The organism is Methylobacterium sp. Leaf88 (genome assembly GCF_001422795.1).
Lineage (GTDB): Bacteria > Pseudomonadota > Alphaproteobacteria > Rhizobiales > Beijerinckiaceae > Methylobacterium.
Genome location: NZ_LMMK01000001.1, coordinates 191,623 through 248,144, shown reverse-complemented (window position 1 = coordinate 248,144; position 56,522 = coordinate 191,623). Strand labels below are relative to the sequence as shown.

Below are 56,522 nucleotides of genomic sequence, written 5' to 3'. Positions count from 1 at the left end.
GGCCGGCAAACTCGTCTCGGTGGCCGGCGGCGGCGACACGGTCGCGGCGCTCAACCATGCGGGCGTGGGCGAGACTTTTTCCTACGTGTCTACCGCGGGCGGCGCCTTCCTCGAGTGGCTCGAGGGCAAGGAACTGCCCGGTGTCGAGGCCCTGCGGGCCAAGGGCTGATCGCATCCGCGACGCGGTCTTTTGCGGGATGACAGTCTCCGTCACGCAACGCGGCGTCCCCGGAATGCTGTCCTGCGAGAGTTGCAACGGATCCGCAAAGGTCCGAAATGACGAACGAATTCGGAAGGCTCGCGTTTTCTGGCGCGACGATTGGCGGATCGCCTCGGCGGCGATCGTATCTGAGGAGAAACCCATGGCCCGCATCACCCTGAGGCAACTCCTGGACCATGCCGCCGAGCATGAATACGGCGTGCCGGCGTTTAATCTCAACAACATGGAGCAGGGCCTCGCCATCATGGCGGCGGCGGATGCGACTGACTCCCCGGTAATCCTGCAGGCGAGCAAGGGCGCGCGCGCCTATGCCAACGACATCGTGTTGGCCAAGCTTATCGACGGCCTCGTAGAGATCTATCCCCATATTCCCGTCTGCATGCACCTCGACCACGGCAGTGACGAGGCCACCTGCGCCACGGCGATCCAGTACGGCTTCACCTCGGTCATGATGGACGGGTCGCTGAAGGCCGACGGCAAGACCCCGGGCGACTACAACTACAATGTCGAGATCACCCGCAACGTCACCAAGATGGCCCACTGGGCCGGCGTCTCGGTCGAGGGCGAGCTCGGCGTGCTCGGCTCCCTGGAAAGCGGCCGGGGCGAGGCCGAGGACGGCCACGGCGCTGAGGGCGTGCTCAGCCACGACCAACTCCTCACCGATCCCGACGAGGCCGTGAAGTTCGTGGAGGCCACCAAAGTCGACGCGCTCGCGGTCGCCATGGGCACCTCGCACGGCGCCTACAAGTTTACCCGCAAGCCCGACGGCGACGTCTTGGCGATGAACGTCATCGAGGAGATCCACCGCCGCCTGCCCACGACCCACCTCGTGATGCATGGATCCTCATCGGTGCCGCAGGACCTTCAGGACATCATCAACCAGTATGGCGGCGAGATGAAGCCGACCTGGGGCGTGCCGGTCGAGGAGATCCAGCGCGGCATCAAGCATGGCGTTCGCAAGATCAACATCGACACGGACAACCGGATGGCGATGACGGGCCAGATTCGGAAGATTCTGGCCGAGAACAAGGCAGAGTTCGATCCTCGTAAGTACTTGAAGCCTGCCATGGAGGCGATGACCAAACTGTGCAGGCAGCGCTTCGAGGAGTTCGGTACCGCCGGCCAGGGTTCCAAGATTCGCCCGGTTTCCGTGGCCACCATGGCCAAGCGTTATGCCAACGGCTCCCTCGATCCGAAGATCGGCGCATTGAGCTGAGGCGCCGGAAGGACCCTGTATGTCGGAACCCCGCACCCGCCTCGCCCTGCTCAGCCCCCACCGGGTCGAGGCCGGTGATGCCGACGCGCTCGGCGCGGCGATCACGGCCGCCTGTGCGGCCGGCGACGTCGCGGCCGTCATCCTGAGGCTGGCCCCGGTCGACGAGCGCAGCCTGGTCAATCTGGTCAAGCGCCTGGCCCCGGCCGCGCACGAGGCCGGCGCGGCCGTGGTCGTCGCCTGCGCGCATTTCGACGGCGACCTCGTCAGCGTCTCCGCCCGCGGCGGTGCCGATGGTGTTCACCTCGACAAGGCTCGGGATGGCGACCTGCGCGACCTGCGCGAGCGCTTGGCCGACGGACGAATCCTGGGGGCCGGCGGTCACGAGCAGAAGCACGCCGCGATGGAGGCCGGCGAGGCCGGCGTCGACTACGTCATGTTCGGTGGCCTCTACCCGGATGGGATGTCTCCCGACTCCGAGACGGTCTTAGATCGCGCCGGTTGGTGGACCGAGATCTTCGAGACGCCCTGCATCGCCGTTGCAGACGCTGTCGACCAGATCGATCCACTTCTGGCGACCGGCGTGGAGTTCCTCGGCCTGGAGAGTGGCCTCTGGATCGGCGAGCACGCCGACGTAGCCGGAATCCAAGCACGGGTTGCCGCCGCCGGGGAGACGGCCGCGTGAGGGTGGCGTTCAGCCTGTTGGCTCTGATGCTCGGCCTGTCCGAGGTCCGGGCCGCGTCGTCTCTCTCGCCGGAAGCGGCCAAGCCTGCGACACGCGAGGTCTTTTCCGCCCCGCTAAAGGAATTGCCGACTCCCTATTCGCCTAATGCCATGCGGGCGGTCCCCTTCACGGCAAAGCCCAGCGACAAGGCAGCCGATACAGCCTTTGGCGCCTACCAGCGCGGGCAATACACCACCGCGTTTCGTGAGGCGACGAAGCGGATCGCGGCTGACCCGAAGGATGCGGCGGCGATGACGCTGCTGGGTGAGCTTTACAATCAGGGCCTCGGCATCAAGCAGGATCCGGTCAAGGCGGCGGAGTGGTACCGACTCGCGGCGGCCCAGGGCGACGTGCACGCAATGGCGTCGCTGGGCCTGATGTCGATCGACGGGCGGGGCGGCGCCAAGGACATGAAGGCCGGCCGCCAATGGCTCGAGAAGGCCGCCGGGAACGGTGACACGACGGCAGCCTACAATCTCGCCTTGATTCTCCTCGGGACGGGCTCCGAGCCGGATCAGGCCCGGGCCGCCACCCTGTTCCGCAAGGCGGCGGACGGGGAGATCGGCGCGGCCCAGCACGATCTCGGCGTCCTCTACCTGCAGGGGCGCGGTGTGATGAAGGATCCGACCCAGGCCGCCGAATGGTTTCGGCGTGCGGCGGATAACGGTGATCTGGCCGGCGAGGTCGAATTCGCCATCCTTCTCTTCAACGGGACGGGCCTCCCGAAGGACGAGACCCGTGCGGCGCGCTACTTCCAGCATGCCGCTGCCCGCGGCAATGCCATCGCGCAGAACCGGATCGCGCGGCTGTTCGTGGTCGGGCGCGGCGTTCAGAAGAATCTGGTCGAGGCGGCAGCCTGGAATCTCGCGGCATCCGCACAGGGTTTGTCCGACGGCTGGCTCGACGAGAACCTGAAGGGCCTGGAGCCAGCCGAGCGACAGCGCGCCGAAGCGCTGGCCGCGGATCGCGCGAAGGTCAATTAGCTGCGTCCCGTGGGGCAGACCCGCTTTCGATAGGGGTGAGCCGGCGCGCAAACGTGCTATGGCCGCGCCGAATGTTACGTGAATCGACGTTCTTTGAATCGGCCTGGACCTGAAGATCGATGATTAGCTCACCTCTCATGACCGTCATGGTCGACGCCGTGCGCAAGGCGGCCCGCGGTCTCAAGCGCGACTACGGCGAGATCGAAAATTTACAGGTCTCTCGCAAAGGCCCCGGAAACTTCGTCTCAGCGGCCGACCGCAAGGCCGAGGAAGTCTTGAAGGATGCCCTGATGAAGGCACGTCCGGGCTATGGGCTCATCTTGGAAGAATCCGGCAACGTTGAGGGCGCAGACAAGAGCCACACTTGGCACGTCGACCCCCTCGACGGGACTACGAACTTTCTTCATGGCATCCCGCACTTCGCGATTTCCGTCGGGCTGGAGCGTGAGGGGCAGATCGTCGCCGGCGTGATCTACGATCCGGCCAAGGATGAACTGTTCGTGGCCGAGCGCGGCAAGGGTGCCTATCTCAACAACCGTCGCCTGCGCGTCTCCGGGCGCACCGACATGGCCGATGCCCTGGTCGCCTACGGATCACCCTATCTCGGCCGCGGCGATCATCCGAAGCTCCTGCGGGAAGTCGCCGCCGTGATGGCCGTGACCGGGGGCGCCCGCCGCTTTGGCTCCGCCGCCCTGGATCTTGCCTACGTCGCCTGCGGCCGCTCGGACCTGTACTGGGAGCGCGATCTGCAAACCTGGGATATCGCCGCGGGGATCATTCTTGTGCGCGAGGCCGGCGGCTTCGTCACCAGCGCCGATGGGGGTGCCGAGCCCCTGGCAGCCCGCTCGGTCGCCTGCGGCAATGAGATTCTGCACAGTGAGCTCGTGAAGCTCCTGCGCCGCGCCAACGCCTGAGGGGCGCCCCCGCGCGCTTCCTCGCCTCCACTCTCCTCGACAAGGGCTCCCCCATGGAAACCCGCCGCCACATCGCGTTGAAGGACTCGATCCGGTCCATCCCGGATTACCCGAAGCCCGGCATCGTGTTTCGCGACATCACCACGCTTCTCAGCGACCCGCGCGCGTTCCGCCGGGCGGTCGACGCGCTGGTACATCCGTACGCGGGGGGACGCATCGATCAGGTGGCAGGCATTGAGGCGCGTGGATTCATCCTAGGCGGCGCGGTGGCACACCAGCTCTCGTCCGGCTTCGTTCCAATCCGCAAGAAGGGCAAGCTTCCGCACACGACGGTATCGATCGCCTACGCCCTAGAGTACGGCACGGACGAAATGGAAATCCACGTTGATGCCATCAAGCCGGGCGACCGGGTGCTTCTGGTGGATGACCTGATCGCCACCGGGGGGACGGCCTGTGCCGCGGTGAACCTGCTGCGTCGGATCGGCGCCGAAGTGGTGGCAGCTTGCTTCGTCATCGATCTGCCGGAAATCGGCGGCGCGCAGAAGCTGCGCGACCTCGATGTACCGGTCCGGACCTTGATGGAATTCGACGGCCACTGACCTTCGCCCCTTCGGGGACACGCGCGGGGCAGGTGGGTGAGGGTACGGGACCTATCCTGACCCCTCACCCACCTCGACCCAGCGTCAGCCGTCGGCGGGCAGCCTCTCTCCGGAGAAGAAAAAGGCGCGCGGAGGCTACGCCGCTGCCAAGCTCGTGAACAGGCCGCGCCCGTCGGTCCCGCCGACGAGATCCTCTACGAAATTCTCCGGGTGCGGCATCAGGCCGAGCACGTTGAGTTTCTCGGAGTAGATGCCCGCGATGGAATTCAGCGAGCCGTTGCGATTGGCGTCCACGGTGAGGTTGCCAGCCGCGTCCGAGTAGCGGAACGCCACCCGGCCATCACCTTCGAGACGCGCAATGGTATCCGGGTCTGCGAAGTAATTGCCCTCGCCGTGAGCCACGCAGACGTCGATGACCTGATTCTCGGCATAGGCCGAGGTGAAACGGGTGTCGGCACGCTCCACCCGGAGCAGCTGGCGATGGCAGATAAAGCGCCGGTCCACGTTCCGCATCAGGACGCCCGGCAGAAGGCCGGACTCGCACAGGATCTGGAAGCCGTTGCAGATGCCGAGCACCAAGCCGCCCCGCGCGGCGTGCGCACGGACGGCATCCATCGCGGCTGCGCGGCCGGCGATGGCGCCGCAGCGTAGGTAATCGCCGTACGAAAATCCCCCCGGCAGCACGGCCAGATCGGTGCCGGCCGGTAGCGCGGTATCCGCGTGCCAAACCTTCACGACCTCCGCACCCGATTGGGTCAAGGCTCGGGCCACGTCCGCATCGCGGTTGGAGCCTGGAAAAACGATGATGGCAGCGCGCATCAGGCGATCTCGATGGCGTAGTTCTCGACGACCGTGTTCGCGAGCAGCTTCTCGCAGGCGCTCTTCAGCGTCGCCTCTGCAGCCGCGCGGTCCTCTCCCACGATCTCGACGTCGAAAACCTTCCCCTGGCGGACGCTGTCGATACCGGACAGGCCGAACGACGTCAGGGCTGCCTCAATCGCCTTGCCCTGCGGGTCCAGCACGCCGGTCTTCAGGGTGACGATGATGCGTGCTTTCATGGGTTCGAACTCGTCTGGTGTCGGGGCACCCTGCCGATAATCGGGAAATGCCAGGCAAGCAACGCGAAACGGCCCAAGAGCGGCCGCGCATAAACGTCGAAGCTGTGTGTTCCGATCAGCGTGTGGTGGGATCTGGCCCCCGCAGAGGCTCAATGCTCGTCGCGCGCCGCCAGAGTTGCAGCATCACCCAAGCTGCGAAGAGGCTGAACAGCGCCATCAGCACATGCCCCACCGTGTCGCCGAGGTCGAAGAGGCCGGCGAGAGCCCAGCCCGCCGCGATGGCGACGGCGAACACCTCTGTGCCGACGAGAACCATCATGCTCAGGATGGTGATGAGATTGCGCGTGTTCACTGAAGCGTCGCCCCGTTACCGGCTTCACGCGCGGGAGACCCGGCGCAAACATGATCGAGGGCGACGTAGCGCGAACCGGACGGGTCGCGCAATGTCGCCCTCGTTTCGACCCCGACCTTCAGCGTGGGGCGCGCTTGGCCAGGATACGCTGAAGCGTCCGGCGGTGCATGTTCAGGCGACGCGCCGTCTCGGAAACGTTTCGTCCGCACAGTTCGTAGACACGCTGGATGTGCTCCCAGCGCACCCGGTCCGCTGACATCGGGTTCTCCGGCGGGTCAGCCCGCTCGCCCGGCTGCGCCATCAGCGTCCCATGGATCTCGTCGGCGTCGGCTGGTTTGGCTAGATAGTCGAACGCACCGAGTTTCACGGCCGTGACCGCCGTCGCGATATTGCCGTAGCCGGTGAGAATAACCCCCCGTGCGTCCGGGCGGCGCTCCTTCAGGCGAGCGATCACGTCGAGCCCATTGCCGTCGCCGAGTCGCATGTCGATGACCGCGAAGGCCGGCGGACGGACGTCGACCATCGAGACGCCTTCGGCGACGCTTTCGGCAACTTGCACCTCGTAGCCGCGCATCTCCATGGCACGGGCCAGCCGGGTCGAGAACGGCTTATCGTCATCGACGATCAGCAGAGTGCGATCCTGGAAAGCGGCCAGGGGGTCATTGTCGGCGAGCTGAGCGATCTCAGCACTCGGCGCCGTGGTTCCAGTCTGCGTCAGCATCCGACGCTCCTCCGTAGTTCACGAACCATCTTCAATAGGGTTCTGCTGTGATCCTCATATAGGTGTCGCACCCGTTTCCGTCAGGGGTTGCCCACTACTCAATTGCGCATGATCGACCGTCGAGGCGCCTCGCTCAAAGATGTGACGCGCCCAGCTGACACGAACCACGGCGCCGGTCGCCTCATGTTGCGAGACGTTCGACAACGTCAGCTGCGCGCCGGAACGTTCGATCAGGGTCTTGGCGATGAAAAGTCCGAGGCCCAGACCGGCGCCGGTGCTGTCTGGGCTGCGGGACCGATCTGGGCTCCGGGTCGTCACGTAGGGCTCGCCGGCCCGGAGCAGGACTTCGCTCGAGAAACCCGGTCCGTCGTCCCGGATCTCCAGCCAAACCCGCTCGAGGGTCCAGCGCGCCTCGATGATGACCCGCTCGGTGGCAAAGTCGACTGCGTTATCCACGATGTTGGCCAAGCCGAACATCACGCCCGGATTGCGCCGGCAAACCGGCTCCGGACCCTCTCCCTGGTTGGAGACGTCGAGGATGATGCCCATGGCACGCTGCGGCTCGACGAGCTCCTCCACGAGGTGGCTGAGACTGACCGTCTGCAGGAAGCCGGCCTCGTCGCTGTCGAGCGACGTCAGCTTCGAGAGGATACCACGGCAGCGATCGACCTGGTCGCGCAGGAGCGCAAGGTCCTCCCGCACCGAAGGGCTGGCGGTCGTCGCCAATTGACGGGTCAACTCCTTGGTGACCACCATGATGGTGCCGAGCGGCGTACCGAGTTCGTGAGCGGCTGCGGCCGCGAGCCCGTCGAGCTGTGACAGGTGCTGTTCGCGGGCCAGCACCAGTTCCGTGGCGGCCAAGGCCTGCGCCAGTTGGCGCGTCTCCTCCGCGACCTTCCAGGCATAGACGCCCGTGAAGGCGGTTCCGAGCAGGATCGCGGTCCAAATGCCCGAGATGTACAGGAAAGGCAGTTCCAACCGCCCGTCGGCAAACCAGGGCAGGGGGCGGTGCACGAGGGCGAGCAGGGTCGCGAGGCCGATTGCCAAGAGACCGAGCGCCAGGGTCCGTTCGGGCGGCAGGGCGGTTGCCGAGATCAGCACAGGCGCGAGGAACAGCAGCGAGAACGGGTTCTGCAGTCCGCCGGTCAGAAACAGCAGGGCGGCGAGCTGGATGATGTCGAAGGCGAGCAGCAGGGCCGCGGAATCGTCGCTCAAGCGGTAGCTCGCGGGAAAGCGGATGCGCAGCGCGAGGTTCAGCCAGGACGATGTGGCGATGACGAGGAAGCACCAGCCGAAAGGCAACGGAAGGCCCAATCCGAATTGCGCCCCGACCACCGCCGCACTTTGCCCGGTGATCGCGAGCCATCGCAGGCGCACGAAGGTGTCGAGACGCAGATGCCGTGCGTCGCGGACGAAGCCGTTGGTGCTCATGTCGATCATGTCAGTGGAACGATAGGGCCCGGCTGTCTCGCGTCTATCCCTCCGGGTTCGGACATCCGCTCTTGTCGACATCGCTTTTGCGCTAAACCGAGGGGAGCGAATCCGCAGAGGTCGATGTGGAGCGCCGAGCCGACGGCGCATTTCTCAGGCAGCTCGGGGAAGCGACGCCCGTGAAATGGGGAATGGTCCGTGAACTTGTCCTACCTCTGGTACGAGGCCGCCCGACTGATGACGACGCCGGCGCGACTTGTCGTCGACGTCGCCAAGCACGGCCTGCAGAACCCCGCCAATCCGCTCGCCTACTCGCCCTATGCCCGCTCGTTGGCGGCCGCCTGCGAGATGTTCGAGCGGGTCACGCGGCGCTACGGCAAGCCGTCCTTCGGCTTCACCAGCGTCACCGTCGACGGAACGAGCGTTCCGGTCAGCGAGCGAGTGGTGTGGGAGCGTCCCTTCTGCCGGGTGATCACCTTCGATCGAAGCTTCTTAGGCGGCCCCACGGCGCCACAGCCGAAGCTTCTGATCGTCGCGCCGATGTCGGGCCACTACGCCACGCTCCTGCGCGGCACCGTGGAGGCCATGCTACCCGACCATCAGGTCTTCGTCACCGATTGGGCCGATGCGCGCATGGTGCCGATCGGAGCCGGGCGGTTCGATCTGGATTCCTACATCGACTACCTCATCGACATGTTTCGCGACCTCGGACCGGAGCTTCACGTCATGGCCGTGTGTCAGCCGGCCGTGCCGGTCCTGGCGGCGGTCGCCGTGATGGAGGCGCAGGGCTACGCACCGGTGCCGCGCTCGATCACGCTGATGGGTGGTCCCATCGACACGCGGCGTTCACCGACCGCCGTGAACTGTGTGGCTCAGGAGCGCGGGACGGCCTGGTTCGAGCGCAACTGCATCACCACCGTGCCCGCCGGCTATCCCGGCGTCTGGCGCAGCGTCTATCCGGGCTTCTTCCAGCTCTCCGGATTCATGGCGATGAATTTCGACCGTCACGTTAACGCCCACGCCGAGATGTTCGACCATCTCGTGACGGGGGATGGCGATTCGGCTGAGAAGCACCGCGAGTTCTACGACGAGTATCTCGCCGTGATGGATCTGACGGCCGAGTTCTACCTGCAGACGGTGAAGACGGTCTTCGTCGATCACGCCCTTCCGAGGGGATCGATGATCCATCGTGGCGCCCGCGTCGACCTCGGCGCGATCCGTAGCTGTGCCATTCTCGCCATTGAGGGCGAGAACGACGACATCTCCGGCGTCGGCCAGACCCAAGCTGCCCTGGACCTCACGCCGAACCTTCCTCCGCAGCGAAAAGCCTATCATTTTCAGCAAGCTGTCGGACATTACGGGGTGTTCAACGGGTCGCGCTACCGCACCATCATCGCGCCCCGTATCGCCGCCTTCATTCGCCAGATGGGGGTTTCCGAGGGGGGAGGAGTGGCAATCAGCCATCGGCCGGAACCCGACCTGTCGGGGGCGCCTGCCTGAGGATGGGGGCGCTCGGGTCGATGGCGAAGGGGCGCGACAGCGGCTAAGCTGGCGAGATGCGATTGGCGTTGCTGCGCGGGGCGGACCCGGATCACCTCGACATCCTGCACGAGGGCGAGACCCTCCGCGTCCTGCTGCGTCGCCGGCCGACAGCACGTCGTCTGACCCTGCGCGTCTCGAGTGCTACCGGCGAAGTGGTCATGACGCTTCCGACGCGCACCTCGGTCGGTGTCGCCCGAACCTTTGCCATCAGCCACGGGGGATGGATCGCGGCTCGGCTGGCGCGCATGCCCGAGCGGGTGCTGTTCGCGGCGGACGCTGTTCTGCCGATCCGAGGCGTGCCGCACAGGGTCCTGCATCGCGACCGTCGAAGCGGGCTCACCCGGCTCGAGACGCTTGCCGAGGAGCCCGTCCTCTCGGTTGCCTGCGACGCGCCGCACATCGCGCGAAGAGTCACCGATTTCCTGCAGCGGGAAGCCCGGCGTGATCTGACCGAGGCGGTGGCGCGCTACACCGAGAAGCTGGGGCAGGGGCCGACGCGCATCACCTTACGCGACACGCGAAGCCGCTGGGGCTCCTGCACGGTGCGTGGCGAGCTGAACTTCTCCTGGCGGCTGATCTTCGCGCCACCGATGGTGCTCGATTATCTGGTGGCGCACGAGATGGGGCATCTCCGCGAGATGAACCACTCGGCACGATTCTGGACCCTGGTGGGGTCGCTCTGCCCGCATGTGGACGAAGCCGAGCGCTGGCTGAAGCGCAACGGCGCCACCCTGCACCGCTACGGCTGAGGTCGGCTCAACCGCGGACGCGGAGTGCTCGGCCGCGTACGACTTGCTCGGCCGGCCAGGTCGGGCGGGGATCGACATCGCCCGGGTTCAGGGTGCGCGGCGCGACGCTGTCGCAGACTTCCCGCTGGCGCAGGATCACCGGCCGGCCGAACTCGTCCCGACGGCGGATGATGCCGCCGTCGCGGCAGAAGCCCGCGATCTCGGCCGAGCTTCCGCCGCGCCGGCCGCCGGGCGTGCGTGCCACCGGGCGATGCTCGATCACGAGGGGACCATCCCGGTTGAGGGAGCGCTCGACATAGGTCGTCTCGCCCACGGGGAGCGGCTCCGCGAGGGCTGGACCGGCGAGGGCGAGGGTGGCGAGGAGGAGGGGGGCGCGCAGTCGCATGGATCTGTCCGTTGTCGGGCAAGCGTGGCTGTCAGCACTAGAGGCTGTACGCGCGGCGCGATAGTCGGTTCCCGCAGGCCGGCCTTCGCTTGACATTCGATGGCCCAGCATGGTCGGAACACCCGTGTTTTCCGTTAACGGTTCGCGGGGCGGCGGGCCATGCGAAAGGGTCGACGCGTGGGGTTTCGAGGAATGGTGCAGCTTGCACGCGGCCTGGTCGCCCGGGGCGTCGCGGTGGGCCTGCTCGGTGCAGGGATCCTGCTCGCCGGCTTCGGGCCCGAGGGCGCAGCCGCCCAGGGGATGGTTCGCAACACGTTCGGCGATTGGCAACTGCGGTGCGAGACCCCGGCGGGCGCCAAGGCCGAGCAATGCGCCCTGGTGCAATACCTGGCCGCCGAGGACCGGCCGAACCTCACGCTGGTCGTCATCGTCCTGAAGACGGCCGACAACCGCGGCTATCTCCTGCGGGTGGTCGCGCCGCTCGGTGTCCTGCTGCCGTCCGGCCTCGGCCTGAAGATCGACAAGACCGATGTGGGCCGCGCCGGCTTCGTGCGGTGTCTGACGACGGGCTGTGTCGCCGAGGTCGTGATGGATGACGGCTTGATCAAGCAGTTCAGCGGGGGGGCGCAGGCCACCTTCATCGTGTTCCAGACACCGGAGGAGGGCGTCGGCATTCCTCTGTCGATGAAGGGATTCGCCCAGGGCTTCGATAGCCTCAAGTGATGGGCTTCGCGGCGTGCGGGTGAGACGGTTGGTGCGAAGAATGCGGGATCTCGGCATGAATCTCAGCAGGGTGAAGGGCCGGCAGCGTTTGGGGCTCCTCCTGGCAGCGACCCTCGCGGCGAGTGGCGTCGGGGTCGGCCCCACCTCCGCGGAGGAGGGCAACGTCTTCATGAACATGCTGAAATTCGGCGGGACCACGGTGCCGCCGTCCCAGCCGGACGACACCGATCCGCCCTATTGCCCCACGGTGGCGGTGCCGGAAGGCGGCGCAGCGATCCAGAGCTATGCGGGCCGGGCCGGAGACGGCACCAGCCTCCGGCACCAGGTCACGATCGGTCGCCTGGCCCGGGAATGCGCCAAGCTTCAGGACGGATCCGTGTCGGTGAAGGTCGGCGTCGAGGGGCAGGTTCTGCTGGGACCCGTCGGTAAGCCGGGTCGCTTCGAAGCTCCGGTCTCGATCAGCATCAAGGCCGGCGACAAGGTCGTGCTGTCCCGGGTCCGCCGGGTGCCGGTGACGGTGCCCGCGGGGGCGGCGCAGGGACTGTTCTCCTTCGTCGAGGACAATCTCGTCGTCCCGGCGGCGATGGCCCGCGACTACGACATCGAGGTTCGTCTCGGGGCTGCGCCGCAGAAGACGGCGCCGCGGAAAAAGAAGAAGCCCGCGGTCTCCGCCACGTCGGAGGATCGCGTGGCGGCGCCCGCCACGGATGCGGCCGAGTGAGCGGTGGGTCTGCGCAGGTGATGTCCTGACCGCATCCGGACGCCCCGTCGCCTTCTCGCTCGACGCCACGGATGATCCCCTCTTCGGTCACCGGCTTCGCCTCGCCGAGAATGGGCGCGGTCGCTGGATCGTGTTGATGTATCGAGCAAATCCGGTCGTGCGTCCGCTGCGGCCGCTCCTGCGCCTGACCCGCGACGACGGCCGGCGCGAACTTTTCGTCCTGCCCGGGGCGGGGCAGGGGGCGGCCTGCTGGCTCGGCTTCCTGCCGGCGGATGCCGCGGCGATCGACCTCGCCATCGACGAACGCAGCGGCTTCGTGTTGGAACGGGTCGGCCTGCGTTCGGAGGCGAGCGTGTTCGCCGAATGCCTGCGCGTACGTCCGCTCCGGGCGATTTCCGCTTGTTATCAGAGGCTTAGGCGCAACGAGCGCCGCACCCGCGACATCCTCCGGGGGAGCTGCGGGGTAACGCCGGTCGCGGATTTCGCGGATTGGGCGCGCCAGCGGACCCGCGCCGATGCGGCTCCGGTGCCGGCCGGGCCGGCGGTTCGGCTGGTGATGCCGGCCGGGCCGGCGGACGCGGAGCGGGTCGCCGCCACGATCGCGAGCCTGAAGGCCCAGCGTTACGGGGTCTGGCGCCTCGTCGTGGGCTGGTCGGAGGCGGGGATCGCCATCCCCACGGACGATGCGCGGATCGCGCAACGCGTCTGGCCGGCCTCGGCCTGCCTCTGTGATTTGCTGAATGGTGACAGCGCTTTGGCGCTGCTTGCCCCGGGCGACACCCTCGATCCGGACGCCCTGGCGATCCTGGTCCGCGCCCTGGCGGAGCCGGACCGTCCGCAGATGGTCTATGCGGATGCCCAGGGCGAGGGCCCGGACCCGACGCCGGCGCTCAAGCCGGACTGGAGCCCGGACCTGGCGCTGACCACGGCCTATCCCGGCACCCCGACCCTCTATGCCGGGGGCCTGCTCGAACGCCTCAAGGCCATCCCGCTCGGCGCGCCGGACGCGTTCGCGGTTCGCCTCGGGCTCGCCGCGGTATACCACGCGGGTCGCGACGAGGTCGCGCATGTCCCGCGCGTTCTCGCGCGCGTGGCGCCTCCGCCGCCGGATTCAGCCGAGCGTCACGCGGCGATTCTTCAAACGCACCTCACCGAGACCCACCGTCCGGCGCGGGTCGAGGCACATCCGACGGGGTTCGACCTGCTCTGGGCGTTGCCGGAGCCGCCGCCGCTCGCCAGCGTCGTCATCCCGTCCCGGGATCGCCTGGACCTGATCCGGGTCGCCGCCGACGGGGTGCTCAACGGGACGGACTACCCGGCGATCGAGCTCGTCATCGTCGACAACGGCTCTACCGATCCGGCGGTGCTCGCCCATTACGAGACGTTGCGGCGGGATCCGCGGGTCCGCCTCCTGTCCTGTCCGGGGCCGTTCAATTTCTCCGCGATGATCAATGCCGGCGTGGCCGCGTCGCGGGGCGACGTGGTGGTCCTCCTCAACAACGACGTCGCGGTGCTGCGCGAGGACTGGCTCAGCGCCCTGGTGCGCCAAGCTTGCCGGCCGGAGATCGGCGCGGTGGGGGCGAAGCTCCTCTATGCGGACGGGACCCTGCAGCATGCCGGCGTGGTGGTGGGGCTCGGAGGCCGGGCCGGGCACATCCTGCGCCGGCGGCCGGCCGACACCCCCGGCATGCTCGGCCGGATGCGGGTCGCCCACGAGGTCTCGGCCGTCACCGCGGCCTGCCTCGCGGTCGGGCGGGCCAAGTTCGACGCGGTCGGCGGCCTCGACGCGGACAATTTCGCCGTCGACTTCAACGACGTCGATTTCTGCCTACGTCTCGCGGCGGCCGGCTACCGGACGCTCTGGACGCCGCGGGCCGTGATGGCCCACCTCGAATCGACCAGCCGCGGACCGGCGGTCGGGCCGGCGCGGGCGCGCTTCGAGGCGGAGGCCGACCGCTTCGTGGCGCGCTGGCGCGACACCATCCGGCACGATCCCTACTACCATCCGGACCTGTCGCTGACGACGTTCGGGGAAGATCTGGAATAGGGAAGATCTTGACGAGGCAGGACCGTGAATAGGAGGCCCGACCCGGCGCTCGCCTTCGCGGGCGTGGCCCGGAGCCCGGTCTGGCGGCGCTGGGCGCTGGCCGCTGGGCACCTGCTCCGCCACCGGGGGGAGGGGATGGCGATCCTGCGGGCGCGGATGGCGGGCAAGCGCGTCCGCGCCGGCCAGGCCGCGGCCGCTCTGTTCGGCCTCGACCATGCGGGACTCCTCTGCAGCCCTGCGGCGCAAGGCCGGCTCCTGCGGGCAACCACGACCACGACCACGACCACGACCGCGGGCGCGGCGCGTCCGCGCGAGACCGTCGCGGTCCTGTCCGTCGCGGATCTGGGGAGCGAACCGCCCTCCGGCGCCGACCTCCTCGTCCTCGCGGCGCCGGGTCATGCCCTGCTGCCGGGCGCCACCGCCCTTCTCGCCGCGGCGTTCGCGCGGTCCCCGGCGCACCAGCTCGCCTACGGCGATGCGCTGCTGGGGCCCGAGACCGGGCCGGCGATGCCGCTACTGCGTCCCGCCTTCGACCCCGACTACGCCCGGGCGGTGCCGTATCTCGGCCCCGTGCTGGCGGTCCGGGCCTCGGCCCTCGCCGCCATCACCGAGACGGAGGGGCCGGTCACGGATGCCCTCGACCTCACCGAGCGGGTGGCGGAGCGGTTCGGGCGCGGGGCGATCGGGCACCTGCCGCGCCTCCTCTCGCGCAGCGAGGCGGCGGCGGACGGGGCGCAGGACCCGGCGGCGAGCGCCGCCACCCTGCGCCGGGCCCTGGACCGCCGGGGCGACCACGCCGTCGCGATCCGGGTGGAGGCGGACGGCGTGCTCACCCTGGCGCACCCCCTGCCGGCGGCGCGTCCGCGCGTCAGCCTCATCGTGCCAACCCGGGACCGGGTCGATCTCCTGCGGACCTGCATCGCCAGCCTCGTCGCCTGCACCGACTGGCCGGAGCGGGAGATCCTGATCTGCGACAACGACAGTCGCGCCCCCGAGACCCTGGCGTATTTCCGGGAGCTGGAGGCGGCCGGCCTCGCCCGAATCGTGCCCTGCCCCGGCCCCTTCGATTTCGCCGGCATGAACAACCGGGCCGCCGCGCAGGCGCGGGGGACGGTCCTGGCCTTCGTCAACAACGACGTCGCCGCCCTGCATCCGGACTGGCTGGAGCGGCTGGTGCGCGAGGCCCTGCGGCCGGATGTGGGGGCGGTGGGCGCCAAGCTCCTCGATGGGCAGGGTCGCATCCAGCACGGAGGGGTGCTGCTCGGGCCGGGCGGGCTGGTCACCCACGCGCACCGGTTCTTTCCCGGCGACGCGCCGGGCTACCTCGGCGGGCTGCGGGCGACCCGCGCGGTGGCGGCGGTCACGGCCGCCTGCCTCGTGGTGGAGGCGCGCAAGTTCGCGGCGGTCGGGGGCTTCGATGCGGGCGCCTTCGCGGTCGACTTCAACGACGTCGACCTGTGCCTGCGCCTCGGGGCGGCGGGCTATCGCACCCTGTTCGTCCCGGGGGCGGTGCTGCGCCACGACGAGGCCGCGAGCCGGCGCTGGACGGTCGCGGCCCGGGCGCGCCACGGGCGCGAAGTCGCGGCCTTCCAGGACCGATGGGGACCGCTGCTGGGGCAGGACCCCCATTACCACCCGGGATTCGACCCCGATCTCGGCACCTACGCGCGGTTGCGCCCGGACTGGCCGGAGGCGGGCGCGGTGGATCTGCGGTGAGCGTCGTGCCGGCTTCAGGTCCGGAAACCCACACGCAGCACCCCGTCATCCTGGGGCCGCGCAGCGGAGCCCAGGATCCGGACACGCAGGAAGTGCCGGATATGACGCTGCGTCGGCGGTTCTGGATTGCACGCCGCTGGCGCGCCCCTCCGGGGCCGGGCTCGCCTGCGGCGGCGCGGAATGACGGCGCGGTGCCATCCGCCAACGACCGCTGGTTCAGGAGTCGCCGTTCGAACTACCCAGCCGGCCCGCGCGATCGAAACCCGCGGGGCCGGTCGGCGTGTCTTACTGGACGAGGCGGGGGCCGCCCGTCTGGACCTTCTCGTTCTCGGACATGATGCCGAGGCGCTTGGCCACTTCGGTATAGGCCTCGATCAGGCCGCCGAGGTCCTTGCGGAAGCGGTCCTTGTCGAGCTTGTCCGACGACTTGATGTCCCACAGGCGGCAGGAATCCGGGGAGATCTCGTCGGCGACGACGATGCGCATCATGTCGCCTTCCCAGAGGCGGCCGGTCTCGATCTTGAAGTCGACGAGGCGGATGCCGACGCCGAGGAAGAGGCCGGACAGGAAGTCGTTGACCCGGATGGCCAGCGCCATGATGTCGTCGATCTCCTGGGGGGTCGCCCAGCCGAAGGCCGTGATGTGCTCTTCCGACACCATCGGGTCGTTGAGCGCGTCGTTCTTGTAGTAGAACTCGATGATCGAGCGCGGCAGCTGCGTGCCTTCCTCGAGGCCGAGGCGGGTGGCGAGCGAGCCGGCGGCGACGTTGCGCACCACCACTTCGAGCGGGATGATCTCGACTTCGCGGATCAGCTGCTCGCGCATGTTCAGGCGGCGGATGAAGTGCGTGGGCACGCCGATGTCGTTGAGGTGTTGGAAGACGAACTCGGAGATCCGGTTGTTCAGTACGCCCTTACCGTCGATGACATCATGCTTCTGCGCGTTGAAGGCGGTGGCATCATCCTTGAAGTGCTGGATGAGCGTTCCCGGCTCCGGACCCTCGTAGAGGACCTTCGCCTTGCCCTCGTAGATGCGACGGCGGCGGTTCATAGGCGTGTACCGTGGTTTGAGGAAGTCCATGGGCCGTGACTCCTTGCGAGCGAACGATGCGGAATCCGCGGCGTGGCGGCCTGTGAGTGAGGCCGGGCCGAGAGACACGTCGTACGTCGAAAGCCTCCGCGACCGTGGCGCAAACTACCCGAAGGCGGCTGGCAGCACAACGCGCTGGCCGGATGGGACCCATGCCGTTCAGGGAGAGGCCGGGTGATAACGGGGAGTCCGTGCCGGAGGCAAGGGCGCAGCGGCCGAGGCCGGCCGGAGGAAGCGCCGCCGGGAGGGGGCGCGCCTCCGGGTCAGGGCGCCGGCGTCTTGGCCGGAAAACGGCAGAGGTCGGCGATGGGACAGCGATAGCATTCGGGCTTGCGTGCCTTGCAGATGTAGCGGCCGAACAGGATCAGCCAGTGATGGGCGTTCAGCCGGTAGGGGGCGGGCACAAGGGCTTCGAGCCCGGCCTGGACCTTGTCGGTGGTGGGGGCGACCACCAGCGGGATCCGGTTGGAGACTCGGAAGATGTGGGTGTCGACCGCGATGGCCTCCTCGCCGAAGGCGACGTTGCGCACCACGCTCGCGGTCTTGGTGCCGACGCCCGGCAGCACCTCCAGGGCCTCGCGGGTGCGGGGCACTTCGCCGCCATGCTCCTCCACCAGGATGCGCGACAGGGCGATCACGTTCTTCGCCTTGGTGTTGAACAGGCCGATGGTGCGGATGAAGTCGCGCACCCGCTCTTCCCCGAGGGCCAGCATCGCGGCCGGCGTGTCGGCGATGGCGAAGAGCGGCGCTGTGGCGAGGTTGACGCTGCGGTCGGTGGCCTGGGCCGAGAGCACCACCGCCACCAGAAGGGTGAAGGGGTTCTGGAATTCCAGCTCGGCGCGCGGCTCCGGATTGGCCGCGCTGAGCCGCGCGAAGATCTCCGACACCGCCTCCGGGCCGACGGGATCGGGCGTGGCGGGCGCCTCTGCGACGATCGGCGCGGCGAGGCGCGCGGAGATCGGCGATTTCCGGGGTCGGGTCGGCTGTCGGCTGGGCATCCCTGCGTTATATTCCCCGTATGGCGAGCGGCAATGACCACGTCCCTCCGATCGGCCGGCATCCGGACGGCCTCGATCCCGACAGCATGGATCGGCCTGTCTTCCAGGCCACCATCCGGCCGCACCAATCCCTGAGCCCCGACGGCTTCCGCAACGTGATGATCGGGTGCTGCGCCGTCTCCCTCGTGACCTCGATCGCCTGCGTCCGGGCCGGGTTCTGGCCCGTGGCCGGCTTCTTCGGCCTCGACATGATCGCCCTCTACGTGGCGCTGAAGGCGAGCTTCCGGCGCGGTCGCTCCTTCGAGGAGGTGGCGATCACCCCGATCGAGGTGATGCTCGCCCGGGTGACCCACCGGGGCGAGCGCCGGGAATGGCGCTTCAACCCCCTCTGGACCAAGCTCACCCGGGTGGAGGACGACGAGTACGGCATGCAGACCCTGACCCTCGAATCGCGCCGGGAATTCGTGGTGGTCGCCCGCGACGCCTCGCCGCCGGAGCGCGAGGTGATCGCCGAGGGCCTGACCCGCGCGCTGGCGCAGGTGAAGAAGGGCTATTGAGATGAGTCGGCGCGGGCGCGGATGGCTGGCCGTGCTGATCGGCGCGGGGCTGGCCAGCGCCGGTTTTTCGCGGGACGGCGCGGCGGTGCCGGCACAGGTTACCGTCCGCTTCGTGGCGCCGGAGCGCTACACCGACGCCGACGACCGCTACGGCTCGGGGCCCGGCCTGCGCGGCACCCTCGCGGAGATCCGCCGCATCATCGAGGCCTCGGCCCTGCGGGTGATGGGACCGGACGAGACGCTGGTGGTGGACGTCCTCGACATCGACCGGGCCGGCTTCGTGCGCCCGGACCTGAACATCCCCTCGGGCCTGCGGATCGTCAGCGACGTGACCCCGCCGGCGATCCGCCTGCGCTACGACCTGCGGCGGGGCGGCCGCCGGATCGCCGGGGGCGAGGAGCGCCTGACCGACATCAACTTCCTGTTCGGCGCCCGCGCCGCCGCGGCCTTCGGGAGCTTCGGCTACGAGGAGGCCCTGCTGCGCGACTGGGCCCGCACCCGGCTCTCCGGACGCGCCGGCGGTCCGGGGCCGCGGCCCGAATAGGCGCGCCGCCCCGTGGCGGCGGGGGCCGCCACATGACCAAAACGTCATGTTTCCGCCAGCGTCGCGCAACCCGCCGCTTCCCATGCTCCGGGCCATCGACCCGGCGAGGAGGGATGCGGCATGAGCGTTGCCGGACAAGGCGGTTTCGCGCGGACGGGCGAGCCCCTATCACTCCGTCCCATGCGTCTGCTCATCATCGAGGACGACCGCGAGGCGGTCGCGTACCTGCTCAAGGCGTTTCGCGAGGCCGGCCACGTGCCGGACCAGGCGTCCGACGGCCTCGACGGCTACGCCCTGGCCCAGGAGGGCGACTACGACGTGCTCATCGTCGACCGCATGCTGCCCAAGCTCGACGGCCTGTCGCTGATCCGCTCGCTCCGCGAGCAGGGCGTGACCACGCCGGTCCTGATCCTCTCGGCCCTCGGCCAGGTGGACGACCGGGTGAAGGGCCTGCGGGCCGGAGGCGACGACTACCTGCCCAAGCCCTACGCCTTCTCCGAGCTGCTCGCCCGGGCCGAGGTGCTGGCCCGCCGCCGGGCCGGGCCGGGCACGGCCGCGGAGGCCACCGCCTACCGGGTCGGCGACCTCGAGCTCGACCGCCTGTCCCACCGCGTCACCCGGGCGGGCCACGAGATCGCGCTGCAGCCGCGCGAATTCCGCCTGCTCGAGTACCTGATGCGCCATGCCGGCCAGGTCGTGACCCGGACGATGCTGCTGGAGCATGTCTGGGACTACCATTTCGACCCGCAGACCAACGTCATCGACGTCCACGTCTCGCGCCTGCGCGCCAAGGTCGACAAGGATTTCGAGCACCCGATCATCCACACCGTGCGCGGCACCGGCTACGTGCTGCGCGTCGACGAGGCGCGCGGCCCCGGCCCGGCGTCGTGACGAATCTCGACGACGCCCCGGCCGGGCGCCTCGGCAACCTGTTCCGGACGACGGCCTTCAAGCTGTCCTTCGCCTACCTGGTGGTATTCGCCACCTTCGCGCTGTTGGCGCTCGGCTACGTCGCCTGGAACGCCAGCCGGGCCCTGGACGACCAGATGGTCTCCACCATCGAGGCCGAGATCAACGGCCTGTCCGAGCAGTACAAGGTCGGGGGCCTGCGGCGCCTGATCTCCGCCGTGGAGCGGCGCGCCGGCGAGCCCGGGGCCTCCCTCTACCTCGTCACCAACGCGGCGGGCGAGCGCCTCGTCGGCAACATCGACGCCCTGCCCACCGGGCTCATCGTCGATCCCGGCCAGACCGAGGCCAACTACGCCCGCATCGGGGGCGCGCGCGACGTCGAGCACCGGGCGATCATGCAGATCTTCGTCCTGCCCGGCGGCTTCCGGCTCCTCGTCGGCCGCGACGTGGCCGAGCGCGACCGGCTGCGGTCGGTGATCGGGCGGACCTTCGGCTCGTCCGTGGGGCTGGTGGTCGTGCTGGGCGTGATCGGCGCCTGGTTCATCGCCAGCCGGGTCCTGAAGCGCGTCGACGCCATGACCGAGACCACCCGCCGGATCATGGCGGGCGACCTCGACGGTCGCCTCGCGGTGGCGGGGACCGGTGACGAGCTCGACCGGCTGGCGCGCAACCTCAACGCCATGCTGGAGCGCATCGGCGAGCTGATGCGCGGCCTGCGCGACGTCTCCGACAACATCGCCCACGACCTCAAGACGCCCCTGACCCGCCTGCGCAACCGGGCCGAGGAGGCCCTGCGCACGGCCGAGACGCCGGACGCCCTCCGGGCCGCGATGGAGGGGGTGATCGAGGAGAGCGACGGGCTGATCCGGATCTTCAACGCGCTCCTGATGATCGCCCGGCTGGAGGGCGTGAACGCCCGCGAGGACTTCCAGACCTTCGACGTCGCCGCCGTGGTCCAGGCCGTGGCCGAGCTCTACGAGCCCCTGGCCTCCGAGCAGGGCCTCGCGCTGCACGTCGAGACGGAGGGCGCACCCCTGACCCTGCGCGGCAGCCGCGAGCTGATCGGGCAGGCGCTGGCCAACCTCATCGACAACGCGGTGAAGTATGGCGGGGCCAGCGGCGAGATCCGCCTCAGCGCCGCGCGGATCGGCGACACCCTGCGCCTCGGCGTCGCCGATTCCGGACCGGGCATCCCCAGCGAGGCCCGCGGCCGGGTGCTGGACCGCTTCGTCCGGCTGGAGGAGGCGCGCTCCCGGCCGGGCTTCGGCCTGGGCCTGAGCCTCGTCAATGCGGTGGTGCGCCTGCACCAGGGCACGCTGGCGCTGGAAGACCATGCCCCCGGGCTCGCCGTCGTGATAACCCTGCCGGCCGGAGATCCGACGGGAGGGTAGGGCATGAACCAGGCCGCCGACGCGCAGAGCCGCCGCCTTCGGGCGCGCTTGTCCGCCGCCCCGGTCCTGTCCGATCCCGACGGGGCGGCCGCGCGCCTCGCCGAGGTGGCGCCCGCCTGGCCGGCGGGCTTCCTCGACGCGCCCCTGCGTGCCCTGCTCCTCGGCCTCGCCGACCATTCCCCGTTTCTCTGGCAGCTGGTCGCCCGGGCGCCCGAGCGCCTCGCAGCCCTCGTCGAGGCCGAGCCGGAGGCGGCCCTGGCGGCTCTCGTCGCCCGGCAGCGGGATGCGGGCCGCGGGCCCGACCTCGACACCGTCGCCCGCGCGCTGCGGCAGAACCGGGCAGAGCACGCGCTCCTCGTCGCTCTGGCCGATCTCGGCGGGCTCTGGCCCCTGGCCACGGTGACCCAGGCCCTCTCGGACTTCGCCGACGCCTCGGTGCGGGCGGCCGCCGACGCCATGCTGCTCCAGGCCGCTTCGGCCGGGCGCTTCCTGCCCCGCGATCCGAGCGCACCCCAGGCCGGCTCCGGGCTCATCGTCCTGGCGCTCGGCAAGCACGGGGCGGGCGAGCTGAACTATTCGAGCGACATCGACCTCGTGGTCTTCTTCGACCCCGAGACCGCCCCCCTGAAGGCCGACCTGCCGCCGACGCCCTTCTTCAGCAAGCTGGCGCAGGGCATGGCCAAGCTGCTGCAGGAGCGCACCGCCGACGGCTACGTCCACCGGGTCGATTACCGCCTGCGCCCGGACCCGGGCTCGACCCCGGCGGCCCTCTCGCTCAACGCCGCCTACGTCTATTACGAGAACCTCGGCCAGAACTGGGAGCGGGCGGCCTACATCAAGGCGCGGGCGATCGCGGGCGACATCCCGGCCGGGGAGGCCTTCCTGGCGAACCTGCGCCCCTTCGTCTGGCGGAAGTACTTCGACTTCGCCTCCATCGCCGACGTGCACGCGATGAAGCGCCAGATCCACGCGGTGCGCGGCCACGACACGATCGCGGTGGCGGGGCACGACATCAAGCTGGGGCGCGGCGGCATCCGGGAGATCGAGTTCTTCGTCCAGACCCAGCAGCTCGTCTTCGGCGGGCGCCGGCCCGAGCTGCGCGGGCGCGGCACCGTCGCCATGCTCGACGGCCTGACCCGCGACGGCTGGATCGACGCCACCGCCCGCGACGACCTCACGGCGGCCTACGGCTTCCTGCGCACCATCGAGCACCGCCTGCAGATGCTGCGGGACGAGCAGACCCAGCGCCTGCCGAGCGAGGCCGACGAGCTCGAGCGCTTCGCGCGGTTCGCGGGCTTCGCCACGCGGGACGCCTTCGAGGCCGCCCTGTTCCACCAGGCCCGCCGGGTGCAGGGCCACTACGCCCTGCTGTTCGAGGCCGAGCCCGATCTTTCCTCCGATGTCGGCGACCTCGTCTTCAGCGGCACCGGCGACGACCCGGCGACCCTCGCGACCCTGGAGAAGCTCGGCTTCCGCGAGCCCGAGCGGGCGGTGGAGACCGTGCGTGGCTGGCATTTCGGGCGGCGGCCGGCGGTGCGGACGCCCCGGGCCCGCGAGGTGCTGACCGAGCTGGTGCCGGTGCTGATGCAGGCGCTCGGCGGCACCGCCCATCCGGACGCCGCCCTCGACACCCTCGACCGGGCCTTCGCCCGGATGCCGGCGGCCCTCGAACTCCTCACCATCCTGCGCTCGAACGAGCGCCTGCGCCTGCTCTTCGCCGACCTCCTCGGTACGGCGCCGCGCCTCGCCGAGACCGTTGCCTTCAGCCCGCACGTCCTCGACGCGGTGATCGACCGGGATTTCGCCGATGCCAGCGCGGATGCCGAGGCCCTGGCGCAGCAGGTTCGCGCCCGCCTCGGTCAGGCGAGCGACCACGAGGACTTCCTCGACCGGATCCGCGACGCCGCCCGCCAGCTCCGCTTCCTCACGGGTGCCCGGCTCCTCTCCGGCATCCTCTCGCCCGAGGAGGCCGGCCGCGCCTTCGCGGGCATCGCCGACGCGGTGATCGCCGTGACGGTGGAGCGCGTCTCCGCGACCTTCTTCTCCGAGCACGGGGCGGTGCCGAAGGGACGCCTCGCGGTGCTCGGCCTCGGGCGTCTCGGCGCGCGCCAGCTCACCGCGGATTCCGACCTCGACCTCGTGCTGGTCTACGACTTCGACCCCGAAGACCGCACCAGCGCCGGCCCGAAGCCCCTCGACGCGGCGGTGGCCTATAACCGTCTCGCCCAGCGCATCGTCGCCGCCCTCACGGTGCCGACCCGGCGCGGCCATCTCTACGAGGTCGACCTGCGCCTTCGGCCCGGCGGCGGCCAGGGCCCGGTGGCGGTGCAGTGGCGCAGCTTCCGCAGCTACCACGCCGAGGAGGCGGAGCTCTGGGAGCACATGGCCCTGACCCGCGCCCGGGTGATCGCCGGCGATGCGGGCCTCGGCGCCGAGCTCGACGGCGAGATCCGCGCCATCGTCGCCCGACCGCGGGACCCCGCCGACGTGCGGCGCGCGGTGCGGGAGATGCGCGCCCTCGTGGAGCGGGAGAAGGGCCATCGCGGTCCCCTCGACCTCAAGCTCGCCCCCGGCGGCCTCCTCGACCTCGACTTCCTGGCCCAGGCCCTGGTGCTCGGGCTGGCCCACCGGCGGCCGGACCTCGTCGGTCTCGGGGCCTGCGCGGTGTTCGCGAAGGCCGCCGACCACGGCGACCTCGCCCGCCCCGCGGCGGAGCGCCTGATCGAAGCCTACCGCCAGTTCGACGACGTGCTGCACTGGCAGCGCCTGATGGTGGAGGGCGACCCGGCCGAGGCCTCGCCCGTGGCCCTCTCGCGCCTCGCGGTGGCGATGGGTTCACCGGATTCAAACCGGCTGGTCGCCGGGCTCGACGAATCGCGCATGGAGATCCGCGCGCTGTTCGAGCGCCTGATGGCGGGGTGAGGACGAGGGGGCGGGCCGATGCCCTCCGTCCCGGCAGCGCGATCACCGACGGCAGCGCACCGTCATTCCGGGGCGCCACAGGCGAGCCCGGAATCCAGAGCCGCAGACGATGGAAAGTCCTGCACCACCTGTGTGTCTGGATCCCGGACTCCGCTGCGCGGCTCCGGGATGACGTGGTGCTGCGCGTGGGTTGCCGACGAGCGGATCGGTCCCTTCAATCCCCCTGCCTGCCAGAGGCCCCCGCCCCGAAAAGACCTCAGACCGTCTCCGGTACCGCCTCGGGCGGGCGCGGGGTGGCGCCGGCGGCGTCGCGAAGGGAGGCGACGGTTTCCTGGGCGGCGGCGTCGACGAGGTTGCGGCGGTTCTCTGCGGTCGGGATCGGCAGCCGCACCATCACGATGGTGCCGAGGCCCTCCTGGGAGCGGATGCGCAGGGCGCCGCCGTGCAGTTCGGCCATCGAGCGCGCGATGGCGAGGCCAAGCCCCGAGCCCTTGTGGCTGCGGGTGAGGTTGGTCTCGACCTGCTGGAACGGCGCGCCGAGGCGGCGCAGGGCCGATTTCGGGATGCCGATGCCGGTATCCTCCACGTAGATGTGGACGTTGGAACCGGCCGGCCGCGCCTTGATGATGATGCGGCCGTCGCCGGGGGGCGTGAACTTCACCGCGTTCTGCACGAGGTTGGTGAGGATCTGGTGCAGAGCGCGCTCGTCGGCCAGCACGGTCAGGTCCTCGACCACGTCCACGTTGATCGTCAGGGATTTGGCCCGGGCCGCCTCGCCTACGAGCTTCAGGGTGCCCTCGATCGCCCCGGCCACCGCGATCTCCCGCGGGGCGAGCTTCACCGTCTGGGCCTCGATGCGCGACATGTTGAGGATGTCGTCGATCACCGAGAGCAGGTAGTCGCCGCTGGTGCGGATGTCCCGGCAGTAATCGGTGTAGCGGGGCGAGCCGAGGGTGCCGTAGACCTCGCTCTCCATCAGCTCGGCGAAGCCCATGATGGCGTTGAGCGGCGTGCGCAGCTCGTGGCTCATGTTGGCGAGGAATTCGGACTTGGCCTGGTTGGCGCCCTCGGCCTGCGCCTTCTGGTCGAGGTAGCGCTCGGCGAGGTCGGCGAGCTGCTGGGTCTGGAGCTCCAGGGTCCGGCGGGAGCGCTTGAGGTCGCGCACGGTCTCGATCAGCTCGCGCTCGGACTGGACCAGCTGCTCCTGGTGGCGCTTGAGGCTGGTGATGTCGGTGCCCACCGAGACGTAGCCGCCGTCCTTGGTGCGGCGTTCGCTGATCTGGAGCCAGCGCCCGTCGGTGAGCTCGGCCTCGAAGGTGCGGGCGGTGGCGCCGCTCGGCTCCAGGTCCCGCAGCTCGCGCCGGACCGGCGGCAGCACGCCCCGGCCCATGATCTCGGCGTAGCGCCGGCCCGGAATCGCGTCCTCGGGGCTGAGGGCGTGGAGGTGGCGGAACTTCGAATTGCAGAGGACGAGGCGGTTGCCGGTGTCCCAGAGGACGAAGGCCTCGGAGATGGCCTCCACCGCGTCGCGCAGGCGCATGTCGGCGGTGGCGTTCAGTTCGGCGAGATTGCGCTGCTCGGTGACGTCGAGGGCGATGCCCACGAGGTGGCGGCCGCCGTCGATGGTGTCCGGCACGATCTCGGCCCGCATCCGCATCCAGACCCAGTTGCCGGTGGCGCCGCGCACCCGGAACTCGTGGTCGACGGTGGACTGGCTGGCCGCGAGGTGGCGCGCCAGGCTGTAGAGGTCGCCGTCGTCGGGGTGCACCAGGGCGTTCACGTCGCCGAAGGACAGGAACTCGCGCTCGCGGTGATAGCCGAGGAGCGCGTACATCGAATCGGACCAGTAGATCCGTCCGCGCGGGATGTCCCAGTCCCAGAGGCCGCAGCGGCCGCGGCCGAGGGCGGTGTCCAGGCGCTGCTTGATCTCCTCGCAGACCCGGTCGACGGCGTAGGCCCGGCGGGTCTGCAGGGCGTAGGCGATGCCGGTGCCGATGATGACCAGGGCGGCGGCCCCGAGGAGGATCGCCTGGTTGCGCATCCGGGTGGTCCAGGCGGCGGTGATGGCGGTGAGCGGCTGGAGCACCGCCACCTGGCCCCGCCCGCCGGGCAGGTTGCGCAGGGCCGCGATCACCACGGAGCCGTCCGCCAGGGTCACGGTCATCACGCCCGCGCTCTCGCCCAGGGTGGAGAGCGCCTGCATCTCCCCGAGATGCTGGGTCAGGGTGCGGCGGGGGCCGGGCAGGGGCGGATTGGCCGCCACGATGACGTCGTTGGGGGAGATCAGCAGGATCTGACGGCCGGCATGGAGCAGGCCCGGCGGCAACAGGGCGCCGAGGTTGCGGTGGGCCGCCTCGCCCTTGGCCTCGCCGTCGATGTCGATTCCGGCGAAGGCCGCCGCGGCGAGGCGGGTCACCGCCTCCACGTCCGTGGTCGCCGCCCGGATCACCTCCTCGCGCTGGGCCTGCAGCAGCATGGCCGCCACCGCCCCGAGGCAGATCAGGAACGTGGCGAAGAGGGCCGGCAGGGCGAAGCGCAGCCAGGTCTCGGCGCGCACGAAACGGACATGGGCGGCGTGTTGCGGCCGGTGGATGCCAAGAATCGTATCCGCACGCGCGGAGAGGGAAGCGGAATCCGCCTCCAGCATGGACTAACTCCGCCGTTGGGATTGTAGCACCGGGAAGGCGGGCCGCCCCGCTTTCCGAATCGTATACGATTCAACATTTCCGGTGGGGTTTTGTCCACGCGTTTTTTCCGGCCACGCTTGACTCCCGTTGCGAATCCGAGGTGCGGAATCGACGCCGGGGCGGGCCGAAAAAACGATTCTCTTCAGGCACTTGCTAGCCGGTGAGGGTCCGCTCCAGGATGTCCCCGACGTCCCGTGACAGACCGGCAACAGCGCGAATTTTCAGCAATGTGGTCTCGGCGCGGCCGCGGCGCTCCGGCTCCATCATCCGCCACGATCCGAAGGCCGTCAGGAGGCGCGCGGCCACCTGCGGGTTGGTCTTGTCGAGGGCCAGAACCGTCTCCGCCACAAGGGCATAGCCCGCGCCGTCGGGCCTGTTGAACTGGGTCGGATTGCCCATGCTGAAGCTGCCGATGAGGGACCGGACCCGGTTCGGATTGCCCATCGAGAAGGCCGGGTGAGTCTGCAGGCGGCGAATGCGGTCGGGGGTTTCGGCCTCCGGGATCCCGGCCTGGATCGCCAGCCACTTGTCGAGGACCAGGGGTTCGGCGCGGTAGGCCTCTGCGAATCGGTCGAGCGCCGCTTCGCGCTCGGGACCCGGAACCTGGGACAGGACCGAGAGGGCGGCGAGCCGGTCCGTCATCGTCGTCGCCGCGTCCATCTGGTGTGCGGCGAGCAGGCTCGCCGCGGCCGGATCGGCCGCTGCCACGAGGTCGAGGGCCGCGTTGCGGAGGGCGCGCCGGCCGGCGGCCGCGGCCTCGGGGCTGAACGGCGTGCCGGGCGCGTCCGCCAGCGCGTCGCGCAGGGCGAGGAACTGCGGCTTCAGGCGCGTCCCCAGCGCCCGGCGCAGGGCGTGCCGGGCCCGGTGGATCGCGTCCGGGTCGATCTCCGTGGCGATCTCGTTGGCGACGTCGGCCTCGCTCGGCAGGGCGAGGACCAGGGCGGCGAAGGCCGGGTCGATGAGGGCCTCGTCCGCCAGGAACCCGGCGAGGGCCGCGCCGAACCCGTCCGCCCCGGCCTCCGGCAGGGTGCCCGACCGCGTCCCCTGCACGAGGAGGCGCATGGCCACGCTCTGGGCCGCCTGCCAGCGGTTGAAGGGGTCGGTGTCGTGGCGCAGCAGCGTCAGCGCGTCGGCATCCGGCATCTCGATCTCGACCCGCACCGGGGCGGAGAAGCCGCGAAACAGCGAGGGCACGGGGCGCACGGGGACGTCGGTGAAGGTCAGGCTGTCGCTGGCCTGGTCGAGCACGAACACGCCGTCGGCGACCCGGTCGCTCGCCGCCCCGGCGAGGGGGCCGTCCGGTCCGATCAGGCCGAGGCGGATGGGGATCACCAGGGGCGGGGCCTCGGCGCTGCCGGGCAGGCTCTGGCGGAGGGCGAGACGGTAGGTCCGCGCCTCGGCGTCGTAGTGGCCCTGCACGGCGACCCGCGGCGTGCCGGGGCGCTCGTACCAGCGGGCGAAGGCGGTGAGGTCGCGGCCGGAGGTGGCTGCGAAGGCGGCGAGGAAATCCTCAACCGTGGCGGCGGTGCCGTCGTTGTCGGCGAAATAGCGGTCCATCCCGGCACGAAAGGCGTCCGCGCCGAGGAGCGTGCGCAGCATCCGCACGATCTCGGCGCCCTTCTCGTAGACGGTGGCCGTGTAGAAGTTGTTGATCTCGGTGTAGTGCCGCGGCCGCACCGGGTGGGCCAGCGGCCCGGCATCCTCGGGGAACTGGCGTGCCCTCAAGGTGCGGACCTCGCCGATGCGATGCACCGCGCGGGAGCGCATGTCGGAGGAGAATTCCTGGTCCCGGAAGACCGTCAGGCCCTCCTTGAGGCAGAGCTGGAACCAGTCGCGGCAGGTGATGCGGTTGCCGGTCCAGTTGTGGAAGTACTCGTGCGCGATGATCGCCTCGATGGCGGCGTAGTCCGCGTCGGTGGCCGTCTCGGGGGAGGCCAGGACGTAGCGGTCGTTGAAGATGTTGAGGCCCTTGTTCTCCATCGCGCCCATGTTGAAGTCCGAGACCGCGACGACGTTGAAGACGTCGAGGTCGTAGGCGCGGCCGAAGGCGGTCTCGTCCCAGGCCATCGAGCGGGCCACCGCGTCGAGGGCGTAGTCGGCCCGCGCCGCCTTTCCGGGCTCGACATAGACGGCGAGCTCCACCACGCGGCCCTCGCTGGTGGTGAAGGGGCGCCGCACGGCGTCGAGGCGGCCTCCCACCAGGGCGAAGAGGTAGGCGGGCTTCGGGTGGGGATCGTGCCAGGTCGCGAAGTGGCGCCCGGGGCCGGCCGCGCCAGACTCCACGCGGTTGCCGTTGCCCAGCAGAACCGGCGCCGCGTCGCGATCGGCCTCGATCCGCGTGGTGTAGACCGCCATCACGTCGGGCCGGTCGAGGAAGTAGGTGATCCGCCGGAAGCCGTCGGCCTCGCACTGGGTGCAGTAGACCCCGTTCGAGCGGTAGAGCCCCATCAGCTTGGTGTTGGCGCTCGGGTCGATCCGGGTCTCGATGCCGAGGGTGAAGGGGCCCGCCGGCGGCCGGTGCACGGTCAGGCCGGCCGGCGAGACGCTGTAGGCCTCGGGCGCGAGGTCGGCGCCGTCGAGGGTGAGGCGCTCCAGCACCAGGTCCTCGCCGTCGAGGACGAGGGGGGCGCCCGGGCGCCCGGCCGGGTTGGGGGCCAGGGTCAGCCGGGCCCGGACCCGGGTGGCGGTGGGATGGAGCGCGACGTCGAGGTCCACCGTGTCGATCCGGTAGTCGCTGGGGCGGTAATCCTCCAGGCGGATCGGGATCGGGGCTTCGGTGCGCATGCGGACTCCTCGGGCTGAGCCCCCACTGTGCGGGGTGCGCCGCGGCGGCGCAACGCGCGCCGGCTCCGGCGCGTTGACGCGCATCCCGCGTTGACGCGTGCGCGCGCCGGACCACATAGGCGCCAGTCCCTCGGAGAGCTCCAACCCATGCGATTCCTGCACACCATGGTCCGCGTCGCGGACCTCGACCGCGCCCTCGACTTCTACGTGAACACCTTCGGGCTGCAGGAGGTGCGGCGCGTCGACAACGAGAAGGGCCGCTTCACCCTCGTGTTCCTCGCCGCCCCCGACGATGCCGGCACGGCCAAAGAGACCCAGGCGCCCGTGATCGAGCTGACCCACAACTGGGACCCGGAGACCTATTCGGGCGGGCGCAACTTCGGCCACCTCGCCTACGAGGTCGACGACATCTACGCGTTCTGCGCCAAGCTGCAGGCGGCCGGGGTCACGATCAACCGCCCGCCCCGCGACGGCAACATGGCCTTCGTGAAGTCCCCCGACGGCATCTCGATCGAGCTGCTGCAGAAGGGCCCGGCCAAGCCGCCGCAGGAGCCCTGGTCCTCCATGGAGAACACCGGCTCCTGGTAGCGTCCACCCGGGACGGACGACCCCGCGCGGGGCCGTTCGTCCCGGTCCAGATCCCCAGTGTCGGTCCCCGCTCTCAGGCGCCGGTCTCGGGCACGGGCGTGATGCCGAGCTGGGTCAGCTTGGCCGCCACGATCTCGATCGGCCGGCGCAGCTTCAGGCTCATGACGGAGACCGGGATGCCCTCGCGGGCCATCTCGGTGAGTTGCTGGACGGATTCGAGCGTCCAGGCCGTGTCGTTCGTCGCCATCGCGTCCTCCTGATCCGTTGCGGTCCGGGATCCCGTCGGACCCGGGACCCCGGATGGTCCGTGGCGGCGCCGGACCCGCCGGCGCGCCAGCCCTGGACACCTGGCGCGAGGCGCGGGCTCCGCAAGCGGCGAGGCCAAAATCCGGGCATGCCGCTCCGTGCGGCAGCGCCCGTTCCCCGCCCGGCGACGTCCGGGGCCTTGACCCCCGGGCCGTGCCCGGCGCACACCCGCGCCGGATCAGTCGGCCGGGCGGCCGCTCCGGCCCGCAAGGTCCGGGGAGGAAAGTCCGGGCTCCATGGAGAGACGGTGCCGGATAACGTCCGGCGGGGGCGACCCCAGGGACAGTGCCACAGAGAGCAGACCGCCACGGACCGGCGCGAGCCGATCCGCGGTAAGGGTGAAAGGGTGCGGTAAGAGCGCACCGCGGACGCGGCAACGCGGACGGCACGGCAAACCCCACCGGGAGCAAGACCGAATAGGGGCGACACGGCGGGCCTTACGGTCCGTCAGGCCCTCTCTCCAGGCCCGTCGCCCGGGTTGGTTGCTCGAGGCGATCGGCAACGATCGTCCCAGAGGAATGGCCGCCACGTCCGGGGACCGCGAGGGTCCCGGGCCCTACAGAACCCGGCTTATAGGCCGACTGATCCGCCTGAAGGTTCATCGCGGGCGGCGTCCGCCCGGGACGTCTTGCCCGGCCCGGCCGGCGGACCGTTTGAGGCGCCGGACTGCCCGCGCGCGATGAGAAATGGCCGTCGGTGCCCCATTCCCGGTGGTTGCGACGGCGCGCACCGGCAGACCGCTTTGCGCGGGAAAACTTACGCTCGGTTAACCTTGCTGAGGTCTGATCGTCCCGAGCCGCTCCCCCTCGGCCAGGTTCGTTGACGGCGCTCAGAGGCCCATGGTACCCCGATTCATCCCGTCAACGGCGATTTTCGGATCGACGGACGCACCCTGTCCCAGGCAGGCCGGTGTCCGCATGCGCGGTCGCGTCACGCGTCGACCCGGAGACGCCCCGTCTCTCCGAGCCGCGCCTGCGCGCTCCAGCCCCGTGGAAGGGACGCATGCGCCGCATCAGTCCGCTCGAGTCCTCGCTTCGTCCCTCCGCCCATGCGGCGTCCGTACCCGGGCGGGCGCGACCGCCGCGCGCCGGGGCGCCCCGATGACGCGCGCTCCCCGCGAGGCGCGGGTGAACCGGGTGCCCGACGGGGCGCCGCACGTCCCCGTCCTCCTGGCGGAGGTCCTCGATTCCCTCGACCTGCCGGGCCGGGCTCTGGCCGTGGACGGCACCTTCGGGGCCGGCGGCTACACCCGCGCGATGCTCGCGGCCGATCCGTCCGTTCACGTTCTGGCGATCGATCGCGACCCCGGCGCCATCGCGGGCGGGGCACCCCTGGTGGCCGAGGCCGGCGGGCGCCTGACCCTGGTGCCGGGCCGCTTCGGCGGGCTCGACGCCTGCGTTCAGGGCGCCGGCCATGCCGCCGCCGACGCGGTCGTCCTCGATATCGGCGTCTCGTCGATGCAGATCGACCAGCCCGAGCGCGGCTTCTCCTTCCGCAACGACGGCCCCCTCGACATGCGCATGGAGCGCGCCGGGCCGAGTGCCGCCGACCTCGTCAACGAGTCCGAGGAAGCCGACCTCGCCGACATCATCTTCCACTACGGCGAGGAGCGCCGCTCCCGCGCCGTCGCCCGGGCGATCATCGAGGCGCGCCGCAGGGGCCGCATCGAGACCACCGCGGCCCTGGCCGACATCGTCGCCAGCGTGGTCTGGGCGGATCCCGCCAGCGGCATCCACCCGGCGACCCGGACCTTCCAGGGCCTGCGCATCGCGGTCAACGACGAGCTCGGCGAGCTCGTGCAGGCGCTCCACGCCGCCGAGCGCATCCTGCGGCCCGGCGGCCGCCTCGCGGTGGTGACCTTCCATTCGCTGGAGGACCGGATCGTGAAGCAGTTCTTCTCGGCCCGCAGCGGCCGGGCGGCCCAGGCCTCCCGCCACCTGCCGAGCCTGGAAGCGCCGGCCCCCCGCAGCTTCGCGGCCGTGACCAAGGGTCCGGTGCTGCCGACCGAGGCCGAGACCGCCGCCAATCCCCGTGCCCGCTCGGCCAAGCTGCGCGCGGTGGAACGCACGGACGCCCCCGTGCCCGCCCCCCTGGCCGCCATCGAGACCCTGGCCGCGCTGCCCGCGCGGACCGGTCGGAGCGGAGGAGCACGCCGGTGATCCGTTTGCTCAACCTGATCGCGGTGCTCGGCCTGATCGGCTCGGCGATCTACGCCTACTCGATCAAGTACGACACGCTCTACCAGGCCGGGCAGGTCTCGAAGGCCCAGACCCAGCTCAAGAAGGAGCGCCAGGCCATCGCGGTGCTGCGCGCCGAGTGGCAGCTCCTGACCCGGCCCGACCGGCTCCAGGCGGCGGTGGACCGCTACCTCGCCCTCGAGCCCATCGGCACCGCCCATCTCGGCCGCCTCGCCGACCTGCCGGCGCGGCCCGACCGCGGCGACGAGATCGGCCGGCTGCTGGCCGCCACCGCGACGCCGAAGGAGAAGCCGGTGGCGGGCCGCGGCGGCGACGAGCCGCGCACCACCGGCAGCATCACGCCGCGCACCACCACGACCAGAACCCCGACCACGACTTCGAGGTAGTGCCCGTGTCCGAAGTCCCGCCGCCCGGCCGAGACCCGATTCCCGCCCGAGACGCCGATTCCGCCGCCGCGTCGACCCCCGCGCCGGCCGAGCCCACTGCCGTCGCGGCGCCGGACGCGATGCCCGTCGAGCGGACGCGGCTGGAGCCGGCCGCCGAGGGCCTCGCGCCACCGCCCGTGTCGCGGCGCGCCTGGGTCATCCGTAACGCGCGGGCGATGTTCCACCTCGCCATCGAGCGCTCCTACACCCGCGTCGGCCTCGTGGGCCTCGCCTTCACGCTGGTCTTCGGCACCATCGCCGGCCGCCTGATCCTCGGGGCGGCCTTCCCGGAGGCCGACAACGGCGACCGCCGGATCGCGGCCGCCGCCACCACGGCGATCCGGCCCGACATCGTCGACCGCAACGGCGAGATCCTCGCCACCGACATCCGCACGGTCTCGATCTTCGCCGAGCCGCGCAACATCTACGACAAGGACGAGGCGGTCGAACTCCTCACCGCCGTGCTGCCGCAGATCAACGCCACCGAACTGCGCGCCAAGCTCTCCACCAAGAAGGGCTTCGTCTGGGTCAAGCGCGAGATCACGCCGAAGCAGCAGGCCGAGGTCCACCGCCTCGGCATCCCGGGCATCGGCTTCCTGCCCGACCACAAGCGCGTCTACCCGAACGGCGTGGCCGCGGCCCACATCCTCGGCGTGACCAACCTCGACAACATCGGCATCGCGGGCATCGAGAAGTACATCGACAACCAGGGCAACAAGGCCCTCAACGATTTCGGCCTCGTGGCCAAGCAGACCGACCTCGCGCCGATCCAGCTCTCCATCGACCTGCGCGCGCAGTTCGCCGTGCGGGACGAGCTCGCCTGGGGCCTGGAGCACTTCAAGGCCAAGGCCGCCGCCGGCATGATCCTCGACGTCCAGACCGGCGAGGTCATCGCGCTCGCCTCCCTGCCGGACTTCGACCCGAACGACCCGGCCGATGCGCTCAACCCCGACCGCATCAACCGCATGAACGTCGGCGTCTACGAGATGGGCTCGACCTTCAAGGCGATGACCCTGGCGATGGCGCTCGATTCCGGCAAGTACAACGTCAACTCGACCTTCGACACCCGCGGCGGCGTGCTGAACTGGGGCCGCCAGAAGATCCACGAATATCACGGCACCAACCGGGTCATCACCATGCCGGAGGTGTTCACGCACTCGTCCAACATCGGCTCGGCCAAGATGGCCCTCGGCATCGGCGTGCCCGGCCACAAGGCCTTCCTGAAGAAGATGGGCCTGACCGACCGCATGCGGACGGAGCTGCCCGAGAGCGCCGAACCCCTGGTGCCGCCGCGCTGGACCGAGATCAACACCATCACCATCGCGTTCGGCCACGGCCTCGCGGTGGCGCCGATCCAGGCGACCGCGGCGGTGGCGGCCATCGCCAATGGCGGCTTCCTGATGACCCCGACCTTCCTCAAGACCACGCCCGAGGCGGCGATGGCCAAGGCCACCCGGGTGCTCAAGCCCGAGACCAGCGAGGCCATGCGCTTCATCATGCGCCTCAACGCCGTCGAGGGCTCGGCCAAGAAGGCCGCGATCCCGTACTACTTCGTGGGCGGCAAGACCGGAACCGCCGAGAAGGTGATCCACGGCCGCTACGTGAAGAACCGCCTGTTCACGACCTTCATGGCCGCCGCCCCCATGAACAACCCGAAATACCTCTTCGTCACCATCATGGACGAGCCGCAGGGCCTGCCGGAATCCGGCGGCTACGCCACGGCGGCCTGGAACTCCGGCGTCGTCACCGGCCGGACGATCGAGCGGGTCGCGCCCATCCTGGGCCTGCCGCCGCAATTCGATCCGCCGGCGAAGCCCTTCCCCCTCATGGTGAAGCTCGGCGCCTACCACGCCACGCAGGTGGACGGGCGATGAGCGGGCCGACCCTCGGCGGGCTCTTTCCCGAGGCGGAGGCCGGCCTCGCCGGCTTGCCGGTCGCGGGGCTCACGGCGGACTCCCGCAAGGTCGCGCCGGGCTTCGTCTTCGTCGCCGTGCCCGGCACCGTCGCGGATGGCCGCCGCTTCGCCGCGGACGCCGCGACCGCCGGCGCCGTGGCGGTGGTGAGCGAGGGCGCGCGGCCGAAGGGGCTCGACGGGCGCGTGCCCTACGTCGCCGTGGCGGACGTGCGCCGCAGCCTCGCCCGCGCGGCCCGGGCCTTCTCGGGCCGGCAGCCGGCCCAGGTGGTGGCGGTGACGGGGACGAGCGGGAAGAGCTCGGTCACGGATTTCGTGCGCCAGATCCTGGCCCGCCTCGGCGCCGAGGCCGCGAGCCTCGGCACGGTGGGCATCGTTACCAACCGGGGCGCCACCTACGGCTCCCTGACCACCCCCGACCCCGTGACCCTGCACGCCACCCTGGCGCGGCTGGCCGAAGACGGCATCGCCTACCTGGCCATGGAGGCCTCCTCCCACGGGATCGAGCAGCGCCGCCTCGACGGGGTCGAGCTCGCCGCGGTGGGCTACACCAACCTCGGGCGCGACCACCTCGACTACCACGCCACCATGGACGATTACCTGGCGGCCAAGCTGCGGCTGTTCACGACCCTGGCGCAGCCCGGCATCCCGGCGGTGATCAACCTCGACGGCGCCTATGCCGACGTCGTGGTGGCGGCCGCCGCCGCCCGCGGCCTCGACGTCCACACCACGGGGTCGAAGGGCGACACGGTGCGGCTGGTCTCCGCGCGCACCGAGGGCTTCCACCAGCACCTCGCCCTGCAGGCGCCCGGTCCCTCGGGCCGGCTGCAGGACTACGCCGTGCGCCTGCCGCTGGTCGGCGGCTTCCAGGTGGAGAACGCGCTGCTCGCCGCCGGCCTCGTCCTGGCGACCCCCGCCGGCCGGGCCGACCCCGCGGGCGTGATCGCCGCCCTCGACCACCTCACCGGCGTGCCGGGCCGGATGGAGCGGATCGGCGAAGCGAATGGCGGCCTGTGCCTCGTGGACTACGCCCACAAGCCGGAGGCCCTCGAGGGCGTGCTGACCGCCCTTCGCCCCTTCGCGACGGGGCGCCTGCGCCTCGTCTTCGGCTGCGGCGGCGACCGCGACACCGGCAAGCGCCCGATCATGGGCGCCATCGCGGCGGACAAGGCGGACGTCGTCATCGTCACCGACGACAATCCGCGCAGCGAGGACCCGGCGGCGATCCGCGCCGCGATCCTGGCCGCCGCCCCGGGCGCCGTCGAGATCGGCGACCGGGCCGAGGCGATCTGTACCGCCGTGCGGGCCCTGGAGCCCGGCGACGTCCTCGTGGTGGCCGGCAAGGGCCATGAAACCGGCCAGATCGTGGGGTCACAGGTTCTGCCCTTCTCGGACCACGACGTCCTCCGGGCTGCGATCGCGGAACGCTCAGCATGACCCAAACGACCCCGCCCGGCACGGCCCCGCTCTGGAGCGGCGAAGCCCTGGAGGCCGCCACCGGCGGCACCCTCCTGGGCGCGCGCAGGCCGATCACCGGCGCCTCGATCGACACCCGCACGCTGGAGCCGGGCGACCTGTTCTTCGCCATCCGGGGCGAGGCCCGGGACGGGCACGACTTCGTCGCGGCCGCCCTGGCGCGCGGTGCCGGCGCGGCCGTGGTCGCCGCCGACCGGGCGCAGGCCTTCGCCGAAGCCGGGCCGGTCCTGGCGGTGGCGGGGGCGGGCGAGGACCCGGTCCTCGACGCCATGTGGGCGCTCGGCGCCGCGGCCCGCGCCCGAACCGACGCGGGCATCGTCGCGGTGACGGGGTCGGTCGGCAAGACCGGGACCAAGGAGGCCCTGCGCCACGTCCTGTCCGCGCAGGGGGCGACCCACGCCTCCATCGCCTCCTACAACAACCACTGGGGCGTCCCCCTGACCCTGGCGCGGATGCCGGCCCAGACGCAGTTCGGCGTGTTCGAGATCGGCATGAACCACGGGGGCGAGATCGTGCCGCTCACCGCGATGGTGCAGCCCGACATCGCCCTGATCACGACGGTCGAGCCCGTCCATATCGAGCACTTCGCCTCCGTGTCGGCCATCGCCGACGCCAAGGGCGAGATCTTCTCGGGCCTGAAGGCCGGCGGCACCGCGATCCTCAACCGCGACAACCCCCACTATGCCCGCCTCCTCGCCCATGCCCTGGCCTCGCGGGCGGGCCGGGTCGTCAGCTTCGGCGAGCACCCGGAGGCGGATGTCCGCGCGCAGCGCATCGTCCTGCGCCCCGACCTCTCGGTGGTGGATGCGGTGGTGATGGGCATCCCGGTGACCTACCAGCTCGGCACGCCGGGCCGGCACACGGCCATGAATTCCCTCGGCGTGATGGCGGTGGTGCATGCGCTCGGGGCGGACCTCGCCCGCGCGGCCCTGTCGCTGGCGGCCCTGCGCCCGCCCGTCGGCCGCGGCGAGCGCACCGCCCTGGCGATCGGGGCGGGCGAGGCCTTCCTGGTCGACGAGAGCTACAACGCCAACCCGGCCTCCATCCGCGCCGCCCTGGCGACGCTCGCCGGCATCGAGACCGGCCCGCGCGGGCGCCGCATCGCGGTGCTGGGCGACATGCTCGAACTCGGGCCCGAGGGCGAGGCCCATCACCGCGACCTCGCCGGACCGGTGGAGACGGCGAAGGTCGACCTCGTCTTCACGGCCGGCCCGCTGATGCGAAACCTGTTCGAGGCCCTGCCGGTGAGCCGGCGCGGCGCCTGCGCGGCGACCTCGGCCGACCTCCTCGAGCCCGTGCTCTCCGCGCTCCGTCCCGGAGACGCCGTGATGGTGAAGGGCTCGAACAGCATCCGCATGGGCCGGATTGTGGAAGCGCTCAAAGCCCGTTACGCGAACGCCCAAGCCGAACCGCCGCACGCCGTCGCGCGCTGAGGCGACCGTCATCACGGCCGGGGAGGGGGCGCGGCGCGCCCCCGGTCTCCGGCCGATTCCGAATCGAACCACGGCCGGGTGCTGGATGCTGTATCTCCTGTCGGACTTGAGCGGCACCGTCTCCGCCCTCAACGTCTTCCGCTACATCACCTTCCGCACCGGCGGCGCGCTGTTCACGGCGGGCCTGTTCGTGTTCTGGTTCGGGCCGCTGATCATCTCCTCGCTGCGCCTGCGCCAGGGCAAGGGCCAGCCGATCCGTGAGGACGGCCCCCAGTCGCACCTGCTGACGAAGCGGGGCACCCCGACCATGGGCGGCCTGATGATCCTGGCCGGCTGCGTGGTGGCGATCCTGCTCTGGGCCAACCCGCGCAACCACTACGTCTGGGTCACCCTGGCGGTGACGCTGGGCTTCGGCGCGATCGGCTTCTACGACGACTACCTCAAGGTGACGAAGCAGTCGCACAAGGGCTTCTCGGGCAAGTTCCGCCTGCTGCTGGAAGCCTGCATCGCCATCGCGGCCTGCGTGCTGATCGCGGTCTACTCGCCTCCGACCCTGCAGAACCAGCTCGCCTTCCCGATCTTCAAGGACGCGCTCCTGAACCTCGGCTGGTTCTACGTTCTGTTCGCCGCCTTCGTGATCGTCGGGGCCGGCAATTCGGTGAACATGACCGACGGCCTCGACGGCCTCGCCATCGTGCCGGTGATGATCGCCTGCGGCACCTTCGGCGTCATCGCCTACCTCGTCGGCAACGTCTTCACGGCGGGCTACCTCCAGGTGAACTACGTCCGCGACACCGGCGAGCTCGCGGTGGTCTGCGGCGCGGTGATCGGGGCGGGGCTGGGCTTCCTCTGGTTCAACGCGCCCCCCGCCCAGGTCTTCATGGGCGATACCGGGTCCCTGGCGCTGGGCGGTCTCCTCGGCACCATCGCGGTGGCGACTAAGCACGAGATCGTCCTGGCCATCGTGGGCGGCCTGTTCGTGCTGGAGATGATGTCGGTCATCATCCAGGTCGCGTCGTTCAAGCTGACGGGTAAGCGGGTCTTCCGCATGGCGCCGATCCACCACCATTTCGAGCAGAAGGGCTGGAAGGAGCCGCAGGTCGTGATCCGCTTCTGGATCATCGCCGTGATCCTGGCTTTGGCCGGCCTCGCCACCCTGAAGCTGCGCTGATCCGCATGACGCCCGTCACCACCTTCGCCGGCCAGAAGGTCGCCCTGTTCGGCCTCGGCGGCTCCGGCCTCGCCACCGTCCGGGCGCTGATCGCCGGGGGCGCCGACGTGCTGGCCTGGGACGATTCCCCGGAGAGCACGGGCCGCGCCCGCGACCAGGGCATCACCGTCTTCGACCTGAACGAGGCGGACTGGAGCGGCTTCTCGGCCCTCATCCTCGCCCCCGGCGTGCCCCTGACACACCCGGCGCCGCACTGGACGGTGGAGAAGGCCGGCGCGGCCGGCATCCCGGTGATCGGCGACATCGAGCTGTTCTGCCGGGAGCGCCGGGCGCGCGCACCGGGCGCGCCCTTCGTCGCCATCACGGGCACCAACGGCAAGTCGACCACCACGGCGCTGATCGCCCACATCCTCGCCTCCGCCGGGCGCGACGTGCAGATGGGCGGCAACATCGGCACCGCGATCCTGTCGCTGGCGCCGCCGGCGCCGGACCGCATCCACGTGATCGAACTGTCGTCGTTCCAGATCGACCTGACGCCGAGCCTCGACCCGAGCCTCGGCATCCTCCTCAACATCACGCCGGACCACCTCGACCGCCACGGCACGCTGGACGCCTACGCCGCCATCAAGGCCCGGCTGGTGGCGGGCGCGGAATGCGCGATCGTCGGCGTCGACGACGACCTCAGCCGCGCCATCGCCGACGACCGCGTCGGTCCCCTCGTGCGCATCCACGTGGGAACGCCCGAGGCAGGCTTCGACGGCCTGTCCGCCCGCGACGGGACGGTGTTCGACGCCGATGGCACGCCCCTCGCCGATCTCGGCGGGATCGGGTCGCTGCGCGGGGCGCACAACTGGCAGAACGCGGCGGTGGCCGCGGCCTGCGTCCGCGCCCTCGGGATCGATGACGCCGAACTCGTCGCCGGCCTGCGCGGCTTCCCCGGCCTGCCGCACCGGATGGAAGCCGTCGGCCGGCGCGGACGCGTGCTCTTCGTCAACGACTCGAAGGCCACCAACGCCGATTCCACCGAGAAGGCGCTCACCGCCTTCCGCGACGTTCACTGGATCCTCGGCGGCAAGGCCAAGGAGGGCGGCATCGCCCCCCTGGCGCCCCTCTTCGATCGCGTCGCCCACGCCTACCTGATCGGTGCGGCGAGCGACGCCTTCGCCGCCACCCTGGAGGGCCGGGTGCCCTACACGGCCTGCGGCACCCTCGCGGTCGCCACCGCCCGGGCGGCCGAGGCCGCCGCCGCGTCGGAGGCGGCCGAGCCCGTGGTGCTGCTCTCGCCGGCCTGCGCCTCCTACGACCAGTTCCGGAGTTTCGAGGATCGTGGGGATCAGTTCCGGAATCTGGTGCGCGCGCTGCCCTGAGGCCGGCCGGGCGCGGAATCGCGATCCAAATTCTCAATCATTCTGGCGTCCCATCCTGCGGGTGTAGCGCGGTCCCGCCCTGTCGGCGGCGCGGGGATGGGTTGAGTGCATGGCGTCCACGATGGCACCCGGCGCGTCGCGCTGGCAGGCGGGAGCCTGGGCCCACATCCCCGTCCTGCAGGTTCTCCGACGCCTGGCGACGCTGCTCCTCGTCGCCTTCATCTTCTTCGCCTGCTTCGCCTTCTCGGACACCTCGCCCTACGACGTGGTGGCGATTCCCACCATCGTGCTCTGGCTCTGCCTCGGCCTGCGCCTGCACCTGGGCATGGTGCCGCTGCTCGGGCTGCTGATCCTCTATGTCGGCGCGATCACGGTGGCGCTGATGCCCTATGTCGACCAGCCCCTGTCGGTCACCTGGACGATCCAGCTCGCCTACCTCGCCATCACGGGCGTGTTCTTCGCGATGCTGTTCTCCGACGACACGCAGGCGCGGATGGAGCTGGCGCTCAAGACCTTCGTGGCGAGCTGCCTGTTGTCCAGCGCCTTCGGCATCGTCGGCTACTTCGGATACATCCCGACCGAGGACCTGTTCTACAAGTACGGCCGCGCCTCGGGCACCTTCCAGGATCCGAATGTCTTCGGTTCGTTCCTCACCCTGGGCGCCCTCTACCTGATGCACGGCCTCCTCCTCGGTACCAGCCGGCGCCCGGTCCTCTCGTCGGCGATCCTCATGGTGATCGTGGCGGGCATCTTCCTGTCGTTCTCGCGCGGTTCCTGGGCGGGCTCGCTCATCGCCGTCGCCGTGATGGTCGGCAGCGTCTACACCACCACCCCCTCGGCGCGCCTGCGCCGCCGCATCGTCACCCTGACGGTGCTGGCCCTCGTTGCCACCACGGTCGCCATCGTCGGCCTGCTCTCGATCGGCGACACCGCGGAGATGTTCTCCCAGCGCGCCGCGGTCACGCAGGACTACGACACCGGCGAGACCGGGCGCTTCGGCAACCAGCTGCGCGGCCTCAACATGCTGGTGGACGAGCCGCTCGGCATGGGTCCCCTGCGCTGGCGGCTGATCTTCGCCCTGGAGCCGCACAACACCTATATCGGCAGCTTCGCCAATGGCGGCTGGCTCGCCGGCGTCGCCTTCGTCGGCCTCGTGCTGACGACGAGCGTGGTCGGCTTCCGGCTGATGCGCCACGACACGCCCTATCGCCGCCACGCCCAGATCGTCTGGCCGGCCCTGCTGATGTTCTTCCTGCAGGCTCTCCAGATCGACATCGAGAAGTGGCGCCACGTCTACATGATGCTGGGCATGATCTGGGGCCTGGAAGCCGCCCGCCTGCGCTGGCGCGCGGGCGGGGCACGGGGCTGACGCGGCTGGGCGCGGGCGGGGGGCTCAGCCCCCCGCGGGCTCCGATGCCTCGGGCTCCTCCGGTTCCGGATCAGCCGTCCAGGCCGTGGCGAAGGCCGCGAGGTGGCGGGCATCCGCGAAGGCCAGGACGGCGACCGCCCGGTCGGCCGGCATCGCGCCGGGATAGGGCGCCAGCAGCACCTTCTCCTCGGAGAACCGGGCGCCCGGCGCGTGCTCGGCGAGCCAGGCTTCGGCCTCCGGGGAGAGCCGGCTCGGATCGGCCGGGTCGCGCGCCCGCGCGTCGCCGCGCAGCACGAGGACGTAGGAGCCTAGCGCCGGATTGCGCTGCTGGACCGCTTTCACGATGTCGAGAAACATGCCGATCGGGTTCCGGTTGTGCTCAGTGCAGCTTCACGCGCGACTCGGTGCGCCGGGTCAGCGCCCGGGCGACCGCGTCCAGGGTCGTCTTCACGGTGCCGTGCAGGGCCTGCTCGTGCATCTTGTACAGCGAGCGGTACATCATCCGCGCGAACAGCCCGGCGATGAACATGTTCTTGCCCTTGATGAACCCCATCAGGCTGCCGACCGTCGAGTATTCGCCCAGCGAGACCAGCGAGCCGAAGTCGCGGTACTTGAAGGCTTTCAGCGGCTTGCCGGCCATCTTGTCGGGGATGATCTTGATGAGGTGCGAGGCCTGCTGGTGGGCCGCCTGCGCCCGGGGCGGGATCGGGGTATCCGAGCCCTTCTCCACGAGATAGGCGCAGTCGCCCATCGCGAAGATGTCCGGGTCGCGGGTGGTCTGCAGGGTCGGGGTCACCACGAGCTGGTTGTTGCGCGTGGTCTCGAGGCCGCCGATCTCGTGCAGGAACGGCGGCGCCTTCACGCCGGCGGCCCAGACCACCAGTTCGGAGGGGATGAAGCCGCCATCGGCGAGCTGGACCCCGTCGGGCCGGACCTCGGTGACGCGGGCGCCGGTGCGGACCTCGACGCCGATCTTGGCGAGGAGCTCCATGACGTCGCGGGACATCCGCTCCGGCACCGCCGGCAGGATGCGGCTCGCGGCCTCCACCAGGGTGATCTTCAAGTCCTTGGCCGGGTCGATGCGGTCGAGGCCGGTGGCCGCCACGTGGCGGGTGGTGCGGTGGAGTTCGGCGGCGAGCTCGGTGCCGGTGGCGCCGGCCCCGATCACGGTGACGTGGAGCTGGCCCGGCCGCACCGGCCCCGGCTGGGTGTGGGCCCGCAGCATCCCGTTCACCAGGCGCTGGTGGAAGCGCACCGCCTGGCTCTGGGTGTCGAGGGCGATGGCGTTCTCCTGCACGCCGGGCGTGCCGAAATCGTTGGTGGTCGAGCCCACCGCCATCACCAGCGTGTCGTAGGGGATCTCGCGGATCGGCGTGACCTCGCGGCCCTCGGTGTCGTGGCTGGCCGCGAGGTGGATCACCCGCTTGGACCGGTCGAGGCCGGTCATCTCGCCGATCCGGTAGCGGAAATGATGCCGGTGGGCATGGTGGAGGTAATCGACCGCGTGGTGGCCGACATCGAGGCTGCCGGCGGCGACCTCGTGCAGCAGCGGCTTCCAGATGTGGGTCCGCGCCCGGTCGACCAGGGTGACGTGCGCCTTGTGCGTGCGACCGAGCTTGTCGCCCAGCTTCGTGGCGAGCTGCAGGCCCGCCGCGCCGCCGCCGACGACCACGATGCGATGCAGATTGTCCTCGGTTTCGCCCGGTACCATGTCGCTCAGGTCCTCGTGTGCCGCGATTGTACGGATGCGTGCCCCCACGGCGAGCGACGCATCGTCATCCAGGGGTTCAGCTTAGAAGGATTGCCGGTGGACCGCCATTCCCGTCACGCCGGCGCGCCCGGCTGGCGCAGGGGATGGGCCTGGGCGAAGGCGTCCTGGGCGAGGCAATCCTCGGCGATCCGGCGGACCGTCGGGAAGGGGCCCGTGTCGACGCCGAAGATGCCGGTGCCGACCCAGAGGCTGACGAGGCAGAGATCGGCGTGGCTCACCGCGTCGCCCTGCGCGTAGCGCCCGGTCCCAGGCTCCTGGGTGAGGCGCGTCTCCAGGGTCTTCAGGCCGGTCGCCATCCAGTGGCGCACGAAGTCGAGCATGCGCTCGCGCGGCAGGTCGTAGCGTTCCATCAGGAAGTTGCGCACCCGCGGCACGTAGAGCGGATGGGTGTCGCAGGCGACCACCTGGGCCAGGGAACGGGCGCGGGCCCGCGCGCGGGGCTCGCCCGGCAGCAGCGGGGTGGCCGGATGGATGTCCTCCAGATAGTCGAGGATGGCGAGCGACTGGATCAGCGGCGGCCCGTCGCCGTCGAAGAGCGCCGGCACCGCCCCCTGCGGATTGATCGCCAGGAAGTCCGGCTTGAACTGTTCGCCGGCATCGAGGTCCAGGAAGACCTCCTCGTAGGCGATGCCCTTGAGGTTGAGGGCGACCCGGACCCGGAACGCCGCGGCCGAGCGCCAATTGCCGTACATCTTCATGCGCGCAACGTTTCCTCTTGGCGGAATCTTATCCGTCTCTTATCGCCCCGGACCACACCCGACATCGCGTCCGCCCGCAAGCCCGTTCTGCCGGCGAATGGCCATCGCGGGCACGATTTGGCAGCGCCGTGATCCTCGCGCATAGGAGAAGGCGAGGTGTCCATCCTCGGCCGATGAGTGACGCGATGCAGATCGAAACGCCCTACCTGATGTTCCTCGGCGACGTGCCCGATCGCCTGGCCGCCAAGACCGCCTACGGCATCAAGGACTGGCGTCCCGAATGGTGCGTCGGCCAGCTGCGCCTGCCCGGCTGCGCCGCCGACCTCGGGATCCCGGACCTCACCCTGGTCGAGGCCGTGGCGAAGGGCTGCCGCACGATGGTGATCGGCGTGGCCAATGCGGGCGGCGTCCTCCCCGAGCACTGGGTCGCCGAGGTGGTGGCGGCCCTGGAGGCCGGGCTCGACATCGCCAGCGGGCTGCATGCCCGTCTCGGGGCGGTGCCGGCCATCGCCGAGGCCGCCGAGCGCCACGGGCGGCAGCTGCACGACGTGCGCCACACCTCCGAGACCTTCGCCACCGGCAAGGGCACCAAGCGGCCCGGCCGACGCCTGCTCAGCGTCGGCACCGACTGCTCGGTGGGCAAGAAGTACACCGTGCTCGCCCTGGAGCGCGGCATGCGCGAGCGCGGCCTCGACGCGGATTTCCGCGCCACCGGCCAGACCGGCGTCTTCATCTCGGGGCGCGGCGTCGCCATCGATGCGGTGGTGGCCGACTTCATCTCCGGCGCCGTCGAGTGGATCGCCCCCGCCGCAGCGCCGGACCACTGGGACCTGCTCGAAGGGCAGGGCTCGCTATTCCACCCCTCCTTCGCCGGCGTGAGCCTCGGGCTGCTGCACGGGGCGCAGGCCGATGCCTTCGTGGTCTGCCACGAGCCGACCCGCACGACGATGCGCGGCGTCGAGCACTCGCTTCCGACGATCCGGCAGGTCATCGATCTCACCGTCCAGCTCGGCCGCCTGACGAACCCGGACATCCGTCCGGTGGGCATCGCCGTCAACACGCAGGACCTGGCGGAGGGGGCGGCCCGCACGCTGCTCGCCGACCTCGCCCGGGACCACGACCTGCCGGCCACCGACCCGGTCCGCTTCGGCGTCGAGGCCATCGTCGACCGGATCGTGTCCGAGTTTCCCCCCGCCGCCACGGGGGCGAGCGCGTGACCCGGCACCTCGACGTCGCGGTCGAGTCGTTCCCGATCGCCGGGGCCTTCACCATCGCGCGGGGCAGCCGCACCGAGGCGGTGGTGGTGGTCGCCACCGTCTCCGACGGGGAGGGCCGGGCCGGCCGCGGCGAGTGCGTGCCCTATGCCCGCTACGGCGAGACCGTGGAGAGCGTCGTCGCGCTGATCCGGGATCACGCCGAGGCGATCGCCATGGGGGCGACCCGGGCGGACCTGCAGGTCGGCATGAAGCCGGGGGCCGCCCGCAACGCCCTCGATTGCGCCCTGTTCGACCTGGAGGCCAAGCAGCTCGGGCGCCCCGCCTTCGCGATCGCCGGCCTGTCGGCACCGCAGGTCGCCACCACCGCCTACACCCTGAGCCTCGGGGACCCGGAGAGCATGGAGGCGGCGGCCCGCCAGGCCGCGCACCGGCACCTGCTCAAGGTGAAGCTCGGCGGCGTCGGCGACCCGGAGCGCATCGCCGCCGTGCGGCGCGGCGCACCGGATGCGCGCCTCATCGTCGATGCCAACGAGGCTTGGCGCCCCGAGACGATCGAGGCCAACCTCGCGGCCTGCGTCGCGGCCGGCGTCGGCCTGATCGAGCAGCCGCTGCCCGCCGGCGAGGACGCGCTCCTCGCCGAGATCGCCCGGCCGATCCCGATCTGCGCCGACGAGAGCCTGCACGACCGGGCCGGCCTCGACGCCCTCAGCCGGCGCTACGACGCCATCAACATCAAGCTCGACAAGGCCGGCGGCCTCACCGAGGCGGTGATGCTGGCCCACGAGGCGCGGGCGCGGGGCTTCTCCCTGATGATCGGCTGCATGGTCGGCACCTCCCTGGCCATGGCGCCCGCCATGCTGCTCGCCCACCACGCGGACTACGTCGACCTCGACGGTCCGCTGCTCCTGGCCCGGGACCGGGAGCCGGGCCTGCGCTTCGAGGGCAGCCTGATCCATCCGCCCGAACCAGACCTGTGGGGGTGAAGGCGGCGCGTCTCCCCGCGAACGGCCCGCGCACTCGGCGGGCCGATCACCCCTTCACGACGGCGCGCAGGAGATAGACCAGCGCCGTGAAGGTCACGAGGCTGGCGGCGTAGAAGGCGACGAACCAGAGCAGCCGGCGGCCCTTGGCCCCAGAGGATCGTCCGCTCAATGCCCGTAGCCCCCGGATGCGATGTCCTCCGCCACCTTCCCGCGGAAGACCCAGTAGGCGTAGCCGGTATAGGCCAGGGTCAGCGGCATCACCACGGCGTAGCCGACGAGGGCGAATTGTAGGGCGCTGACCGCGTTGGCCGCCTGCCAGATCGTGTAGTGCGGCGGCACGATGTAGGGGAACAGGCTGATGGCGAGGCCGAGGAAGCCGAGCAGGAACAGCGCGATGGTGAGGAGGAACGGCGCCACGTGGCGGCCGTCGCGGATGCCCTGGAAGATGCCCCAGGCCACCAGGGCCGTCACCACCGGAACGGGCGCCACGTAGAGGATGTTCGGCCAGGAGATCCAGCGCCACTGGATGTCGAGGCCGAGGAACGGCACCCAGGCGCTCACCACCGCCATTGACACGATGGTGGCGGCCAGGAACTGCAGGCTCTTGCGCCGGGCCCAGATCTCGAGCTCGCCCGAGGTCTTCATCACGCACCAGGTCGCGCCGAGGAGGCCGTAGCCGCAGACGAGGCCGATGCCGGTGAGCACGCTGAAGGGGGTGAGCCAGTCCAGGGTGCCGCCGGCGAAGCCGCGGCCCTCGACCTTGAAGCCCTGGACGAAGGCACCGAGCACCATGCCCTGCGCGAAGGTCGCCAGCAGTGAACCGTAGTGGAAGGCGTTGTCCCAGATGAACTGCGAGCGGTCCGCCTTGAAGCGGAATTCGAAGGCGACGCCGCGGAAGATCAGGGCGATCAGCATCAGGATGATCGGAATGTAGAGCGCCGGCAGGAGGATGGCGTAGGCGACGCTGAACACCGCGAACAGGCCCCCGCCGCCGAGCACCAGCCAGGTCTCGTTGCCGTCCCAGATCGGGGCGACCGAGAGCATCATCCGGTCGCGCCAATTGCCCTTCCGCGCCGCCGTGAACAGGATGCCGACCCCGAGGTCGAAGCCGTCGATGACGACGTACATCGCCACCGCGAGCGCCAGCAGGCCCGCCCAGACAACGGGCAGCCAGAAGGCAGCGCCCTCGTATTCCATCCCGTAGCCGAACATCCGCTGGATCCCTCGCCGCGTCGCGAACCATCTACCCCCTTACGGGGGCCCGCGTTCCCCGCGTTGGGCCAGCGTAGCGCGATCCGCGTGGGTTTGCGCGCCCCGCCACGGGACTTTTCTGTCGCTGTCCGAGAGGGTGTCGCGGGAGACGGGCGAGGCGGTGAAGGCCCGCCGCCCGATCTCCGCGGCGCCCTCGCGCAGGGCGGCGTCGCGCAGGGGCGCGGGCAGCGCGTCCCAGGCCGCCGCCGCCGCATCGGCCACCGCCGGTGGCGCGGGCGCGCGCTCGCCCTGGCGCTGAAGCGCCAGCCAGGACAGGACGCCGATCACGAGACCGGCACGGATGAGGAAGGACATGGGTCTCGTCCCGGACGCGCCCCGGCCGGGGCGCGAACACCGTCGGACGCGACCGGTAAAGACCCCCTGACGCGCCGCCTGCAAAGCGCCGGAATGGTGAACACAAGCTTATCCCGATGTCCTTCGAGGCTTTTTCGTGTCGTGGCCCGAAAAGGTCTTTCGGAGGGACCGGTCATGGTTACGTCCCGGAAAGCATGCGGAGACAATCGGACTGTCTAGCGCAAGACTCGCTTAAGTCGGCTCTGCGAAGTTGCCCTCAGTCGAGTTTTCGTCGAGCCAAGGGGCGTCGGGGATGGCCGTCGGGCCCTGTCCGCGCTGTGCGTGTCGGTATTGCGTATCTACGGTGCCCTGGCTTCCCTCATCGATGTCCGCCTCGCGGGGCTCGTCCATGAGTCGGTGAAAGAGGATGGCGGCGTGCGCTTCCGGCACGAGCGCTTCCTGGTCTCCCGCCTTGCCACCGGCCTGATGATGATGCTGGGCCTGCCGCCCTACCTCGTGCTGCGCGGCGTGCCCACCGGCGTCGAGGCCCTGGCCATCGCCAGCCTGATGCTGCCGGTCTTCGCCGCCGTCCTCCTGTCCCGCACAGGCATCCTCTGGCTCGCCCACGCCATCTCCTCGGCGGGCCTGACCGGCGTGGTGGTCTGCCTCGCAATGATGACGGGGGGCGCCAATTCCGCCGCCGCGATCTGGCTGGTGGCGATCCCCCTCGAGGCCGTGGTCTCGGGCTCGCGGCGCGCCACCCTGGCCGCCGCCATCATCGCGGCCCTGGGAGCCCTCGCGGTGGCCCTGCTGCCGCCCCTCGCCGAGGGCACCCCGCTGCCCGAGTGGTCGCGCGCCCTGGCGATGCCGGTCTTCGCCATCACGGCGATCGGGCACATCGCGGCCCAGGCCCTCGAACATTTCCGCCACGAGGGCCGCTGGCTCGCCCGCCTGCGCGACAACGAGCGCCGCGACCGCATGCTGCTCTCGGCCATCGACGACCTCGTGACCTGGCACGACCCCAACGGCCGCGTCCTCGAGGCCAGCGCCTCGGCCACCCGCTTCCTCGGGGCCGAACCGGCCTCCCTGCACGGCCACGGCCTGCTGGAGCGCGTCCATGTGGGCGACCGCCCCCTGCTGCTGCAGGCGCTGAGCGACGTCGCCGCCCATGGCCGCCCGGCCCGGGTCCAGTTCCGCCTGCACCTCGACAGCGCCGCGGCCCGCGCCGAGACCGCGCCGCAGGTGATCTTCGCCGAGATGCGCATTCACCGGATCGACGCCCAGACGGCGGAGACGGCCTCGCCCGGCCGCCCGCGATCCAGCGTCGTCGCGGTGACCCGCGACGTCACCGAGCACCGCCGCCATGCCGAGGAGCTGGAGCAGGCCCGCGCCGAAGCCGAGCGGGCGGACGAGGTCAAGAGCCGCTTCCTGGCCAATGTCAGCCACGAACTGCGCACGCCGCTCAACGCCATCATCGGCTTCTCCGAGGTGCTCTCGGGGGAGGGCGGGATGGCGACCGATCCGGAGCGCACCCGGGAATATGCCGGCATCATCCGGAATTCCGGCCAGCACCTGCTGGAAGTCGTCAACACGCTCCTCGACATGTCGCGGATCCAGAGCGGCCATTTCGACTACGCCCCGGAGCCCTTCGACCTCTCGGCCCTGATCCAGACCTGCTGCAACCTGATGCAGCTCAAGTTCGACCAGGCCGGCATCGCCCTGGTGCGCGACGCGAGCGTCGCGCCGGTGGAGATCACCGCCGACCTGCGCGCCTGCCGCCAGATGGTCATCAACCTCCTGTCGAACGCGGTGAAGTTCACCCCGCGGGGCGGGCGGGTGGAGGTCGGCCTGCGCGGTTCGGCCAAGCACCTCGACCTCATCGTCGCCGATACCGGCATCGGCATCAGCGAGGCCGACCTGCCCCGCGTCGGCAGCCCGTTCTACCAGTGCGCCGGCGGCTACGAGCGCACCCACGAGGGCACCGGCCTCGGCCTCTCGGTGGTGCAGGGCCTCGTCGGCCTGCACGGGGGGGCCATCACCATCGAGAGCACCCGGAGCGAGGGCACCACGATCATCGTCACCCTGCCGCGCGCCTGCCGGGTCGGCACCGGCGCCGTCCCGGCGGCCCCGATCCGCACCCGCCTGCGCCCGTCGGTCTCGGGCGGCAGCCTCGTCGGTGCCGTGAACGACGGTCCCGTGCCGATGCGCCGGCCCATGGGCCTGTTCGAATCGAGCCCCGAGACGGTGCGCGAGAGCTACGTTCCGCTGCGGCGCGCCGGATGAGTGCGCCGCGATCCTGCCGGCACCGGATCGTCCGGACCCCGCTTCGCGCGGGGCCCGGACACCGTTGCGATCAGCCCTGAGGAGATCGAATGCGCGAGCCGCAAGCACGCCGCGACCAGCGAGAGATCGTCGTTCCGTCCCGCGGCCGCGAGGCCCGGCCCGCTGCCCGGCGACGGCCGGCCCCCGGCCGCTTCGCCGGGCTCGGCGGCTTGGCGGGGTTCGGGGCGCTGGCGGGAGGCGCGGGCCGCGCGGTCCTGCGCCATCCCGGCGAGGCCCTCGGGGTCGCCGTCGTCCTCGGCGCCGTGTCGATGATCTGCCTGAACGCGCTCGGCTACCAGATGGGCCGCCATCCCGCGCCGATCTTCCCCAAGCTCCCGGCCAAGCCGGCCCTCGCCCGGGCGACCGAGGCCCCGAAGCCCGCGGCCCCCGTGGTCGCGAAGGCGGAGGCGGGCAAATCCGACCCGTCCGGCAAGCCCGAGGTGTCCAGCAAGCCCGAGTCCTCGAAGGCGGAGCCGTCCCGGGCCGAGGCGGCGCGCGCGCCGCGGGACGGCATCGGCGAGATCATCCGGGCCGGCGAGCCGGCGGGGGCGGAGACCACCGCCTCGGTGGCGACCCTCGGCGGCCTCTCCATCGCCCAGGCCCAGCGCGCCCTGGTCAAGCTCGGCTACGGGCCGCTGAAGGCCGACGGCCTGATGGGCGCCAGCACCCGGGCGGCGATCGAGAAATTCGAGCGGGACCGCAAGCTTCCGGTGAAAGGCGAGCCCTCGCCGCGGACCTTCCGCGAGCTCGCCACCCGGGCGGGCGCCGCCCGGGGCTGATCCGGCGGGGCGGCGTGCTATAGACCGGCACATGGCACGCCTGCGCTCGGATTTCTGGGTTTCCGCCCATCTTCGCCGCCTCGACATCGAGGGCATCGCCGCGGTGCAGCGCCGCCGCGGTTCCCCCGAGGCGGGGGCGATCTTCGTGAAGGTGGATCGCCTCGACGGCCGGGCCGATCTCTACGGCCCGGCCCCGCAATCCCTCGTGGACACCGAGTCCCACGGCGACCGCCGCTTCGTGGCCCTGCTCAGCGAGGCCGCGCCCGCCGACGTGGAGGTGCGCCTCGGCAAGGAGCTGCGCTTCGACGACGATCTTTGGATCGTCGAGATCGACGATCGCGCCGGACGCCACCGCCTCGATCTCGCCGAATAGGCGGCGTCCCGCGCGGGCTTCGCGGGGCCGGATCAGGTCGCCTGGCGCTGCCGGCTCGGCAGGGGCGTGCGCAGGGGCGGGCGCTCGCTGGCCGTGGCCTGCGCCCGGGGGCGCTGGGCGTCCGGGGCATGGTAGGGCTGGTGCCCCGCCTGCGAGGCCCGCTCCGGCGGGGTCCAGGCCAGGATCGCGGCCAGGAGGTCGCGCGCGGCGACCCGCGGGAGGGTCCGGAACAGCTTGACCAGGCTGAACACGCGGTCGACCGACTGCGCCACGGTCTCGTTCAGGGTGAGGTAGATGTAGACCGCCTCCTCTTCGTGCAGGCCGGCGGCGCGCAGGGCGACCGTCAGCAGCTCGTAGCGCAGCGAGGGATCGGGGGTGGTGGCGAGGAAGCCCTTGGGCAGGCCCAGCATCTCGGTGATGGCGGCCACGAACCCGGCCACGTCGCCGCGGGCGGAGAAGCCGGTGAGCACGGCGCCGGCCTCGCGCGGTGCCGGCGGATTCGGCCGCAGGGCCGCCGTCGCCATCATCGCGTGGCCGATCGCCTCGCGGCGGGTCTCGTCCGCCAACAGGAACAGCGGCGCCACGTCGGCATGGGCGAGGTCGTGGCGGGCGAGGAGCGTCCGGCCGAGGTCCGGCTGCTTGCGCGCGCGGGCGACGAGGCGGGCCAGCAACTCGCCCTGAAGGGTGGCGGCCGGATTGGCGGCCAGCGCCCGGTCGATGCCGGGATTCTCGCGGCCGATCAGGTCCAGGATGGTGGCGCGGCTGAGATCGTGCCGGCTGGCGATGGCGGGGCCGAGATCGGCGTCCTCGACGAGGGCGGCCTGGATCATCCCCTGCGTGAGGATGGGAGCCTGGGCGAGGACGGCGTCCCGGGCGCCGCCGCCACGCTCCACCAGGGCGGCGAGAAGGGCGGGCGGCGTGTCGGGAAAGGGCGCGAGCTTGCGGGCGACGATCTCGGCGGTCTCGGCGTCGACGATCGGGATCAGTCCTCCGGCCAGGGAGGCGAAGGCCGCGACGGTCTTCCGGTCCCGGACCGTGGCCGAGAGAAAGTGATCCGTCTGCACCCGAAGGATGACGGGTTTCAGATCGAGGCTGTCGAGACGCGACAACTCGATCAGGCCGGAGAGGTCCGGCGCATCGTCGAAAGATGGGGACATGGCACTTCGGTTACGCAGAACTCGCTGATCGAGAGGATTAGCGGAATTGCGTGAACCGACCTTTAAGGACGGTCGCTTGGGACCGTCCCTCCATGCGCCATGCTGGCCCCGAGCCTAGCGGCGCGACCGGGCTCGGCGACCGGGGTCGCCCTCAGCCGGCTCGGCGGGGCTGGGTGTCGCCGGCCTTCGGCGGGGGAAACACCACCGGGGTCGGCGACTTGGCGGAGAGCGGACCCGAGGCCGGGGACGGGCTTACCGGGGTGGAACCCGACGCGGGGTGCGCGGCCGCGGTCGCCATCCCGGCGGCCACCGGCGCCGTCTCCTTGGCGGCGGACGGGAACAGCACCGTCGCGGGCTTGGGTTCGGCCGCACCATCCGCCTTCGGCGAGGCCACCGGCATCGGCTTCGGCGAGGACGCCGCCGGAGCGGCCGGCATCGGGGCCGCGAGGACGCCCTCGGAGGCCGTTGCGTCCTCGTCGTGCGGCGCCTCGGGGCCGGCGATCAGCTCGGTCGGCGTCTTCCAGACGAAGGCGTCCAGGCGGCCGCTCACCGGCGAGACGGGCGCCCAGGTCTCGGACGCGATGCCGTCGGCGATCCAGAGCGGATCGCGCGGGGCGTGCGCGGCGCGGGAGAGCCATTCGCGGGTCCGGCCCGAACCGGCGCCGTGCTCGGCCTCCTCGATGCGGGCCATGGTCAGGCAGGCGCGGACCGTGGGCCGGTCGGCGAGGAGGGGCGCCAGGGCTTCGCGGGCCTGGCCGAACTCGCGGGCCTCGTAGGCCGCCTGCGCCATGGCGAGGCGGGCCTCCGGGTGCCAGGACGAGATCTTGGCCAGGGTCTCGGCGCGGGCCATGCGGTCGCGCACGGAATCGCCGGTGCGCAGGTTCAGGTAGGTCTTGGCGAGGTCCGGGTGCGGCCCGGCGCGCCAAGCGGCCTCGATGATCTTGGCGCCCTTCCGCAGGTCGCCCCGGCGCACCATCAGGCGCGCGGCGAGCACCGCGGCCGGGACGAGGTCGGGGGCGAGCTTGACCGCCTTGAGCACGCGCTCGGTGGCGGCCTCCGGTTCGCCGGCCTCGCGCTCCTGCGCGGCGGCGGTGAGCAGGACAGCGCGCTGGCGCCGGGCGGTCGACTTGTCGATGAGGCCCAGGGAGGCACGGCGCTCCACGGTCTCGTTGGCCCCGCTCCAGTCGCCGTCGGCGCATTGCGCCTCCAGGACGGCCTCGTTGGCCCAGGTGACGCTGGGCGCCAGGCGGGCGGCTTCGGCGGCGTAGGCGCGGGCGGAGGCGTCGTCCTCGCGGCGGCGGGCCTCGACGAACAGGCCGCGCAGGCCGAGCACGCGGGTCTCGGGGTCGTTGACCATGCGCTGGAAGGCCTGCTCGGCGGCCTCGCGGTCGCCGGAGATCTGGGCGGCCTGGGCCTTGAGCAGCAGCGTCAGCGGCTCGGCGCCGAGCAGGCGCTCGGCGTCGTTGGCGTGGCGGCGGGCGGCGAGGGGATCGCCCGACCCGACGGCGACCATGCCGCGGGACAGGGCCGAGAAGCCCTTGGCCCGGCGCCGGTCGCGCGAGCCGCGCACCAGCGTCTCCGGCAAGGTGATGAAGCCCCGCACGATGGCCCAGATGAAGCCGATCAGGATGGCGGCGATCAGGACGCCGATCAGCCCGATGGCGAGGCTGGTGGCCACCTCGTAGCCGTTCCACACGATGGTGACGGTGCCGGGATGGTCGGCGACCCAGGTCGCGCCATAGGCGGCAACCGCGAGAAGGGCCAGGAAGGCGAGGGCGCGCCACATGGGATCAGAAACTCCTGGGAGTGGCGTCGGCCGGTCCGGCGACACCGAGAGTCGGGGGCGGGAGCGTTGGGCGCTCCCGCGCGAAATCCGGGTGGCCGCGCATCCCGCCGGAGGACAGGGCGCGCGGCCGCGCGCTCAACGGGAGGCGCCGGTTGCGGGCAGGCCCTTGAAGGCGTCGGCGAGCAGGCCCTGGGCCGCGTCGGCGGCGGCGACGCGCGAGGCCAGCTTGGTCCCGAAATCGCCGGCCTCGGCCCGGTCCGCCTCGGGCAGCGCCGCGAAGGCCTCGGCGGCCTCTTTGATCGCGCCGCGGTCGAGGGCGTCCTGCACCTTCGGGGCGGTGTCGGGGGCCGCCGCGCCGGGGGTGCCGCCGGCGGCCGGGGTCTCGACGCGCCGGACCTGGACGATCGACTCGGCCATGCTCATCAGCTTGGTCCCGATGTCGCCGGTCTCGGCCACGGCCTTGGTCTGGGCCGCCCGGCGCTTCGCCGCGATTCGCTCGGCGACGGGGCGGAACTCGGCTGCGAGCGAGCGGGCGGTCGGGGCCCCCTTGTCGGCGAAGGCCGCCACCGCCGTGAGGCGGGCCGGGTCGCCCGGCTCCAGCCCGCGCAGGGCCGAGAGGGCATCCGCGTAGGGGGCGCCGGTGTTGAGGGCGGTGACGATCCGGTCGGCCGACACGACGCGCAGGGCGGCCTGCAGGGTCGCGGTCTCGGCCCGCTCTGAGACGGCCTTGTCGAGGCCGGCGATCTTGTCGGCCTGGGCCTGGAGCTGGCGCTCCACCGCCTTGGCCGCCTCGGCCGCCTGGGTCTTGTTCGCGTCGACGACCTTCTCGCTCGCCTGGGTCGCGGCCTGGACCGCCTCGGTGGCGGCCTGGACGCGAGCCTCCAGCGACTGCTGCAGGGCGGCCACCTTCTGGCTCAGCGCCTGGGCGGCCTCGGCATTGGCCTTGGTCTTGGCCTCGACGTCGCCCTGGAGGGCGGCGAGCTTCGGGGCGAGATCGGGCTGCGCGGCGGGCTTCGGCGCGGACTCGACCTTGCCCTCGATGGCCTTCAGGCGCTGTTCCAGCGCGGCGAGCTGCGGTCCCGCGGATTGGGTCACCGCCATCCGGGCGTCGCCGCCCTGGTCGCGGCCCGGTTCTTCCTGGAGCGCCGAGACGCGCTGGTCCAGGGCGTCGAGGCGGGCGACGAGATCGGCCGGCACGGCGGCCGGAGCCGCCGCAGCGGGCGCTCCCTCGGCCTGAGCCGGCGCGCCGCCCTGGGCCGCGTTCGCCTTCTCGAGGGCCTGGCGCGCCGTCGACACCGCCTCCGGAACGGCCTTGAGGGCGGCCTCGTTCGCGGCGACCCGCTTGTCCAGGCCGGCCACCGCATCCTTCGGGGCGAGGGCGGCGATCCGCTGGTCGAGGGCGGTGATGCGGGCATCCTCGCCCGGGGCCATCAGGCCGCTGCGCGCGACGCCGAACAGGAGGCCGGCCCCCACCACGCCACCAAGGAGGCCGGCGGTGACGAGGGAGCCGAAGCCGGCCCCGGACGAAGCGGCCGGGGCAGCCGCGGCGGCCGGGGTGATGCGGGGCGTCGTCGGACCACCCGCCTTCGGGAGCTCCGAAGCGGTTTTGGAATCGGACGTCTTGCTATCAGAGGTCTTGCCGTCGGCCGGCTTGCTCGCCATTCCCG

General features: G+C 71.1%; 51 protein-coding genes and 1 other RNA gene (1 of these 52 running past the window's edge). 32 read left to right on the top strand and 20 right to left on the bottom strand.

Annotated features, from left to right (window positions below; translation table 11 throughout):
• The 6 genes from ASF20_RS00985 to ASF20_RS00960 all read left to right on the top strand — a co-directional run.
• A protein-coding gene (locus tag ASF20_RS00985; protein ID WP_056269866.1) for a phosphoglycerate kinase crosses the window boundary here: on the top strand, positions 1-169 show its end. The gene continues 1,034 nt to the left of window position 1, outside the view; only the last 169 of its 1,203 coding nucleotides appear in the window; the start codon falls outside the window, past its left edge; it ends in the stop codon at positions 167-169.
• Between the two features lie 193 nt (positions 170-362).
• Positions 363-1,436, top strand: a complete 1,074-nt coding sequence (fba, locus tag ASF20_RS00980) for a class II fructose-bisphosphate aldolase (RefSeq protein WP_056269863.1) — start codon at positions 363-365, stop codon at positions 1,434-1,436.
• 19 nt (positions 1,437-1,455) lie between these two features.
• Entirely contained in the window at positions 1,456-2,118 is a 663-nt protein-coding gene (locus ASF20_RS00975; RefSeq protein ID WP_056269859.1) for a thiamine phosphate synthase, read from the top strand.
• Positions 2,115-3,140 carry a tetratricopeptide repeat protein gene (locus ASF20_RS00970; RefSeq protein WP_244476278.1) on the top strand — a complete coding sequence of 342 codons (1,026 nt, stop codon included), beginning with the start codon at positions 2,115-2,117 and terminating at the stop codon, positions 3,138-3,140. Before ASF20_RS00975 ends, ASF20_RS00970 begins: the two co-directional genes overlap by 4 nt.
• A 119-nt stretch (positions 3,141-3,259) precedes the next feature.
• Positions 3,260-4,054 carry an inositol monophosphatase family protein gene (locus ASF20_RS00965; RefSeq protein ID WP_056269856.1) on the top strand — a complete coding sequence of 265 codons (795 nt, stop codon included), beginning with the start codon at positions 3,260-3,262 and terminating at the stop codon, positions 4,052-4,054.
• Positions 4,055-4,107: 53 nt separating this feature from the next.
• Positions 4,108-4,653, top strand: a complete 546-nt coding sequence (locus tag ASF20_RS00960; RefSeq protein WP_056216903.1) for an adenine phosphoribosyltransferase — start codon at positions 4,108-4,110, stop codon at positions 4,651-4,653.
• A 135-nt stretch (positions 4,654-4,788) separates the two neighbouring features.
• Here the strand turns inward: ASF20_RS00960 and purQ are convergent, their stop codons facing one another.
• The 5 genes from purQ to ASF20_RS00935 all read right to left on the bottom strand — a co-directional run bounded on the left by purQ (position 4,789) and on the right by ASF20_RS00935 (position 8,224).
• A complete protein-coding gene (gene purQ / locus ASF20_RS00955; protein WP_056269853.1) occupies positions 4,789-5,472 on the bottom strand; it encodes a phosphoribosylformylglycinamidine synthase subunit PurQ in 684 nt (227 codons plus the stop codon).
• A complete protein-coding gene (gene purS, locus ASF20_RS00950) occupies positions 5,472-5,711 on the bottom strand; it encodes a phosphoribosylformylglycinamidine synthase subunit PurS (protein WP_056269849.1) in 240 nt (79 codons plus the stop codon). Before purS ends, purQ begins: the two co-directional genes overlap by 1 nt.
• A 115-nt stretch (positions 5,712-5,826) precedes the next feature.
• On the bottom strand, positions 5,827-6,063 hold the full coding sequence (locus tag ASF20_RS00945; RefSeq protein ID WP_056216916.1) for a hypothetical protein: 237 nt from the start codon (positions 6,061-6,063) through the stop codon (positions 5,827-5,829).
• A gap of 118 nt (positions 6,064-6,181) precedes the next feature.
• Positions 6,182-6,784, bottom strand: a complete 603-nt coding sequence (locus tag ASF20_RS00940) for an ActR/PrrA/RegA family redox response regulator transcription factor (RefSeq protein ID WP_056216919.1) — start codon at positions 6,782-6,784, stop codon at positions 6,182-6,184.
• A gap of 54 nt (positions 6,785-6,838) precedes the next feature.
• On the bottom strand, positions 6,839-8,224 hold the full coding sequence (locus ASF20_RS00935; protein ID WP_056269847.1) for an ActS/PrrB/RegB family redox-sensitive histidine kinase: 1,386 nt from the start codon (positions 8,222-8,224) through the stop codon (positions 6,839-6,841).
• A 189-nt stretch (positions 8,225-8,413) separates the two neighbouring features.
• Between ASF20_RS00935 and phaZ the strand changes: the two genes are divergently transcribed.
• Positions 8,414-9,715, top strand: a complete 1,302-nt coding sequence (phaZ, locus tag ASF20_RS00930) for a polyhydroxyalkanoate depolymerase (RefSeq protein ID WP_056269844.1) — start codon at positions 8,414-8,416, stop codon at positions 9,713-9,715.
• Between the two features lie 56 nt (positions 9,716-9,771).
• Positions 9,772-10,506: a SprT family zinc-dependent metalloprotease gene (locus ASF20_RS00925; protein ID WP_056216930.1), complete on the top strand. Its 735-nt coding sequence runs from the start codon at positions 9,772-9,774 to the stop codon at positions 10,504-10,506.
• Positions 10,507-10,513: 7 nt separating this feature from the next.
• Here the strand turns inward: ASF20_RS00925 and ASF20_RS00920 are convergent, their stop codons facing one another.
• Positions 10,514-10,891, bottom strand: a complete 378-nt coding sequence (locus tag ASF20_RS00920) for a hypothetical protein (RefSeq protein ID WP_056269842.1) — start codon at positions 10,889-10,891, stop codon at positions 10,514-10,516.
• Between the two features lie 192 nt (positions 10,892-11,083).
• Between ASF20_RS00920 and ASF20_RS00915 the strand changes: the two genes are divergently transcribed.
• The 4 genes from ASF20_RS00915 to ASF20_RS00900 all read left to right on the top strand — a co-directional run bounded on the left by ASF20_RS00915 (position 11,084) and on the right by ASF20_RS00900 (position 16,098).
• On the top strand, positions 11,084-11,614 hold the full coding sequence (locus tag ASF20_RS00915; protein ID WP_108039224.1) for an invasion associated locus B family protein: 531 nt from the start codon (positions 11,084-11,086) through the stop codon (positions 11,612-11,614).
• A gap of 55 nt (positions 11,615-11,669) precedes the next feature.
• Positions 11,670-12,335, top strand: a complete 666-nt coding sequence (locus ASF20_RS00910) for a hypothetical protein (RefSeq protein WP_056269994.1) — start codon at positions 11,670-11,672, stop codon at positions 12,333-12,335.
• Positions 12,336-12,471: 136 nt separating this feature from the next.
• The gene (locus tag ASF20_RS00905; RefSeq protein WP_244476277.1) at positions 12,472-14,382 is read left to right on the top strand and encodes a glycosyltransferase family 2 protein; all 1,911 of its coding nucleotides are present in this window, start codon (positions 12,472-12,474) and stop codon (positions 14,380-14,382) included.
• Positions 14,383-14,406: 24 nt separating this feature from the next.
• Positions 14,407-16,098, top strand: a complete 1,692-nt coding sequence (locus ASF20_RS00900; protein WP_056269839.1) for a glycosyltransferase — start codon at positions 14,407-14,409, stop codon at positions 16,096-16,098.
• Between the two features lie 285 nt (positions 16,099-16,383).
• Here ASF20_RS00900 and purC read toward each other — a convergent pair whose 3' ends face one another.
• Both purC and nth read right to left on the bottom strand, forming a co-directional pair.
• Complete coding sequence (purC, locus tag ASF20_RS00895) at positions 16,384-17,178, bottom strand: phosphoribosylaminoimidazolesuccinocarboxamide synthase (RefSeq protein ID WP_055955211.1); 795 nt, start codon at positions 17,176-17,178, stop codon at positions 16,384-16,386.
• 272 nt (positions 17,179-17,450) lie between these two features.
• Positions 17,451-18,185: an endonuclease III gene (nth, locus tag ASF20_RS00890; protein WP_082501105.1), complete on the bottom strand. Its 735-nt coding sequence runs from the start codon at positions 18,183-18,185 to the stop codon at positions 17,451-17,453.
• Positions 18,186-18,205: 20 nt separating this feature from the next.
• On the opposite strand from nth, the gene ASF20_RS00885 reads away from it, so the two are divergent.
• The 5 genes from ASF20_RS00885 (at position 18,206) to ASF20_RS00865 (ending at position 24,508) form a co-directional block, all read left to right on the top strand.
• The gene (locus ASF20_RS00885) at positions 18,206-18,742 is read left to right on the top strand and encodes a DUF2244 domain-containing protein (RefSeq protein ID WP_056216945.1); all 537 of its coding nucleotides are present in this window, start codon (positions 18,206-18,208) and stop codon (positions 18,740-18,742) included.
• A gap of 1 nt (position 18,743) precedes the next feature.
• Complete coding sequence (locus tag ASF20_RS00880) at positions 18,744-19,286, top strand: DUF3016 domain-containing protein (RefSeq protein ID WP_056269836.1); 543 nt, start codon at positions 18,744-18,746, stop codon at positions 19,284-19,286.
• A gap of 180 nt (positions 19,287-19,466) precedes the next feature.
• Positions 19,467-20,177 (top strand): response regulator transcription factor, encoded by a 711-nt coding sequence (locus ASF20_RS00875; protein ID WP_056216948.1) that lies wholly within the window; start codon positions 19,467-19,469, stop codon positions 20,175-20,177.
• Entirely contained in the window at positions 20,174-21,586 is a 1,413-nt protein-coding gene (locus ASF20_RS00870; protein ID WP_056269834.1) for an ATP-binding protein, read from the top strand. Before ASF20_RS00875 ends, ASF20_RS00870 begins: the two co-directional genes overlap by 4 nt.
• Before the next feature lie 3 nt (positions 21,587-21,589).
• Positions 21,590-24,508, top strand: a complete 2,919-nt coding sequence (locus tag ASF20_RS00865; protein ID WP_056269831.1) for a bifunctional [glutamine synthetase] adenylyltransferase/[glutamine synthetase]-adenylyl-L-tyrosine phosphorylase — start codon at positions 21,590-21,592, stop codon at positions 24,506-24,508.
• Positions 24,509-24,764: 256 nt separating this feature from the next.
• On the opposite strand, the gene ASF20_RS00860 is transcribed toward ASF20_RS00865, so the two are convergent.
• Positions 24,765-27,155 (bottom strand): ATP-binding protein, encoded by a 2,391-nt coding sequence (locus ASF20_RS00860; protein ID WP_056269829.1) that lies wholly within the window; start codon positions 27,153-27,155, stop codon positions 24,765-24,767.
• Positions 27,156-27,348: 193 nt separating this feature from the next.
• Entirely contained in the window at positions 27,349-29,979 is a 2,631-nt protein-coding gene (gene pepN / locus ASF20_RS00855) for an aminopeptidase N (RefSeq protein ID WP_056269826.1), read from the bottom strand.
• A gap of 147 nt (positions 29,980-30,126) precedes the next feature.
• On the opposite strand from pepN, the gene gloA reads away from it, so the two are divergent.
• Positions 30,127-30,567, top strand: a complete 441-nt coding sequence (gene gloA / locus ASF20_RS00850; protein ID WP_056216966.1) for a lactoylglutathione lyase — start codon at positions 30,127-30,129, stop codon at positions 30,565-30,567.
• A 73-nt stretch (positions 30,568-30,640) separates the two neighbouring features.
• Here gloA and ASF20_RS24535 read toward each other — a convergent pair whose 3' ends face one another.
• Positions 30,641-30,814, bottom strand: coding sequence for a hypothetical protein (locus tag ASF20_RS24535; protein ID WP_200927173.1), 174 nt, complete (start codon positions 30,812-30,814; stop codon positions 30,641-30,643).
• Between the two features lie 237 nt (positions 30,815-31,051).
• Between ASF20_RS24535 and rnpB the strand changes: the two genes are divergently transcribed.
• From rnpB to ASF20_RS00810, 9 genes are all read left to right on the top strand, one after another.
• Positions 31,052-31,462, top strand: an RNA gene (gene rnpB / locus ASF20_RS01315) — RNase P RNA component class A.
• Between the two features lie 511 nt (positions 31,463-31,973).
• Positions 31,974-33,032 carry a 16S rRNA (cytosine(1402)-N(4))-methyltransferase RsmH gene (gene rsmH, locus ASF20_RS00845; protein WP_056269824.1) on the top strand — a complete coding sequence of 353 codons (1,059 nt, stop codon included), beginning with the start codon at positions 31,974-31,976 and terminating at the stop codon, positions 33,030-33,032.
• Positions 33,029-33,457, top strand: coding sequence for a hypothetical protein (locus ASF20_RS00840; RefSeq protein WP_056216973.1), 429 nt, complete (start codon positions 33,029-33,031; stop codon positions 33,455-33,457). The genes rsmH and ASF20_RS00840 overlap by 4 nt, the downstream gene beginning before the upstream one ends.
• Positions 33,458-33,576: 119 nt before the next feature.
• Positions 33,577-35,370, top strand: coding sequence for a penicillin-binding protein 2 (locus ASF20_RS00835; RefSeq protein ID WP_056269988.1), 1,794 nt, complete (start codon positions 33,577-33,579; stop codon positions 35,368-35,370).
• Positions 35,367-36,845, top strand: coding sequence for a UDP-N-acetylmuramoyl-L-alanyl-D-glutamate--2,6-diaminopimelate ligase (locus ASF20_RS00830; protein WP_056269822.1), 1,479 nt, complete (start codon positions 35,367-35,369; stop codon positions 36,843-36,845). Before ASF20_RS00835 ends, ASF20_RS00830 begins: the two co-directional genes overlap by 4 nt.
• The gene (locus ASF20_RS00825) at positions 36,842-38,317 is read left to right on the top strand and encodes a UDP-N-acetylmuramoylalanyl-D-glutamyl-2,6-diaminopimelate--D-alanyl-D-alanine ligase (protein WP_056269819.1); all 1,476 of its coding nucleotides are present in this window, start codon (positions 36,842-36,844) and stop codon (positions 38,315-38,317) included. Before ASF20_RS00830 ends, ASF20_RS00825 begins: the two co-directional genes overlap by 4 nt.
• A gap of 85 nt (positions 38,318-38,402) precedes the next feature.
• Entirely contained in the window at positions 38,403-39,488 is a 1,086-nt protein-coding gene (mraY, locus tag ASF20_RS00820; protein ID WP_056216982.1) for a phospho-N-acetylmuramoyl-pentapeptide-transferase, read from the top strand.
• A 5-nt stretch (positions 39,489-39,493) separates the two neighbouring features.
• Positions 39,494-40,855 (top strand): UDP-N-acetylmuramoyl-L-alanine--D-glutamate ligase, encoded by a 1,362-nt coding sequence (gene murD / locus ASF20_RS00815; RefSeq protein WP_056269816.1) that lies wholly within the window; start codon positions 39,494-39,496, stop codon positions 40,853-40,855.
• A gap of 109 nt (positions 40,856-40,964) precedes the next feature.
• Positions 40,965-42,224, top strand: a complete 1,260-nt coding sequence (locus ASF20_RS00810) for an O-antigen ligase family protein (RefSeq protein WP_056269814.1) — start codon at positions 40,965-40,967, stop codon at positions 42,222-42,224.
• A 24-nt stretch (positions 42,225-42,248) separates the two neighbouring features.
• On the opposite strand, the gene ASF20_RS00805 is transcribed toward ASF20_RS00810, so the two are convergent.
• The 3 genes from ASF20_RS00805 to maiA form a co-directional block, all read right to left on the bottom strand.
• On the bottom strand, positions 42,249-42,581 hold the full coding sequence (locus tag ASF20_RS00805; RefSeq protein ID WP_056269811.1) for a hypothetical protein: 333 nt from the start codon (positions 42,579-42,581) through the stop codon (positions 42,249-42,251).
• A 22-nt stretch (positions 42,582-42,603) separates the two neighbouring features.
• Positions 42,604-43,935, bottom strand: a complete 1,332-nt coding sequence (locus tag ASF20_RS00800) for an NAD(P)/FAD-dependent oxidoreductase (RefSeq protein WP_056216997.1) — start codon at positions 43,933-43,935, stop codon at positions 42,604-42,606.
• A 113-nt stretch (positions 43,936-44,048) separates the two neighbouring features.
• Positions 44,049-44,693 carry a maleylacetoacetate isomerase gene (gene maiA, locus ASF20_RS00795; RefSeq protein ID WP_056269810.1) on the bottom strand — a complete coding sequence of 215 codons (645 nt, stop codon included), beginning with the start codon at positions 44,691-44,693 and terminating at the stop codon, positions 44,049-44,051.
• A 185-nt stretch (positions 44,694-44,878) separates the two neighbouring features.
• Here maiA and dgcN point away from each other — a divergent pair, with 185 nt between their 5' ends.
• Positions 44,879-45,910: an N-acetyltransferase DgcN gene (dgcN, locus tag ASF20_RS00790; RefSeq protein WP_056269808.1), complete on the top strand. Its 1,032-nt coding sequence runs from the start codon at positions 44,879-44,881 to the stop codon at positions 45,908-45,910.
• Positions 45,907-46,893: an N-acetyl-D-Glu racemase DgcA gene (gene dgcA / locus ASF20_RS00785; protein ID WP_056269805.1), complete on the top strand. Its 987-nt coding sequence runs from the start codon at positions 45,907-45,909 to the stop codon at positions 46,891-46,893. Before dgcN ends, dgcA begins: the two co-directional genes overlap by 4 nt.
• A gap of 46 nt (positions 46,894-46,939) precedes the next feature.
• On the opposite strand, the gene ASF20_RS25215 is transcribed toward dgcA, so the two are convergent.
• The 3 genes from ASF20_RS25215 to ASF20_RS00775 are packed head-to-tail and all read right to left on the bottom strand — an operon-like array spanning position 46,940 to position 48,459.
• Complete coding sequence (locus ASF20_RS25215; protein ID WP_274534737.1) at positions 46,940-47,062, bottom strand: hypothetical protein; 123 nt, start codon at positions 47,060-47,062, stop codon at positions 46,940-46,942.
• Entirely contained in the window at positions 47,059-48,105 is a 1,047-nt protein-coding gene (cydB, locus tag ASF20_RS00780; protein ID WP_056217013.1) for a cytochrome d ubiquinol oxidase subunit II, read from the bottom strand. The genes ASF20_RS25215 and cydB overlap by 4 nt, the downstream gene beginning before the upstream one ends.
• A 39-nt stretch (positions 48,106-48,144) precedes the next feature.
• The gene (locus ASF20_RS00775) at positions 48,145-48,459 is read right to left on the bottom strand and encodes a hypothetical protein (RefSeq protein ID WP_056217016.1); all 315 of its coding nucleotides are present in this window, start codon (positions 48,457-48,459) and stop codon (positions 48,145-48,147) included.
• A 321-nt stretch (positions 48,460-48,780) separates the two neighbouring features.
• Between ASF20_RS00775 and ASF20_RS00770 the strand changes: the two genes are divergently transcribed.
• The 3 genes from ASF20_RS00770 (at position 48,781) to ASF20_RS00760 (ending at position 51,912) form a co-directional block, all read left to right on the top strand.
• Positions 48,781-50,721 carry a PAS domain-containing sensor histidine kinase gene (locus tag ASF20_RS00770; protein ID WP_056217019.1) on the top strand — a complete coding sequence of 647 codons (1,941 nt, stop codon included), beginning with the start codon at positions 48,781-48,783 and terminating at the stop codon, positions 50,719-50,721.
• Between the two features lie 89 nt (positions 50,722-50,810).
• Complete coding sequence (locus tag ASF20_RS00765) at positions 50,811-51,539, top strand: peptidoglycan-binding domain-containing protein (RefSeq protein WP_056269802.1); 729 nt, start codon at positions 50,811-50,813, stop codon at positions 51,537-51,539.
• A gap of 31 nt (positions 51,540-51,570) precedes the next feature.
• Positions 51,571-51,912: a DUF1491 family protein gene (locus ASF20_RS00760; RefSeq protein ID WP_056269799.1), complete on the top strand. Its 342-nt coding sequence runs from the start codon at positions 51,571-51,573 to the stop codon at positions 51,910-51,912.
• Between the two features lie 32 nt (positions 51,913-51,944).
• Here ASF20_RS00760 and ASF20_RS00755 read toward each other — a convergent pair whose 3' ends face one another.
• The 3 genes from ASF20_RS00755 to ASF20_RS00745 all read right to left on the bottom strand — a co-directional run.
• Positions 51,945-53,069 carry a DUF2336 domain-containing protein gene (locus ASF20_RS00755; protein WP_056269797.1) on the bottom strand — a complete coding sequence of 375 codons (1,125 nt, stop codon included), beginning with the start codon at positions 53,067-53,069 and terminating at the stop codon, positions 51,945-51,947.
• A 151-nt stretch (positions 53,070-53,220) separates the two neighbouring features.
• Positions 53,221-54,855 carry a heme biosynthesis HemY N-terminal domain-containing protein gene (locus tag ASF20_RS00750; protein ID WP_056269795.1) on the bottom strand — a complete coding sequence of 545 codons (1,635 nt, stop codon included), beginning with the start codon at positions 54,853-54,855 and terminating at the stop codon, positions 53,221-53,223.
• A 135-nt stretch (positions 54,856-54,990) separates the two neighbouring features.
• The coding region (locus ASF20_RS00745; protein ID WP_210166837.1) for a hypothetical protein at positions 54,991-56,522 on the bottom strand (1,532 nt) is incomplete at its 5' end.

Bases quoted from the DNA above. Each gene is read 5' to 3' on its own strand.
- fba (WP_056269863.1), top strand. From the start codon at position 363: ATGGCCCGCATCACCCTGAGGCAACTCCTGGACCATGCCGCCGAGCAT.
- ASF20_RS00975 (WP_056269859.1), top strand. From the start codon at position 1,456: ATGTCGGAACCCCGCACCCGCCTCGCCCTGCTCAGCCCCCACCGGGTC.
- ASF20_RS00965 (WP_056269856.1), top strand. From the start codon at position 3,260: ATGATTAGCTCACCTCTCATGACCGTCATGGTCGACGCCGTGCGCAAG.
- ASF20_RS00960 (WP_056216903.1), top strand. From the start codon at position 4,108: ATGGAAACCCGCCGCCACATCGCGTTGAAGGACTCGATCCGGTCCATC.
- purQ (WP_056269853.1), bottom strand. From the start codon at position 5,472: ATGCGCGCTGCCATCATCGTTTTTCCAGGCTCCAACCGCGATGCGGAC.
- purS (WP_056269849.1), bottom strand. From the start codon at position 5,711: ATGAAAGCACGCATCATCGTCACCCTGAAGACCGGCGTGCTGGACCCG.
- ASF20_RS00940 (WP_056216919.1), bottom strand. From the start codon at position 6,784: ATGCTGACGCAGACTGGAACCACGGCGCCGAGTGCTGAGATCGCTCAG.
- ASF20_RS00935 (WP_056269847.1), bottom strand. From the start codon at position 8,224: ATGATCGACATGAGCACCAACGGCTTCGTCCGCGACGCACGGCATCTG.
- ASF20_RS00925 (WP_056216930.1), top strand. From the start codon at position 9,772: ATGCGATTGGCGTTGCTGCGCGGGGCGGACCCGGATCACCTCGACATC.
- ASF20_RS00920 (WP_056269842.1), bottom strand. From the start codon at position 10,891: ATGCGACTGCGCGCCCCCCTCCTCCTCGCCACCCTCGCCCTCGCCGGT.
- ASF20_RS00915 (WP_108039224.1), top strand. From the start codon at position 11,084: ATGGTGCAGCTTGCACGCGGCCTGGTCGCCCGGGGCGTCGCGGTGGGC.
- ASF20_RS00910 (WP_056269994.1), top strand. From the start codon at position 11,670: ATGAATCTCAGCAGGGTGAAGGGCCGGCAGCGTTTGGGGCTCCTCCTG.
- ASF20_RS00905 (WP_244476277.1), top strand. From the start codon at position 12,472: ATGTATCGAGCAAATCCGGTCGTGCGTCCGCTGCGGCCGCTCCTGCGC.
- purC (WP_055955211.1), bottom strand. From the start codon at position 17,178: ATGGACTTCCTCAAACCACGGTACACGCCTATGAACCGCCGCCGTCGC.
- nth (WP_082501105.1), bottom strand. From the start codon at position 18,185: ATGCCCAGCCGACAGCCGACCCGACCCCGGAAATCGCCGATCTCCGCG.
- ASF20_RS00885 (WP_056216945.1), top strand. From the start codon at position 18,206: ATGGCGAGCGGCAATGACCACGTCCCTCCGATCGGCCGGCATCCGGAC.
- ASF20_RS00880 (WP_056269836.1), top strand. From the start codon at position 18,744: ATGAGTCGGCGCGGGCGCGGATGGCTGGCCGTGCTGATCGGCGCGGGG.
- ASF20_RS00875 (WP_056216948.1), top strand. From the start codon at position 19,467: ATGCGTCTGCTCATCATCGAGGACGACCGCGAGGCGGTCGCGTACCTG.
- ASF20_RS00865 (WP_056269831.1), top strand. From the start codon at position 21,590: ATGAACCAGGCCGCCGACGCGCAGAGCCGCCGCCTTCGGGCGCGCTTG.
- ASF20_RS00860 (WP_056269829.1), bottom strand. From the start codon at position 27,155: ATGCTGGAGGCGGATTCCGCTTCCCTCTCCGCGCGTGCGGATACGATT.
- pepN (WP_056269826.1), bottom strand. From the start codon at position 29,979: ATGCGCACCGAAGCCCCGATCCCGATCCGCCTGGAGGATTACCGCCCC.
- gloA (WP_056216966.1), top strand. From the start codon at position 30,127: ATGCGATTCCTGCACACCATGGTCCGCGTCGCGGACCTCGACCGCGCC.
- ASF20_RS24535 (WP_200927173.1), bottom strand. From the start codon at position 30,814: ATGGCGACGAACGACACGGCCTGGACGCTCGAATCCGTCCAGCAACTC.
- rsmH (WP_056269824.1), top strand. From the start codon at position 31,974: ATGACGCGCGCTCCCCGCGAGGCGCGGGTGAACCGGGTGCCCGACGGG.
- ASF20_RS00835 (WP_056269988.1), top strand. From the start codon at position 33,577: ATGCCCGTCGAGCGGACGCGGCTGGAGCCGGCCGCCGAGGGCCTCGCG.
- ASF20_RS00830 (WP_056269822.1), top strand. From the start codon at position 35,367: ATGAGCGGGCCGACCCTCGGCGGGCTCTTTCCCGAGGCGGAGGCCGGC.
- ASF20_RS00825 (WP_056269819.1), top strand. From the start codon at position 36,842: ATGACCCAAACGACCCCGCCCGGCACGGCCCCGCTCTGGAGCGGCGAA.
- mraY (WP_056216982.1), top strand. From the start codon at position 38,403: ATGCTGTATCTCCTGTCGGACTTGAGCGGCACCGTCTCCGCCCTCAAC.
- murD (WP_056269816.1), top strand. From the start codon at position 39,494: ATGACGCCCGTCACCACCTTCGCCGGCCAGAAGGTCGCCCTGTTCGGC.
- ASF20_RS00810 (WP_056269814.1), top strand. From the start codon at position 40,965: ATGGCGTCCACGATGGCACCCGGCGCGTCGCGCTGGCAGGCGGGAGCC.
- ASF20_RS00805 (WP_056269811.1), bottom strand. From the start codon at position 42,581: ATGTTTCTCGACATCGTGAAAGCGGTCCAGCAGCGCAATCCGGCGCTA.
- ASF20_RS00800 (WP_056216997.1), bottom strand. From the start codon at position 43,935: ATGGTACCGGGCGAAACCGAGGACAATCTGCATCGCATCGTGGTCGTC.
- maiA (WP_056269810.1), bottom strand. From the start codon at position 44,693: ATGAAGATGTACGGCAATTGGCGCTCGGCCGCGGCGTTCCGGGTCCGG.
- dgcN (WP_056269808.1), top strand. From the start codon at position 44,879: ATGCAGATCGAAACGCCCTACCTGATGTTCCTCGGCGACGTGCCCGAT.
- cydB (WP_056217013.1), bottom strand. From the start codon at position 48,105: ATGTTCGGCTACGGGATGGAATACGAGGGCGCTGCCTTCTGGCTGCCC.
- ASF20_RS00775 (WP_056217016.1), bottom strand. From the start codon at position 48,459: ATGTCCTTCCTCATCCGTGCCGGTCTCGTGATCGGCGTCCTGTCCTGG.
- ASF20_RS00765 (WP_056269802.1), top strand. From the start codon at position 50,811: ATGCGCGAGCCGCAAGCACGCCGCGACCAGCGAGAGATCGTCGTTCCG.
- ASF20_RS00760 (WP_056269799.1), top strand. From the start codon at position 51,571: ATGGCACGCCTGCGCTCGGATTTCTGGGTTTCCGCCCATCTTCGCCGC.
- ASF20_RS00755 (WP_056269797.1), bottom strand. From the start codon at position 53,069: ATGTCCCCATCTTTCGACGATGCGCCGGACCTCTCCGGCCTGATCGAG.
- ASF20_RS00750 (WP_056269795.1), bottom strand. From the start codon at position 54,855: ATGTGGCGCGCCCTCGCCTTCCTGGCCCTTCTCGCGGTTGCCGCCTAT.